This window comes from Parabacteroides caeci, from assembly GCF_023656795.1.
In the GTDB taxonomy this organism is placed as follows: Bacteria; Bacteroidota; Bacteroidia; order Bacteroidales; family Tannerellaceae; genus Parabacteroides; species Parabacteroides segnis.
In genome coordinates, this window is the sequence record NZ_JAMOKT010000041.1 from 1 (window position 1) to 57,671 (window position 57,671).

At 46.4% G+C, this 57,671-nt stretch carries 45 protein-coding genes, 5 tRNA genes, 3 pseudogenes and 2 riboswitches (1 of these 55 running past the window's edge); of the genes and pseudogenes, 35 read left to right on the top strand and 18 right to left on the bottom strand.

The genetic code is table 11. The annotated features are described in order from the left end of the window. The first annotated feature begins 623 nt into the window (after window positions 1-623). The 19 genes and pseudogenes from NBH15_RS18690 to NBH15_RS18780 all read left to right on the top strand — a co-directional run bounded on the left by NBH15_RS18690 (window position 624) and on the right by NBH15_RS18780 (window position 20,979). Window positions 624-1,013: a DUF6769 family protein gene (locus NBH15_RS18690; RefSeq protein ID WP_233567542.1), complete on the top strand. Its 390-nt coding sequence runs from the start codon at window positions 624-626 to the stop codon at window positions 1,011-1,013. A 93-nt stretch (window positions 1,014-1,106) separates the two neighbouring features. Further along, window positions 1,107-2,309 carry an efflux RND transporter periplasmic adaptor subunit gene (locus tag NBH15_RS18695; protein ID WP_128135483.1) on the top strand — a complete coding sequence of 401 codons (1,203 nt, stop codon included), beginning with the start codon at window positions 1,107-1,109 and terminating at the stop codon, window positions 2,307-2,309. Window positions 2,310-2,409: 100 nt separating this feature from the next. Next, window positions 2,410-5,490, top strand: a complete 3,081-nt coding sequence (locus NBH15_RS18700; protein WP_250823293.1) for an efflux RND transporter permease subunit — start codon at window positions 2,410-2,412, stop codon at window positions 5,488-5,490. Next, entirely contained in the window at window positions 5,487-6,668 is a 1,182-nt protein-coding gene (locus tag NBH15_RS18705) for a TolC family protein (protein WP_128135481.1), read from the top strand. Before NBH15_RS18700 ends, NBH15_RS18705 begins: the two co-directional genes overlap by 4 nt. A gap of 309 nt (window positions 6,669-6,977) precedes the next feature. Further along, a complete protein-coding gene (locus NBH15_RS18710; RefSeq protein ID WP_158579698.1) occupies window positions 6,978-7,136 on the top strand; it encodes a hypothetical protein in 159 nt (52 codons plus the stop codon). Further along, a pseudogene (locus tag NBH15_RS18715) lies at window positions 7,066-7,851 on the top strand (aldehyde dehydrogenase family protein); the annotation flags it as partial. The gene NBH15_RS18710 and the pseudogene NBH15_RS18715, both read left to right, overlap by 71 nt. 192 nt (window positions 7,852-8,043) lie before the next feature. Further along, a complete protein-coding gene (locus NBH15_RS18720) occupies window positions 8,044-10,053 on the top strand; it encodes an SUMF1/EgtB/PvdO family nonheme iron enzyme (RefSeq protein WP_128135480.1) in 2,010 nt (669 codons plus the stop codon). 153 nt (window positions 10,054-10,206) lie between these two features. Further along, window positions 10,207-10,725, top strand: coding sequence for a methylated-DNA--[protein]-cysteine S-methyltransferase (locus NBH15_RS18725; RefSeq protein ID WP_128135479.1), 519 nt, complete (start codon window positions 10,207-10,209; stop codon window positions 10,723-10,725). A 16-nt stretch (window positions 10,726-10,741) separates the two neighbouring features. Further along, window positions 10,742-11,581: a methylated-DNA--[protein]-cysteine S-methyltransferase gene (locus NBH15_RS18730; protein ID WP_128135478.1), complete on the top strand. Its 840-nt coding sequence runs from the start codon at window positions 10,742-10,744 to the stop codon at window positions 11,579-11,581. 83 nt (window positions 11,582-11,664) lie between these two features. Then, complete coding sequence (locus tag NBH15_RS18735; RefSeq protein ID WP_128135477.1) at window positions 11,665-12,825, top strand: carboxymuconolactone decarboxylase family protein; 1,161 nt, start codon at window positions 11,665-11,667, stop codon at window positions 12,823-12,825. A 180-nt stretch (window positions 12,826-13,005) separates the two neighbouring features. Further along, window positions 13,006-14,361, top strand: a complete 1,356-nt coding sequence (locus NBH15_RS18740; RefSeq protein WP_244051115.1) for a dipeptidase — start codon at window positions 13,006-13,008, stop codon at window positions 14,359-14,361. Continuing rightward, window positions 14,358-15,668, top strand: a complete 1,311-nt coding sequence (locus tag NBH15_RS18745) for a DEAD/DEAH box helicase (protein WP_250823294.1) — start codon at window positions 14,358-14,360, stop codon at window positions 15,666-15,668. Before NBH15_RS18740 ends, NBH15_RS18745 begins: the two co-directional genes overlap by 4 nt. After that, a complete protein-coding gene (locus tag NBH15_RS18750) occupies window positions 15,665-16,921 on the top strand; it encodes an amidohydrolase (protein ID WP_128135314.1) in 1,257 nt (418 codons plus the stop codon). The genes NBH15_RS18745 and NBH15_RS18750 overlap by 4 nt, the downstream gene beginning before the upstream one ends. A gap of 233 nt (window positions 16,922-17,154) precedes the next feature. After that, complete coding sequence (locus tag NBH15_RS18755) at window positions 17,155-17,982, top strand: purine nucleoside phosphorylase I, inosine and guanosine-specific (protein ID WP_250823295.1); 828 nt, start codon at window positions 17,155-17,157, stop codon at window positions 17,980-17,982. Between the two features lie 135 nt (window positions 17,983-18,117). Continuing rightward, window positions 18,118-18,190: transfer RNA gene (locus tag NBH15_RS18760), tRNA-Gly, on the top strand. Between the two features lie 50 nt (window positions 18,191-18,240). After that, window positions 18,241-18,325: transfer RNA gene (locus NBH15_RS18765), tRNA-Leu, on the top strand. Between the two features lie 3 nt (window positions 18,326-18,328). Further along, a tRNA-Leu gene (locus tag NBH15_RS18770) sits at window positions 18,329-18,412 on the top strand. Between the two features lie 265 nt (window positions 18,413-18,677). Further along, window positions 18,678-18,938 carry a glycosyl hydrolase gene (locus tag NBH15_RS18775; protein WP_128135312.1) on the top strand — a complete coding sequence of 87 codons (261 nt, stop codon included), beginning with the start codon at window positions 18,678-18,680 and terminating at the stop codon, window positions 18,936-18,938. Continuing rightward, on the top strand, window positions 18,922-20,979 hold the full coding sequence (locus NBH15_RS18780) for a glycosyl hydrolase (RefSeq protein WP_244051114.1): 2,058 nt from the start codon (window positions 18,922-18,924) through the stop codon (window positions 20,977-20,979). The genes NBH15_RS18775 and NBH15_RS18780 overlap by 17 nt, the downstream gene beginning before the upstream one ends. Before the next feature lie 14 nt (window positions 20,980-20,993). Here the strand turns inward: NBH15_RS18780 and NBH15_RS18785 are convergent, their stop codons facing one another. Then, window positions 20,994-21,512 carry a TlpA family protein disulfide reductase gene (locus tag NBH15_RS18785; RefSeq protein ID WP_128135310.1) on the bottom strand — a complete coding sequence of 173 codons (519 nt, stop codon included), beginning with the start codon at window positions 21,510-21,512 and terminating at the stop codon, window positions 20,994-20,996. Window positions 21,513-22,139: 627 nt separating this feature from the next. On the opposite strand from NBH15_RS18785, the gene NBH15_RS18790 reads away from it, so the two are divergent. From NBH15_RS18790 to NBH15_RS18805, 4 genes are all read left to right on the top strand, one after another. Further along, window positions 22,140-23,054 carry a helix-turn-helix domain-containing protein gene (locus NBH15_RS18790; protein WP_262922537.1) on the top strand — a complete coding sequence of 305 codons (915 nt, stop codon included), beginning with the start codon at window positions 22,140-22,142 and terminating at the stop codon, window positions 23,052-23,054. A gap of 207 nt (window positions 23,055-23,261) precedes the next feature. After that, window positions 23,262-24,227, top strand: a complete 966-nt coding sequence (locus tag NBH15_RS18795; RefSeq protein WP_128135308.1) for a helix-turn-helix domain-containing protein — start codon at window positions 23,262-23,264, stop codon at window positions 24,225-24,227. 201 nt (window positions 24,228-24,428) lie between these two features. Further along, window positions 24,429-24,513, top strand: a tRNA-Ser gene (locus NBH15_RS18800). 69 nt (window positions 24,514-24,582) lie between these two features. After that, a tRNA-Ser gene (locus NBH15_RS18805) sits at window positions 24,583-24,670 on the top strand. A gap of 18 nt (window positions 24,671-24,688) precedes the next feature. On the opposite strand, the gene NBH15_RS18810 is transcribed toward NBH15_RS18805, so the two are convergent. Next, a complete protein-coding gene (locus NBH15_RS18810; protein WP_250823296.1) occupies window positions 24,689-26,032 on the bottom strand; it encodes an MATE family efflux transporter in 1,344 nt (447 codons plus the stop codon). A gap of 167 nt (window positions 26,033-26,199) precedes the next feature. Here NBH15_RS18810 and NBH15_RS18815 point away from each other — a divergent pair, with 167 nt between their 5' ends. Together NBH15_RS18815 and NBH15_RS18820 are read left to right on the top strand one after the other, a co-directional pair. Continuing rightward, complete coding sequence (locus NBH15_RS18815) at window positions 26,200-27,939, top strand: thiamine pyrophosphate-dependent enzyme (protein WP_250823297.1); 1,740 nt, start codon at window positions 26,200-26,202, stop codon at window positions 27,937-27,939. A gap of 49 nt (window positions 27,940-27,988) precedes the next feature. Then, window positions 27,989-28,798: an alpha/beta hydrolase gene (locus tag NBH15_RS18820; RefSeq protein WP_250823298.1), complete on the top strand. Its 810-nt coding sequence runs from the start codon at window positions 27,989-27,991 to the stop codon at window positions 28,796-28,798. A gap of 99 nt (window positions 28,799-28,897) precedes the next feature. Here NBH15_RS18820 and NBH15_RS18825 read toward each other — a convergent pair whose 3' ends face one another. After that, window positions 28,898-30,565, bottom strand: a complete 1,668-nt coding sequence (locus tag NBH15_RS18825) for a formate--tetrahydrofolate ligase (protein WP_250823299.1) — start codon at window positions 30,563-30,565, stop codon at window positions 28,898-28,900. A 393-nt stretch (window positions 30,566-30,958) separates the two neighbouring features. Between NBH15_RS18825 and NBH15_RS18830 the strand changes: the two genes are divergently transcribed. Then, entirely contained in the window at window positions 30,959-31,411 is a 453-nt protein-coding gene (locus NBH15_RS18830) for a hypothetical protein (RefSeq protein WP_250823300.1), read from the top strand. Window positions 31,412-31,488: 77 nt separating this feature from the next. On the opposite strand, the gene cobI is transcribed toward NBH15_RS18830, so the two are convergent. Then, on the bottom strand, window positions 31,489-32,187 hold the full coding sequence (gene cobI / locus NBH15_RS18835; protein WP_250823301.1) for a precorrin-2 C(20)-methyltransferase: 699 nt from the start codon (window positions 32,185-32,187) through the stop codon (window positions 31,489-31,491). 65 nt (window positions 32,188-32,252) lie between these two features. After that, window positions 32,253-32,457, top strand: a riboswitch (cobalamin riboswitch). Between the two features lie 49 nt (window positions 32,458-32,506). Here cobI and NBH15_RS18840 point away from each other — a divergent pair. The 4 genes from NBH15_RS18840 (at window position 32,507) to NBH15_RS18855 (ending at window position 36,468) form a co-directional block, all read left to right on the top strand. Further along, a complete protein-coding gene (locus tag NBH15_RS18840; protein WP_250823302.1) occupies window positions 32,507-33,667 on the top strand; it encodes an ABC transporter substrate-binding protein in 1,161 nt (386 codons plus the stop codon). A gap of 6 nt (window positions 33,668-33,673) precedes the next feature. Then, entirely contained in the window at window positions 33,674-34,711 is a 1,038-nt protein-coding gene (locus NBH15_RS18845) for an iron chelate uptake ABC transporter family permease subunit (RefSeq protein WP_128135304.1), read from the top strand. Between the two features lie 2 nt (window positions 34,712-34,713). Continuing rightward, the gene (locus NBH15_RS18850) at window positions 34,714-35,718 is read left to right on the top strand and encodes an ABC transporter ATP-binding protein (protein ID WP_128135315.1); all 1,005 of its coding nucleotides are present in this window, start codon (window positions 34,714-34,716) and stop codon (window positions 35,716-35,718) included. A gap of 72 nt (window positions 35,719-35,790) precedes the next feature. Next, the gene (locus tag NBH15_RS18855; protein ID WP_128135303.1) at window positions 35,791-36,468 is read left to right on the top strand and encodes a hypothetical protein; all 678 of its coding nucleotides are present in this window, start codon (window positions 35,791-35,793) and stop codon (window positions 36,466-36,468) included. Window positions 36,469-36,474: 6 nt separating this feature from the next. Here the strand turns inward: NBH15_RS18855 and NBH15_RS18860 are convergent, their stop codons facing one another. From NBH15_RS18860 to NBH15_RS29525, 7 genes and pseudogenes are all read right to left on the bottom strand, one after another. Continuing rightward, window positions 36,475-36,753: an HU family DNA-binding protein gene (locus NBH15_RS18860; RefSeq protein WP_128135302.1), complete on the bottom strand. Its 279-nt coding sequence runs from the start codon at window positions 36,751-36,753 to the stop codon at window positions 36,475-36,477. A gap of 274 nt (window positions 36,754-37,027) precedes the next feature. Continuing rightward, on the bottom strand, window positions 37,028-37,567 hold the full coding sequence (locus NBH15_RS18865) for a hypothetical protein (protein ID WP_128135611.1): 540 nt from the start codon (window positions 37,565-37,567) through the stop codon (window positions 37,028-37,030). A 108-nt stretch (window positions 37,568-37,675) separates the two neighbouring features. Then, window positions 37,676-38,638, bottom strand: coding sequence for a fimbrial protein (locus tag NBH15_RS18870; RefSeq protein ID WP_250823303.1), 963 nt, complete (start codon window positions 38,636-38,638; stop codon window positions 37,676-37,678). Window positions 38,639-38,899: 261 nt separating this feature from the next. Further along, window positions 38,900-39,190: an OmpA family protein gene (locus NBH15_RS18875; protein ID WP_250823304.1), complete on the bottom strand. Its 291-nt coding sequence runs from the start codon at window positions 39,188-39,190 to the stop codon at window positions 38,900-38,902. A 557-nt stretch (window positions 39,191-39,747) separates the two neighbouring features. Then, on the bottom strand, window positions 39,748-40,311 hold the full coding sequence (locus NBH15_RS18880) for a DUF3575 domain-containing protein (protein ID WP_250823305.1): 564 nt from the start codon (window positions 40,309-40,311) through the stop codon (window positions 39,748-39,750). Window positions 40,312-40,354: 43 nt separating this feature from the next. Then, window positions 40,355-41,005: a site-specific integrase gene (locus NBH15_RS18885; RefSeq protein ID WP_250823306.1), complete on the bottom strand. Its 651-nt coding sequence runs from the start codon at window positions 41,003-41,005 to the stop codon at window positions 40,355-40,357. 3 nt (window positions 41,006-41,008) lie between these two features. Further along, a pseudogene (locus tag NBH15_RS29525) lies at window positions 41,009-41,143 on the bottom strand (phage integrase SAM-like domain-containing protein); the annotation flags it as partial. Window positions 41,144-41,164: 21 nt separating this feature from the next. Here NBH15_RS29525 and NBH15_RS18890 point away from each other — a divergent pair. After that, window positions 41,165-41,604 (top strand): annotated as a pseudogene (locus NBH15_RS18890) (PD-(D/E)XK nuclease family transposase); the annotation flags it as partial. 24 nt (window positions 41,605-41,628) lie between these two features. Here the strand turns inward: NBH15_RS18890 and cbiD are convergent. The 7 genes from cbiD to NBH15_RS18925 all read right to left on the bottom strand — a co-directional run bounded on the left by cbiD (window position 41,629) and on the right by NBH15_RS18925 (window position 50,069). After that, window positions 41,629-43,470, bottom strand: coding sequence for a cobalt-precorrin-5B (C(1))-methyltransferase CbiD (cbiD, locus tag NBH15_RS18895; protein ID WP_250823307.1), 1,842 nt, complete (start codon window positions 43,468-43,470; stop codon window positions 41,629-41,631). A gap of 18 nt (window positions 43,471-43,488) precedes the next feature. Continuing rightward, window positions 43,489-45,333, bottom strand: coding sequence for a precorrin-4 C(11)-methyltransferase (cobM, locus tag NBH15_RS18900; RefSeq protein WP_250823308.1), 1,845 nt, complete (start codon window positions 45,331-45,333; stop codon window positions 43,489-43,491). Window positions 45,334-45,340: 7 nt separating this feature from the next. Further along, window positions 45,341-46,549: a precorrin-6y C5,15-methyltransferase (decarboxylating) subunit CbiE gene (gene cbiE, locus NBH15_RS18905; protein WP_128135619.1), complete on the bottom strand. Its 1,209-nt coding sequence runs from the start codon at window positions 46,547-46,549 to the stop codon at window positions 45,341-45,343. Further along, window positions 46,546-47,958 (bottom strand): precorrin-3B C(17)-methyltransferase, encoded by a 1,413-nt coding sequence (cobJ, locus tag NBH15_RS18910; protein WP_250823309.1) that lies wholly within the window; start codon window positions 47,956-47,958, stop codon window positions 46,546-46,548. Before cobJ ends, cbiE begins: the two co-directional genes overlap by 4 nt. A gap of 11 nt (window positions 47,959-47,969) precedes the next feature. Continuing rightward, window positions 47,970-48,293 (bottom strand): DUF6261 family protein, encoded by a 324-nt coding sequence (locus NBH15_RS18915; protein ID WP_250823310.1) that lies wholly within the window; start codon window positions 48,291-48,293, stop codon window positions 47,970-47,972. Between the two features lie 6 nt (window positions 48,294-48,299). Beyond that, a complete protein-coding gene (locus NBH15_RS18920) occupies window positions 48,300-48,743 on the bottom strand; it encodes a hypothetical protein (RefSeq protein ID WP_250823311.1) in 444 nt (147 codons plus the stop codon). A 429-nt stretch (window positions 48,744-49,172) separates the two neighbouring features. Continuing rightward, the gene (locus NBH15_RS18925; protein ID WP_250823314.1) at window positions 49,173-50,069 is read right to left on the bottom strand and encodes a sirohydrochlorin cobaltochelatase; all 897 of its coding nucleotides are present in this window, start codon (window positions 50,067-50,069) and stop codon (window positions 49,173-49,175) included. 117 nt (window positions 50,070-50,186) lie between these two features. After that, a riboswitch (cobalamin riboswitch) is annotated at window positions 50,187-50,382 on the bottom strand. Between the two features lie 140 nt (window positions 50,383-50,522). Between NBH15_RS18925 and aspT the strand changes: the two genes are divergently transcribed. From aspT to icd, 4 genes are all read left to right on the top strand, one after another. Further along, window positions 50,523-52,220: an aspartate-alanine antiporter gene (gene aspT, locus NBH15_RS18930; RefSeq protein WP_244051108.1), complete on the top strand. Its 1,698-nt coding sequence runs from the start codon at window positions 50,523-50,525 to the stop codon at window positions 52,218-52,220. 428 nt (window positions 52,221-52,648) lie between these two features. Next, window positions 52,649-54,304, top strand: a complete 1,656-nt coding sequence (locus NBH15_RS18935; RefSeq protein ID WP_250823312.1) for a bifunctional aspartate transaminase/aspartate 4-decarboxylase — start codon at window positions 52,649-52,651, stop codon at window positions 54,302-54,304. A gap of 226 nt (window positions 54,305-54,530) precedes the next feature. Then, complete coding sequence (locus NBH15_RS18940; RefSeq protein ID WP_128135372.1) at window positions 54,531-56,780, top strand: aconitate hydratase; 2,250 nt, start codon at window positions 54,531-54,533, stop codon at window positions 56,778-56,780. Window positions 56,781-57,198: 418 nt separating this feature from the next. Next, window positions 57,199-57,671 carry the beginning of an NADP-dependent isocitrate dehydrogenase gene (gene icd / locus NBH15_RS18945; RefSeq protein WP_250823313.1) on the top strand. Its footprint extends 787 nt past the window's final position, so the window shows 473 of its 1,260 coding nt (coding positions 1-473); its start codon is at window positions 57,199-57,201; its stop codon lies off the right edge, out of view.

Here is a 57,671-nt window from a genome sequence, read left to right on the forward strand (position 1 = left end):
GTCACCTTAATTGACCTCAAAGGTATGATTTCAAATCGTCGCGCCTAAAAAGTAGTATCTAATAGACTATATTTCAATTATTTCAAAGAACTATTTATCCACTTTTACGGGACAGTAATGATATATGTTCAATTATTAAACAATAAACAAAGTGTATTGTTTCGAAAAACGCAACAAATGTAATAAGCGTACTCGCAGGTTGCGTATTTTCGAAAATGCGGAGAGAGTAAATAGGCGAATGAGAAATAGGTATGACTGAAAATACCTTATATGCGAAATAAAACTCCCGTATTTGCTTAGTAAATTCGCGTATCTCAAAAGAGAGACGGCAATGATGGTTTGAACGGATAGTTATTGCAGTTTACTATTAATACTAAGTGATGTTAATTGAAATAGCATTAGAATGGATGAACTTTATTTTATTTTAGTCTTAGATTTTTTGTTTATAAATTATTGACCTAACCAAACATTTGCTTGTATAATCAGAATGAGTAGACCACTAATGCTAATACCATGAACAACTGTCCGGCTGGGAGGTGACTCTCGGCCGGAATTTTTTTTGCTATATATCTGATATTTGCCATTGTGTTGCAAAATAAACTTTCTATTTTTGCAGAATAAATATGAGAGCAAAGAAAAACATAATCCGTTACGTAATGTTGATAGCCGGCATCATCATGCTGCTTTCGGTCATCATACCGCATCATCATCACAGTAACGGTCTGCCTTGTTTTAAATCGCTGACTGAACACAGTCACAAAAGTGCTTCTTCTCACGATTGCGGTTGTAACGGGCATAATGTTGCTCTTTTCACCTCTCTGCTGTCACATGCGACGGATGTGGATGCTAGTCACCTGCTTTTCCCTTTGCAGGTTTTATTTGATTATATTAACCCTCCCGAACCGGCTTTTTGCGGACAACCTTTTGAACGCAGTCGAGCCTTTTATATTGAGTCTCTGCACGATAGCTGGATAACGTGTGCAAGTGGACTGCGAGCCCCTCCTGTGTTATAATTGTTACTGATGGTGGCGAACCTTATTCGCTTTTCGGTGTTTTTATCTAAACGCCGAGCTATTTATTATGCATTAATAACACATTATAATACAATGAAAAAGATATATTTATTGTGGGTTTTATGTGCCTACATATTTGCAGGTTGTGGTGGCGGAGCTACTAAATCTGAAGAACATAATCATGATCATGAAGCACATGAACATGAAGAGGGTCACGATCATGAGCATGAAGGACATGACCATGAACACGAAGCCTCCTCTAGTGCACATTCCAATGAAATCATTTTCAAAGAAGAATTAGCGAAAGCAGTCGGTTTACAGACGAAAGTGATGGAACCGGCTCCTTTTACCGATGTGATAAAGACCAGCGGAAGCGTGATGGCTGCACAAGGCGATGAAACGACTGTGGTAGCTACTGTCCCCGGTATCGTTACATTCGGCAGTTTATCTTTTGTGGACGGTACTCCGGTCCGGAAGGGACAGGCTATCCTGAGCCTGGCTTCCAGTAATTTGTCTGAGGGGAATGTGGCAGCCCGTGCCAAATATGCATACGAAAATGCCAAGAAGGAATATGAACGTATGCAACAGCTGGTAGGAGATAAGATCGTTTCTGCCAAGGACTTTGAACAGGCACGTCTGAATTATGAAAATGCAAAGGCCGCTTACGATGCCATTGCCGGTAAACAAACGGAGAATGGGGTATCGGTTGTTTCTCCGATGAACGGATACTTGAAGAACCTTCAGGTGAAAGAAGGCGATTATGTCGCTGTGGGACAACCGTTGGCTACGATTTCTCAGAATAGCCGCTTGGTGCTTCGTGCCGAAGTGTCGGAAAAGTATTATCAATATCTTCCGGCTGTACAGTCTGCTAATTTCCGAACTCCTTATGACGACCAAGTGTATGAGCTTTCCGAACTTCACGGACGTTTACTTTCTTATGGAAAGGCTTCGGATGCCAATTCTTTTTATATTCCTGTGACTTTTGAATTTGATAATAAAGGGGCTGTCATTCCCGGTTCGTTTGTTGAAATCTATTTGCTTACCTCTCCGATGCAGGATGTGTTGAGCGTTCCGGTTTCCGCGTTGATAGAAGAGCAAGGCGTTTATTCCGTATTTATTCGTTTGGATGAGGAAGGATACAAAAAGCAGGAAGTGAAACTGGGTGCCAACAATGGTGCTGAAGTCCAGATTCTGTCTGGTCTAAAACCGGGAGATACGGTTGTTACACAAGGCGCTTACCAGGTCAAACTGGCTTCTGCCTCCAATGCTATTCCGGCTCATACTCATAATCATTAATAATGAGCAAATATGCAAATATGCCAATGTGCCAATGGAAATCTCATGGTACTATCTTGATTGGCACATTGGCATATCGGCTAATTAAACAATTATTCTTATGTTGAATAAAATAATATATTACTCGCTGCATAACAGATTGGTTGTCCTGATCTGTGCATTGCTGCTGATGATAGCGGGAACCTATACAACTTTTCATACAGATGTAGATGTGTTTCCCGACCTGAATGCTCCGACTGTGGTTATTATGACGGAAGCAAATGGTATGGCTCCTGAAGAAGTGGAACGCCTGGTTACTTTCCCGGTCGAAACGGCTGTGAACGGGGCTATGGATGTGCGCCGTGTACGTTCTTCCTCTACCACCGGTTTCTCTGTTGTATGGGTTGAATTTGATTGGGGAACGGATATCTACCGTGCCCGCCAGATTGTTTCGGAAAAGTTGGCAGTCGTTAGTGAAAGCCTTCCCGAGAACGTTGGCAAGCCGACGCTGGGACCGCAATCTTCTATCCTGGGAGAAATGATGATTATCGGTCTGACTGCCGATTCTACTTCTTTGCTCGATTTGCGTACGATTGCCGACTGGACAATCCGTCCGCGTTTGTTGTCGACAGGCGGTGTGGCACAGGTCGCTGTGATTGGTGGCGATATCAAAGAATATCAGATATTGCTTGACCCCGCCCGTATGAAACATTATGGAGTAGGGTTGGATGAAGTCCTGACGGTTTGCCGTAATATGAACCGTAATGCAAATGGCGGTGTTTTGTATGAATATGACAATGAATATATCATCCGTGGCGTTCTTTCCACTCCGAAAGTGGAGGAACTGGCAAAAGGGGTTATCAAGACAGTCGACGGTTTTCCGGTCATGCTGGAAAATGTGGCGACGGTGAAGATAGGAAGCAAAAGTCCTAAACTGGGTACAGCTTCTGAACGCGGCAAGCATGCTGTTCTGATAACGGTGACCAAGCAACCGAATACCAGTACAATCGACCTGACAAACAAGCTGGACGGTATCGTTGCCGACTTGCAAAAGAATCTTCCGTCGGACGTGAATGTCTCTACCGATATTTTCCGTCAGAGCCGTTTCATCGACAGTTCTATTAATAATGTAAAGAACAGTTTGTTTGAAGGAAGTTTCTTCGTTGTCATCGTTTTGTTCCTCTTCCTGATGAATATCCGTACGACGGTGATTTCGCTGGTGGCGTTGCCTTTGTCATTGCTCGTTTCTATCCTGGTTTTGCATTATATGGGGATGACCATTAATACAATGTCTCTGGGCGGTATGGCGATTGCTATCGGTTCGCTGGTGGATGATGCGATTGTCGATGTGGAGAATGTGTATAAACGAATACGGGAGAACCGGATGCTTCCTCCGGAAGAGCGGCGCTCGGTATTGGAGGTGGTTTATGACGCTTCCCGTGAAGTACGTATGCCTATCCTGAATTCCACGTTGATTATTGTGGTAAGTTTCGTACCCTTGTTTTTCCTTCATGGCATGGAAGGACGCATGTTGGTGCCGCTGGGTATTGCGTTTATCGTTGCTTTGTTTGCATCTACCGTTGTTGCACTTACTTTGACGCCGGTATTGTGTAGTTATCTGCTGGGCAATAAGTCGACCGATAAGAAGATAGAAAAAGAGGCATGGGTAGCCCGTAAATTGAAGGAGATATATGCTTCCGCATTGAAAGTTGCCTTGGCGTATAAGAAGATTGTGCTGGGTTCTACGGTGGGTCTGTTCCTTGTGGCGTTGGGTATTTTCTTTACGCTGGGACGTAGTTTCCTTCCTCCTTTCAACGAAGGCTCTTTTACTATTAATGTAAGTTCGCTGCCGGGTATTTCGTTGGATGAATCAGACAGGATGGGACATCGGGCGGAAGAGTTACTGATGCAGGTTCCCGAAATCCAGACGGTGGCCCGTAAGACCGGACGTGCCGAACTGGATGAACATGCATTGGGTGTGAACGTTTCGGAGATAGAGGCCCCGTTCGTATTGAAAGACCGTAGCCGGGAAGCTGTGATGAATGATGTCCGTAAGAAGCTGTCGACTATCAGTGGTGCGAATATCGAAATCGGTCAGCCTATCTCTCACCGTATCGATGCGATGCTTTCGGGAACGGAAGCCAATATCGCCATCAAACTGTTCGGTACCGATTTGAACCGTCTCTTTACGATTGGTAACGATATCAAAAACTCTATCCAGAGCATTCCGGGCCTGGTTGACCTGAAAGTAGAACAGCAGATTGAACGTCCGCAGCTGACCATCACGCCGAAACGTGAACTGATGGCTAAATATGGCGTATCTCTTCCTGAGTTTGAAGAATATATTAATGTCATGCTGGGTGGCGAAGTTGTCAGCCAGGTGTATGATGACGGTAAAACATTCGACCTGACAGTAAAGACTTCCGACGAGAGCCGTGCAACGATGGAAGATATCCGTAATCTGATGATAGATGCCGGAGGGAAGAAAATCCCGCTGAATTATATTGCCGAGGTTCGTTCGGTAACCGGTCCGAATACGATTAACCGTGAAAACGTTCAGCGCAAGTTAGTAATCAGTGCGAACGTATCCGAACGGGATTTACGCAGTGTTGTAAATGATATTCAGAATAAGATTGGAACATCAATCAAATTGCCCGAAGGGTATCATATCGAATATGGCGGACAGTTTGAAAGTGAACAGGCAGCCAGCCGCACACTGTTGCTCACTTCTTTGATGTCTTTGCTGGTAATCTTCCTGTTGCTTTATAATGAGTTCAAGAATGCGAAAGAGAGTGGTGTCATCCTGCTGAACCTGCCGTTGGCTTTGATTGGTGGCGTATTTATTTTGTGGCTGACTTCCGGTGAAATCAGTATTCCGGCTATTATCGGCTTCATCTCGCTGTTTGGTATCGCTACCCGAAACGGTATGTTGCTGATTAGTCATTATGCACAGCTGTGCAGTGAAGGCTTCTCTGTTTACGATACGGTGATACACGGTTCGCTGGACCGTCTGAACCCGATTCTTATGACTGCTTTAAGTTCGGCTTTGGCATTGATACCGTTGGCATTGAACGGAGATTTGCCGGGTAATGAGATACAGAGTCCGATGGCGACTGTCATTCTGGGAGGGTTGCTGACATCTACTTTCCTGAACGGATTTATTATTCCTATTGTTTATCTTTTAATGAATAAGGAAAAATGAAACAATTCATAGTAATTACCTTGTTGGCTTCCGCTGCGCTTTCAGTGAACGGGCAGAATTCTATTGATGCCGTCCTGCGCAGTATCGAAGCCAATAATAAAGAATTGCAGGCGAATAACCAGCTTACCGTTTCTAAGAAACTGGAAGCGAAGCTGGATAATAACCTGCCAGACCCTTCGGTTTCCTATGTACATCAGTACGGCAACCGGGAAGGGATGGGAATACAGGGAGAGTTGGTTGCATCCCAGTCGTTCGACTTCCCTTCGGTATATGTGCAGAAGAATAAACTGGCGAAATCGAAAGCCGCCAGTTTCGACCGTCAGGGTGCAGAGTTCCGTCAGCAAATACTTTTGCAGGCGAAGGAGATTTGCCTTGACCTGGTCCTGCTGAACCAGCAACGGGCATTACTCGACCAACGCAGGCAGAATGCGGAACAACTGGCGGAACTGTATGCCATGCGTCTGGAAACCGGCGATGCGAATATTCTGGAAACAAATAAGATTGACCTGGAGTTGCTGAATGCGAAAACGGAAGCCCGTATGAACGAGTCTGCCCGTATTGCCAAACTTCAGGAACTGGCAACATTGAATGGTGGTATTGCTATCGACTTCACGGACACGACCTATATGTCGGACGGTGATATCCTGTCATTCGAGGAATTACGTGCGGAGGCTGTGACTTCCAATCCTCAGTTGCTTACGTTGAAAAGCGAGCAGGTGGCTGCCCGCCGCCAGTTGAGCGTTAATAAGTCGAAGAGTTTACCCGGTTTTGAGTTGGGGTATCGTATGAATACGGCTACCGGCGGAGAGCGTTTTAACGGTTTCCTGGTTGGTGTCAGCATTCCTTTATTCTCAAACAGGAATAATGTAAAGCAGGCTAAAGCGCAGGCTCTTTATACCGACCTTCAACTGGAGAGTACGACAACGACCGTGGAAAGTGAATTACACCAGTTGTATAACCAGTCGGTCGCTCTGAAGACTTCTATGGACGAATACAATACGGTTCTGAAAAGTCAGAATAGCCTGGCATTGCTGAATAAGGCTATTCAGACCGGCCAAATCAGTATGATTGAATATTTCGTTGATGTAACGACTTTCTATCAGAGCATGCAGAATTATATGCAGTTGCAGAACGAGTATCAGAAGGTGATGGCGCAATTGTATAAATATAAGTTATAAACTCTCTTATAAAATAAGGAAGGTTCATGTCTTTTTCGGGCATGGACCTTTTTTTATTATAGCTTCCCATTGAGCCGTATATTGGTTACTAAACTTATAAAAAGTTATCGTACTGTTTTTTTTCATCATTGTATTTTTTATTATGCAAATAAGTTTTTACTTTTACAAAGTACTTTTTACCAGGAGATTATACAATGTGGCATTGTTTAGGAGACCGATAATCAGACATATCTGTGCATAACAGGTATCAGAATGCCTTAATTCGTATAAAGAATACATATTAGTATTAATTATCAATTTAAAGAGACCATGAAAGATTTAGAAATGTACATCGATGGACAGTTCATCGAGAATCGATCCGGAAAGTGGATCAATGTGTTGAACCCTTCTACGGAAGAAGTTATATCCCGTATGCCTGACAGGAAGTGTTTCTGCCGGTGTGCAGACGATGGAAGCCGCTTCAGCTAATGTGACGAAGGTATCGCTGGAGTTAGGAGGAAAGGCTCCGGTTATCGTTATGCCGGATGCGGATCTGGATCTGACCGTGAAGTCGATCATTGCTTCCCGCGTGATCAATACCGGACAAGTGTGCAACTGTTGTGAACGTGTTTATGTACATTCCAGCATTAAAGATGTTTTTATTGAAAAGTTGCTGGATGGCTTTGGTAAGGTAAAAGTAGGCAACCCCAACGAGGTCGCAGATTTGGATATGGGACCGCTGATTGATGCCGGTGCCCTGAAATCGGTAGAAGAGAAAGTCGAAAAAGCTGTTAAGCAGGGGGCGACCCTGGCTTATGGAGGTAAACGTATCGGAGCTAAAGGTTACTTCTTTGAACCGACCCTTTTGACTAATTGTACACAGAAGATGGATATTATCCAGGAAGAAACATTCGGTCCCGTTCTCCCGGTTGTAGAGTTTACAGAAGTGGAAGATGCTATTGCCTGGGCGAATGACTGCGAATACGGACTGACCTCTTCCGTCTATACACAGAATCTGGATATGGCCTTTAAACTGATGCGTTCCTTAAAGTTCGGCGAAACTTATATCAATCGTGAGAACTTTGAAGCCATGCAGGGTTTCCATGCCGGCTGGCGTAAATCGGGTATTGGTGGTGCTGACGGTAAGCATGGCCTGGAAGAATACCTTCAGACTCATGTCGTTTATCTGGAGACGCAGGGTTAATGTGTTTTGTCATGGCGGACCCGATCCGCCAACTCATACTAAGTATTGTTTATCAGTAAAGTATGCGATCCCGGGTTAAGCCCGGGATGACATACAGTAATTTTGAAAGAGTTTCTTTTTTTGATAAGTATCCCGGATAGTTTTCGGATAATATATTTATCTTTATTCCGGAATATGGAAAAACGAATCAAAATGAGAAACGCTGCTATCTTATGTTATTGCCTTTTTGTATTAGGCGCCTTTGCTACGAATGCCCAGGAAACGAATAGCCTGGGAATGCAATTTACTCGGATTCCGGCCGGCTCCTTCCATATGGGAAGCCACGGATTGGGAGAAGATTATGATGAAGCGCCGATTCATCCGGTAACGATCACAAACCCTTTTTTGATGGGAACGACCGAAGTGACAAATGCCCAGTACGAGCGTTTTGACCCTTCCCATAAGAACTTACGGGGAAAGTACGGCCTTTCGAAAGAAGATGATGAAGCGGTTATTTTTGTAAACTATTACGAGGCGAAAGCATTCTGTGACTGGCTTTCGGAAAAGGAAGGGAAGACGTATCGCCTGCCAACCGAAGCTGAATGGGAATATGCTTGCCGTGCCGGGTCCTACTGGAATTTCTGGATGGACGACGGACTTCATGGCGTGTATCATAAGAACCAGCAAAATGTCTGGGGAACGGATTCTACAATCAGCCTTCAGGTTGGCAAAACTCCTGCCAATCCTTTCGGACTGCACGATATGCACGGAAATGTAGAAGAATGGTGTAGCGACTGGTACGGACCTTACGAAGCATTACCGCAAACAGACCCGGTGGGCCGTGCTGACGGATTATATAAAGTGACACGTGGCGGAAGCCATAGCACTCCGGAAAGATTTCTGCGTTCCGCCAACCGTATGGCGATGATACCCGAAGATAAACACTGGCTCACCGGCTTCCGGGTGGTGCAGGCCGATATGCCTAAAACCCAGCCGCTTCCTGTAGCCGGACCGACCCCGCAAGAGCATATATCACAGCAGAAACATACCTGGGACGCTCCTTTGAAAACACCTTTCTTCGGTGAACCTCTCGTCTATGTGAAAACGCCCGAATGTTCTTCCGGTGTCCCGTTCTACAAGCATAACCATTGCCCTGCCATAACCTGGTGTGATAACGGGGATTTGTTGGCTATCTGGTTTACATGCGACGAAGAATCGGGGCGGGAGATGGTGATTCTGGAAAGCCGCCTGAAGAAAGGCAGTACCGAATGGAGCGAGCCGCACGAGTTCTTCAAGGTGCCCGACCGGAATATGACCGGTTCTTCCCTGCTGAATAATAAAGGTACACTTGTCCATATAAATGGGGTGGAAGCTGCCGGTACCTGGGAAACCCTCGCCATGGTCATGCGGACAAGCACGGATAACGGTGCAACCTGGAGTCGTCCGCGTATCATCGCCCCTGAGCATGCCAGACGGCATCAGGTGATAGCTGGTTCTTTCCGTACTAAGGACGGTTGGCTGGTACAAGCCGCCGACGCCACTCCCCGGAGCAATGGCGGCACGGCATTGCATATCAGCAAGGATAATGGCCTGACCTGGGAAGACATGGGCAAAACCAATCCGGGCAAGTTCGAGGCAGGCGCTTCGGGCGGTACTATTGCCGGAATCCATGCCGGAGTAGTGCAACTGTCCGATGGACGTTTTATGGCATTCGGACGTGGTGACGGCATTGTCGATAAAGACGGTCTGGAACGGATGCCCATGAGCCTGTCGGAAGATAACGGACGTACCTGGACATACAACGTTTCTGAATTTCCCCCGATTGATGGCGGTCAGCGTCTGGTATTGATTCGTTTACAGGAAGGACCTGTTTTGCTGGTCTCTTTCACGAACCATCCTTTCCGTCTGAAAAATGGATTGAACGGTATGACCTTTAAAGATAAGGACGGCAAGGAATATACCGGTTACGGAATGTATGCCGCCCTTTCCTTCGACGATGGAAAGACATGGCCTGTTAAGAAATTACTGACCGATGGCAAGGAACGTTTTATGGACGGAGGCGCCTGGACCGGTTTCTTTGAAATGGACGGGAGCCATGCGGAACCCCGCGGTTATCTGGCCGGTACGCAATCGCCGGATGGAATGATACATCTGGTAAGCAGCCGTAACCATTACCGTTTCAACCTGCCATGGCTGGTAAAAGATACAGGGTATTCATTTTGAGTGATAAGTCTGATTGTGAATTGATTACAGTTTTCTCGTAGTTTTGTGTTTAGGAAACTGGAAGGCTTTCACCGGCTGCCCTTATTAAAATAGCAAGATTCGGGTTCTTCCATACTCATAAACTTCGTACATTTGCGATATAAAGAAAAGAGTATGGAAAATATTATTCAGATACAATACTATCAGTCCCCATGCGGAGAACTGATATTGGGTTCTTTGGATGGCAAACTTTGTTTGTGCGACTGGATGGATGAGAATCGCAGGGCACAGATTGACCGGCGGGTACAAAAGTTATTGCATGCCCGTTATGAGGCAGGCGAATCCGAAGTAATCGCCCGGACAGTTGTTCAACTGAATGAATATTTTGCCGGCAAAAGGAAGGCATTTGATATTCCTTTGCTTTTTGCGGGTACGGATTTCCAGCAAACGGTTTGGAATGCATTAGTGAATATCCCGTATGGAAAAACGCTTTCTTATGCCGCTTTGTCGCAGAAATTAGGTAATCTCAAAGCTATCCGTGCAGTAGCATCGGCCAATGGGGCAAATCCTATTTCAATCTTGGTTCCTTGCCATCGTGTTATCGGAAGTAACCAAAAGCTGGTTGGATATGGCGGCGGACTTCCTGCAAAGAAACTATTGCTCGAACTGGAGGCTTCCGACAGGCTATTCTAATAATCATTTTAAGGAAATGAAGACGCAGCAAGCATTGAACTACGAACGGATAGCCTCTGCCATCTGTTTTATCAGGGAGAATTACCGTGAACAGCCCGGCCTGGAACAAATTGCGGAGCATATTCATGTGAGTTCGTTTCATTTCCAGCGGTTATTTCATGAATGGGCAGGCATAACTCCCAAACAATTCCTGCAATATCTGAATATCGGATATGCGAAAAAGATATTGAAAGAAACGCATGCTACTCTTTTCGATACCGCCTGCGAATTAGGTTTGTCGGGAACGAGTCGCCTTTACGATTTATTTATAAATATAGAAGGGATGACACCGGGCGAGTATAAAAATGGCGGCCAGGATTTGGATATCAATTATTCGTTTGCAGATACTCCGTTCGGAAGCATCATCGTAGCATCCACCGGAAAAGGAGTCTGCCACATGGCCTTTGCCGATGAAGGGGAGGAGAAGGCACTAGCCAATCTGCAAAGCCTATTCCCCAATGCCGCTTACAAACAAACCCTTGATACGAAACAGCAAAACGCCCTGTCTGTCTTCAATCAGGATTGGAGTAAATTGCAGGAAATAAAACTGCATCTGAGAGGAACTGAATTTCAGTTAAAAGTATGGGAAACCTTATTGAAGGTTCCGGCAGGTGGCTTGACGACTTATGCCGATTTAGCTGCAAAATCAGGATATGAGGGTGCATGCAGGGCAGTCGGAACTGCCATAGGAAAGAATCCGGTCGCTTTCCTGATTCCTTGTCACCGTGTCATAAAAGCGACCGGTGAGATAGGTAATTATCATTGGGGAGAAGTTCGTAAGAATGCTATTATCGGGTGGGAAGCTGCACATCTGTAATTTAGGTATATTTATCTGTAATCCGTCTACAATCGAAACGGTCCGGTTTTTTTAGCTTTGCAACATCAGTAAAACAGAAAGATATGAAACGTAAATTGTTAACATTGGTATTCATCGTATCAGGCTTAATGTCTGCTATTGCTCAGAATGTTTCAGACCTTAAAACAGAAAAAGATATGGATAGGATTGAATTATGTAAAAAGAATTATACCACTTTATTCGGTGGCGAAGCCTTGACCGGGCAGGGAACTGACCCGGAGATGATGGATATTCTTCAGAAGTTTATTTTCGGAGAAGTATTCCGCACGGGAGAACTGGATATAAAGACCCGTGAAATGATTACCTGTGTTACATTAGCAACTATGCAGACTTTGCCCCAGCTGAAGGCACATGCAGGAGCGGCATTGAATGTGGGAGTTACTCCTGTTGAACTTCGTGAAGCTATTTATTCATGCGCTCCGTTTATCGGTTTTCCCAAAACCTTGAACGCGCTGACCGTCATTAATGAAGTATTTAAAGAACGGGGCATTTCTTTGCCATTGGAAAAACAAGGCACGGTTACGGAAGAAAACCGTCATGAAAAAGGGGCGGCTGTGCAAGAGCGGCTTTATCCCGGAGGTATCAGTCAGGTGATGGAAGATATTCCGGGGGAAATGGGTGACGATGTGGAACGTTTCCTGACAGAATATTGTTTCGGTGATATGTATACCCGTGGTGGACTTGACCTCAAAACACGTGAGTTACTGGGATATTGTGTCCTGATGACATTGGGAGCCGATAGCCAGCTTCGTTCTCATTTTCAGGGAAATCTGAATGCGGGTAACAGTAAGGAAACGGTTGTGGCGGCAGTCATACAATGTCTTCCGTATATCGGTTTCCCGCCGGCAATAAAGGCCTTGAAGATAATAAAGGAAGCATCTGCCGTAAGTCCGGCAAATAACCTGGTCCGCCTCTCCAAAATTACTGTAGACCCGGCACAATTGGATGCATATAATGCCTACCTGAAAGAAGAGATTGAAACCTCCATGCGCTTGGAACCGGGCGTACTTACTTTATATGCTACAGCTGATAAAGAAAGCCCCAATAAAATAACGATCCTGGAGATTTATGCAGACCAGGAGGCTTATAAAAAGCATATCCAAACATCCCATTTCCAGAAATATAAGCAGGGAACTTTGTCTATGGTAAAGGATTTGGAACTGGTGGATACTACTCCCTTAATTCCCGGATTAAAGATAAAATAAGCTTTTAGCGAAAAACTCAATGTCACTATTTGTTTAACTTAATGACATTGAGATAAAACTGACGTTACATTAACATCTTACTATATTTTATATGACAATAAAATGGGGATTTAAGTAATTTATTCGTAAACTTGTAACCTTAAATAAAAACGTTAAATTTAAAATTAAATCTTCTGTTTTATGTCAGTAAAATCGTATATCGAATCCAATAAAGAACGCTTTCTGGAAGAGTTGTTCAGCTTAATCCGTATTCCCTCCATCAGTGCTAAACAAGAGCATAAACCTGATATGCAGGCTTGTGCCCAGCGCTGGACGGAACTGTTACTATCGTCCGGAGCGGATAAAGCCGTGGTGATGCCGACGGAAGGCAATCCGGTCGTATATGGCGAAAAGATGATTTCGCCCGATGCCAAGACTGTGCTTGTTTATGCCCATTATGATGTAATGCCGGCTGAGCCATTGAACTTGTGGAAAAGCCAACCGTTTGAACCCGAAATACGTGACGGCCGTATCTGGGCTCGTGGTGCGGACGATGATAAAGGCCAGTCTATGATGCAGGTAAAAGGCTTTGAAACAGCCTTGAAGCTCGACCTGCTGAAGTGCAATGTGAAGTTTATCTTCGAAGGAGAGGAGGAGATCGGTTCTCCCAGCCTTGAAACCTTCTGCCGTGAACATAAAGACTTATTGAAGGCCGATGTGATTCTGGTATCCGACACCAGCATGGTAAATGCCGAAACACCGTCGTTGACGACCGGCCTGCGTGGTTTGGCTTATTGGGAAATCGAAGTGACCGGCCCGAATCGTGATTTGCATTCCGGCCATTTCGGTGGGGCAGTGGCTAATCCTATTAATGTATTATGTAAACTGATGGCCGATATTATCGATGCTGACGGACGTATCACGATTCCCGGTTTCTATGACGATGTAGAAGAAGTGTCTCCGGCCGAACGCGAAATGATTGCACAAATCCCGTTTGATGAGGCGAAATATAAGGCTGCTATCGGTGTGGATGCCTTGTCCGGTGAAAAAGGCTACTCAACGCTGGAAAGAAACAGTTGCCGTCCGTCGTTCGATATCTGTGGAATCTGGGGAGGTTATACGGAAGAGGGCAGTAAAACGGTGCTTCCGTCCAAAGCCTATGCAAAAGTATCCTGCCGCCTGGTTCCGCATCAGGAACATTCCAAAATATCAAAAATGTTTGAAGATTACATAAACCAGGTGGCTCCTGCATCTGTTAAGGTAAAAGTCACGCCGAAACACGGTGGACAGGGTTATGTTTGTCCGATTGACCTTCCGGCTTATCAGGCGGCGGAAAAGGCTTGCACGGTTGCTTTTGGCAAGAAACCGCTGGCAGTACGTCGCGGAGGAAGTATTCCTATCATCTCCACCTTTGAGCAGGTATTGGGTATAAAAACCGTCTTGATGGGTTTCGGACTTGAACAGAATGCTATTCATTCTCCTAATGAAAGTTGCACGCTCGATTTCTTCTATAAAGGGATTGAATCGGTTGCTGAATTTTATAAAGAATATAAATGATACAAAACGAAGTGATAGCCCGTGCCCTGTCGAATACAGGTATCGAGGCATTAAATGAAATGCAGCAGGCCGTACTTGATGCCGGTACGACAAAGGATATGGTGTTGCTCAGTCCCACGGGGTCGGGTAAAACCCTGGCTTTCTTGCTGCCCTTACTTACTACGCTGACGGATGAGGATAAGAAGATACAAGCGCTTATCATCGCCCCGTCTCGTGAATTGGCTTTACAGATAGAGACGGTATTCCGTTCACTCGGAGCCGGATATAAAGTGAACTGCTGTTACGGCGGCCATCCTATCCGGACAGAAAAGAAAAGTCTGGAGCATCCGCCAACGGTGCTTATCGGTACGCCCGGACGAATCCTCGACCATCTGGAACGGGGGAATATTAATCTGGATACCGTCCGTACACTGATTCTGGACGAATTCGACAAGTCTCTGGAACTGGGCTTCCAGGATGAGATGAAAGATATTCTCTCACATCTTCCCGGAGTGCGTCGCAGAGTGTTGACTTCAGCAACCGAAGCGGTGGAAATACCTCCCTTTACCAGTATTACATCGCCTGTCCGCCTGTCGTTCCTGACCGGAGTGAAAGAGGCGAAAGGTCTGACTTTGCGTATCGTGAAATCGCCGATTAAGGATAAGCTGGAGACATTGTATAAATTGCTCGGAGAGTTGAAAGGCGAGTCTGCCCTGGTGTTCTGTAACCAGCGTGAATCAGTGGAACGTGTCAGCAATTATCTGACAGAAATGGGAGTGGATAATGAATATTTCCACGGAGGTATGGAACAGCCGGAACGTGAACGGGCGTTGTCGCTTTTCCGTAATCGCAGTGCATCCGTTTTTATCTCTACTGACCTGGCGTCCCGCGGACTGGATATTCCGGAAGTAAAGAATGTGATTCATTATCATCTTCCTATCAATGAAGAAGCCTTTATCCATAGAAACGGACGTACGGCCCGTATGAATGCGGAAGGAAATGCCTTTATGATACTGAATGAGATAGAGACTGTTCCCGAATATATCACCCGTGAACCGGATGAATTCTTCCTGCCGGAGAAGGCTAAAAAGCCGCTCCGTTCGGAATGGGTTACATTGACCATTAACCGCGGCAAACGGGATAAGTTGAGTAAGAAGGACGTAGTCGGTTTCCTGTTTCAGAAAGGCGGATTAGACAAAGATGATTTAGGCGTTGTGGAAATAAAGGAAAGTTGTGCGTATGCCGCAGTAAAACGTGATAAGAAAGAGGGTTTGCTGGCGCGTATCCGTGAGGAGAAAATAAAAAATATGAAAGCTAAGTTTGTATGAAGCTGCTGATTAAAGAGGTAGAACTGAATGGTGTTTCTACCGATATTTATATAGAAAACAAATACATCAAACAGATAGGTCCCGGCCTGTCTGTTGTCGCTGATAAAGTGATTGACGGTCGCCGTAAGGCTGCCATTCCAGGATTTGTCAATACGCATACACATGCGGCTATGACTTTGTTCCGCGGCTTTGGAGACGATATGCCTTTAATGCCCTGGTTGGAAGAAAAGATATGGCCCAATGAAGCGAAACTGACGAAAGAAGATGTTTTCTGGGGAGCTAAACTGGCCTGTCTGGAAATGATAAAAAGCGGAACGACTACTTTCTTCGACATGTATCATAAGTTTCATGCTACAGCGGAGGCTGTCGAGGAGATGGGAATCCGGGCAGTCATTTCCAGTGCCTGTTTCGACCATTTCCAACCGGAGTTGGCAGAGAAAAGTAAACAGACCATTCAGAAGTTGTATAAAGAGATGGACAGATACGATAAACGGATACATTTCTCTGTGGGTCCGCACGCCATCTATACGGTTTCCGGTGAGTTGCTGCAATGGGCGGATGCTTTTGCAAAAGAACATAACGTGCCAATCCAACTGCATCTGGCAGAAACGGAAGGAGAAGTGGAGAACTCTGTAAAGCAGTTCGGGGCGACTCCTGTCCGGTATTTATATAAGTTGGGTGTATTGTCTCCCCGTTTGTTGATTTCCCACGGTATCTATGTAGATGCAGATGAAATCCGTATGCTGGCAGACCATGGAGTGAAGGTCGCGCATAATCCGGCCTCCAATATGAAACTGGCATCTGGCATGCACTTCAAATTTAAGGAAATGCGTGAAGCCGGCATCACTGTCGGTCTGGGTACTGACGGTTGTTCGTCGTCCAATAATCTCGATATGGTGGAAGCGATGAAGCTGGCCTCCCTGTTGGGAAAAGTCTGGCGAAAAGACCCGGAAGCCGTTACAGCCGATGAAATATTCCATTCCGCCACGGAAGCCGGAGCCTCTTTTGTGGGCTTAAAAGCCGGACGGATAGCAGAAGGTTACCTGGCAGACCTTTCTTTGGTAGATTTGAATATGCCGGCATTTACTCCGAATTTCAATTTCATATCCAACCTTGTCTATGCTGCAAACGGCAGCTGCATCGATACCGTTATTTGTGACGGAAAAATCCTGATGCAGGATAAGAAAGTACCGGGTGAAGAGGAGATAATGGAACGCGCGGCACAAATAGCCTACAATTTAATGAAAAGATAACTTTTAAGTTGCCGGTGATTGTTTTACATCATCAGTAGCTTTTCAGGAAAAGTTCATAATGTCTTTTGTAAAAGACGTACGTCTAAAATGATTTACACCTACCTCTAAATCTATTTACACCTAGGTCTAAATGAATTTAGAGGTAGGTATGACAGAAAAGTCTTTATAAAGATACGTTTCTGTCGTAATGGCATTTCAAGGAGATTATTATATTGAAATAAATTTATGATGCTATGAATACAAGTTATACAAACGAACAATATCAGGAGGCAGCGGCATTTATAGCTGCACGCATCACCGGAAATCCGGAAACGGCTATTATTCTAGGCAGCGGATTAGGTTCACTGGCAGACCGGATACAGGATGCCATTGTAATTCCGTATGCAGAGATTTCTCATTTTATGCATTCTACGGCTGCCGGTCATAAAGGTAATTTTATTTGCGGCAAACTGGGAGGTAAACAAGTCCTGGCTATGCAGGGTCGTTTTCATTATTATGAAGGGTATTCCATGCAACAGGTGACATTTCCCGTTCGTGTGATGAAATTGTTGGGTATAAAGAATCTTTTGGTGTCGAATGCTGCCGGAGGAATAAATAACACTTTCAAAGTTGGTGACCTGATGATTATCCGTGATCATATAAATATGATGCCTAATCCGTTGATAGGGCCTAATAATGAATTGTTCGGTACTCGTTTCCCGGATATGACCCGTGCCTATGACCGTGAGTTTGTCCGTTTGGTGGAAGAGATTGCAGCATCTCATAATATTCCTTTGAAAAAAGGTGTATATGTCGGTCTGACCGGTCCTTCTTTTGAAACACCTTCCGAATATGCTTTTTATGGCCGGGTAGGAGGTGACGCGATTGGAATGAGTACGGTTCCGGAAGTAATCGTAGCCCGCCATGCAGGATTAAGAGTCTTCGGAATGTCGGTGATTACGAATGAAGGTTACCATTTTGCCGATGATTTTGTGAATGACGGAGCGGACGTGATCGTAGCAGCCAACAAGGCTGCGGTAGTAATGATAACTTTATTCAGTGAACTCGTTTCCCGTATCTGATTTTTTTCGGGGTGAAAGTTGCTGTGTTAAAATAAGATAGAAATTTGAACGGGTGAGTAAGGAAAAAATAGTGTAAAAAAAGTATCTTCCGGTTTTGGAAAATAAAAAAATACCTCTATCTTTGCACCCGTTATCGCGGAAGTAGCTCAGTTGGTAGAGCATAACCTTGCCAAGGTTAGGGTCGCGGGTTCGAGTCCCGTCTTCCGCTCATAAATAATAAGCGCGGTAAGAGGCCGCCTTTTTTATGTAATGGAAAATGCCCAGGTGGCGGAATTGGTAGACGCGCACGTTTCAGGTGCGTGTGTCGCAAGGCGTGCAGGTTCGAGTCCTGTTCTGGGCACCATTCGCGCAGATGGTGAAATTGGTAGACACGCTACTTTGAGGGGGTAGTGCCGGTTCCGGTGTGTGAGTTCGAGTCTCATTCTGCGCACATTTCGTAAAGAATAGAAAAAGATAATTGTCCATGTAATTAGTTAAGAGCATATTGCTTGAAGCTGTTATATGGACAATTTTCATTTAGTATAAACCACATTTACTGCATAATACGTCTTCTGTAGATAAATCCGTAATGATTTATATAAGAACTGTCATTTTTTAGAGATATAAAGTCAAATTTGTAAAAATAAGGCTGATTCGGATTCGATATATTTGCATATCATGAAACGTGGATAATAACCTTTTAAATTTGATCGAAGATGAAAAAAGTATTTTGGGGGTTTATAAGTATAAGTCTTTTGTTCCTAGCGGATTCTTGCCGATTTGATAATTCATATAAAGAAATAGATTCTTTGCGGAAACATTTCGTGACACCGCCCGATGATGCCCGTCCGGGAGTATACTGGTATTTTATGGATGGAAATTTATCCAAAGAAGGAATGACGAAGGATCTGGAGTCAATGAAGAAAGCGGGCATCGGCTCTGTTGTATTTTTGGAGGTGAATGTGGGGGTGCCCTAATGATAGTACAGGATTGAATCCGCGTGATATAGTTTCCGTTGATAAGATTGTTGATTTGACAGATCAGCTGGCTAATGGCTCTGTGACCTGGGATGTCCCGACGGGAGAGTGGACAGTTATGAGGGTGGGAGTTCGCAATAACGGTGCTGTAACACGTCCGGCACCACTTCCCGGAGTTGGTTTCGAATGTGATAAAGCGGATACGACAGCCCTGATGGCCCATCTGCGTGTTTTTACAGAAGAGTTATTTTCCCTGTTGGGTGAGCGTGATACGCTTTTACCCGGCGGATTGAAAATTCTGCATATGGATAGTTGGGAGATGGGGGTTCAGAACTGGACTCCTAAGTTACGCCAGGAGTTTAAGAAAAGGAGAGGATATGATCCTCAACCTTATTATCCCGTTTATGCCGGCTATATTGTAGGAAATAAACAGATCAGTGAACGCTTTTTGTGGGATCTGCGGCAGACTATGCAGGAGTTAATGCTTGAAAACCATTCTTTGTTTGTAAAGGCTTATGCACATAAGCATGGTATGAGGCTTTCGATAGAGCCTTATGACATGAATCCCATGCAGGACCTGGAATTGGGTGCTTCAGCCGATATACCGATGTGTGAGTTTTGGAGTCCCGGAGGATATAATACTTCTTTCAGCGCTGTAGAGGGGAGTTCTTTGGCTAATATAAAGGGGCAGACGGTAGCCGATGTCCTTTATCTGGCACCGGAAGAGGCTCCGTTCGTCTTCAGGGCACCTGAATCAGCATTGGATGGTGATTTTTTGATTGATAAGCGTGGGCATAATTTTGATGCTTGTCCTCCGAGCCTGTTATATACTGCTTCGGTCGAGAACGGTAAAATAAAGTTTCCGTCCGGAATGCAATACAGTCTTTTGGTCCTTCCTGTTTTTGAAACTATGACACCCCGGCTATTGGAAAAGATAAAATCGTTGGTACAGGAAGGTGCGGTTCTGGTAGGAATACCACCATTGCATGCTCCCGGGTTGACTGATTATCCGGCTTGTGATCAGGAGTTATCAGCAAAGATAACGGAGCTTTGGGGTGGAAAAGAACTTCCGGAAGGGCTTGTCGAACGTGCTTATGGCAAGGGGCTTGTTTACTGGGGACAGGATATTAAAATAAAAGAAGATAATCTTTATCCGGACTATCAACTGACTTCGGGTCTATTAAGTAAAATGAATCTGGAAGATGATTTCCGGTCGGATGTAGGGAAGGTAAGATATATTCATAAAAAGATAAAGGAACTGGATTTTTATTTCGTTTCTAACCGTACAAAAGAATCGTTGACTACTACCTGTACTTTCCGCGTGGCTGGCAAACAGCCTCAATTGTGGAATCCGGTTAACGGGGAAATCAGAAATTTACCTTCATTTACCGAGGACGGAGTCTGCACCTCCATTGATTTGTCATTTGATGCGAATCAGAGTTTCTTTATCATTTTTGACGGAAAGCCTCGGCCTGTTCCCGGTATGAAGAATTTCCAGCCATCGAAAGAAATACAGAAACTGGATAACACCTGGCTTGTCACTTTTGATTCAAAATGGGGCGGACCTGGACAGGTTGAATTTACAGAATTGCAGGATTGGAGCCAGTCTTCGAATGATGGAATAAAATATTATTCCGGCACGGCGGTGTATCACCAATCGTTCAACTATTCGCAGTCTTTACAGAAGCCGGTTTATCTGGACTTGGGTAAGGTTAAAAATATCGCAAAAGTCTGGTTGAACGGTAAAGACCTCGGTGTAATATGGACAAATCCGTGGGAAGTAGAGATTACGGATGCTATAAAAGAAGGAGATAATGAGCTTCGGATAGAAGTCACGAATCTATGGCCCAACCGACTGATCGGAGATGAACTTAAGCCGTATGACGGGATTGTCAATGGACAATGGCCGGAATGGTTGCTGCATGGTGAAAAAAGACCGGGCGACAGATATACCTTCGCTACATTTACCCATTATACCAAAGATTCTCCTTTATTGGAATCCGGTTTGTTAGGTCCTGTACGGATTGTTATGAAAGAATGATGGTGTGCCTTGTTTTATTTCAATCCTTTAATCTTTTGAATTAGTTCTTTTGCTGAAATATCCAAAGACTCAACAGCCATCCAGACGACTTCGTTATCCGGATTGATAATATATATCCGGGGAATCGTATTGTTGGCGAAGAGGGAGAAAACCTCACCGCGGGTATCCAGGTAGAATGGCATTGTGAATTGATTCTCTTCCCAGTAATTGGAAACAGCTTCGGCTGTTTCTTTCCGGGAAATCGTTACCAGCAGGAATTTGGGATCGTCTTTCAGTTCTTTCCAGACCTCTTCTATAACCGGCAGGACCTGTTTGCAATCCGGACAGTAAGTCCCGAAGAATACCAGTAAGGATTGTTTGCCGATGAACTGTTTGGAGCTGAATGTGTTTCCGGCTGTATCTTCGACTGCAAATGTAGGGATTTGGCTCTTGACATTAATATAATTAATAGTTTCACTCTCGTCATCCTTTATACAGGAAAAGAGAAGGAGGGTCATAGTGACTATAAATGAAAGAATTTTTGTGATATGCATATATTTATTGTTTTAGTTTACGAAGATAATGAATGTATTTGAATCCCTGAAAGAAAAGGAGCTGCCGTTTTGTAGATTTCACAACCTGTCGTCAGAACGGACAACCCCTTTTAGTAGCATCCCCTTTTACCGCTGCAATTTTCATTTTATTACCGAGAATGTTTTGGTTATTTGTAACTGATTCGGATTCACATTCCTATGTACATTATATGAGGATGCTGTAATCCTGTCTGAGTTCACATCTTGGGGTCGGTTTAAAGTACAAGTTTTGCCATATTTACAAAAGTAAATGTATGTTTTTTAATTTACTTGTATTTGCCTGATAACAAGTATTATGCTGTAGGCCTGATGTAAAATGGAGAACTGGGTATTTCTCTTTGTTTATAAAAGGTGTTATTGGTGTACGACGGAAAGGAACCGACTGTTTTTGTCTTGCCGGATCGCTTATTTCTCTTTTTTTGCCGGTTTATGCTTTTCTGAATGGCAATTGCCGTAAATCGGTACTTGTTTATTTTATTATTTGATTATGTGTGGATTGGATGGATATGTAATGTCTGAAAACATCAGAAAAAATGCCGGCTTTATTTCATATCGTCTGGTTTTAGGGAGAATAGATCTAGAGGAAAAATACCCAACCGGGGAATGCTGACGAATACGCTTGCGGATCTGTTAAGTCTGGAAAAAGAAGCGGTATATCGACGGCTGCGCGGTGAAGTGGCTTTTTCTTTCTCTGAGATAGCTGTCATTGCGAGTACGCTTGGGATCTCTCTTGATAACCAAGTGGGGGCCCGGTATGCTCATAGCAGGCCTTTCCAGTTGAGGCTGATTGAATATGTTGACTCCGGCGATATCGATTATGAGATGTTGGAACATTATATTTATATCCATAACCAGGGAAAAGAGGATAAAAAATCGAAAGCCATGGATTGTTCCGGCGTTTTGCCCCAGTCCCTTTATCTGGCATATAAAAATATATCGCGCTTTTTTCTTTTTAAATGGATCTATCAGAATAAGGACCTTGACAGGAAACTTTGTTTTAAAGACGTTTATCCGACTCAAAGTCTGGAAAAGATACAGGAGAGGAGCGTTGCGGCCGCAAAACTTATCAGCCAGACGTTTTATATATGGGACCCGTTGATCTTTTGTTATCTGGCCAATGATATAAATTATTTTACCAGTGTCAATTTGCTGGGAAAAGAGGATTTGCAATTACTGAAAAAAGAACTGTTGCAATTTTTGGATGATATGGAAATGTTGGCAATAAAAGGAAAGTTTGATGATACCGGAAGCAGTGTCTATTTTTATATATCGAGTACGAATTTTGATACCAGCTACCGGTGTGTGGAGGTGAAACATTTACGTGTCAGCCTGATAAGAGCCTTTACCCTGAATGCTGTCGTTTCTTTGGACCGTCAGACGTATGAACGGATATCGGGATGGCTCCAGGCTGTGATCCGATCGTCGACAATGATTTCCGTGAGTGGTGCCAGGCAACGTATCTGCTTTTTTGAGAAACAACGTTCCATTATTAAAGCCTTATAGGTTTTGTGAAAAAGGATGTTATAGATTATTAACTGAGAATACGGCTTTTATCAGCAACCAAGATTCAATGTCTGTTTGTTTTGTTAGCCTTTTTTGGGTTTTAAAAGATGCTTTGCCGGATTGTCCGACAGTTAATTTATGGGTTCCTTATTTATCTTTGTATGAAAACTATAGATCCACTAATATCAAGACTTATAATTCTGTAACATGAAAAAAGAACTTTTGTATGATAATTTGCTAAATGCCATCAAAGAGGAATTTCCTCAAAAAACGAATTTAGTAAATGCGCTTGTTGATTTATTATGTATTGAGAAGGAGGCTGTTTACCGGCGTTTACGGGGAGAGGTCGCTTTTACATTTGCAGAGATCGTCACTATCGCGAATGCATTTGGGATATCATTGGATAACCTGGTCGGTACAGTTACTGCGAAAAGCAGACCGTTCCAATTGAAATTGGTGGATTTTGTGAATCCGATGGAGACTGATTATGATATGCTGGATCAGTATATCGATATATTAGGTCTGGCTCGTGAAGATGATAGGTCCGAACTGATCGATTGTACGAACATTTTGCCTCAGCAGCTTTATATGAAATATAAATATATTTCGCAGTTTTATCTTTTCAAGTGGCTATACCAATGCGGAACTCCGGGAAAAACAAAACGTTTTGAAGAGATAGAGGTCACCGACCGCTTTCTGGGAATACAGTTGGCTGGGGTAGAAGAAGCACGGCATATCCATAATTCATATTACATACTCGATCCGTTGATATTTCATTATCTGGTAAATGATATTAATTATTTTATGAGTATTCATCTGATCGGGAAAGAGGATGTAAAACATCTGAAGAATGAACTGATGGACTTGTTGGATGAAATGGAGAAACTCGCAACACGCGGCTATTTTGAGGAAACCGGGAATAAAGTCTTTATCTATATTTCGAGTGTGAATTTTGATACGAGTTATTGGTGCGTCCAGATAAAAAACTACCATATCAGCCTGATAAAAACATTCATCCTTAGCTCGGTCGCCTCCCTGGATGAGGGGACCTACGAGAAGTTGCGGAAATGGTTGAGGGCCCTGATCCGTTCTTCTATCATGATTTCAGTCAGTGGTGAGAGGCAGAGGATCGCATTTTTTAAAGCACAGCGTGAACTGATTCAAAATTTGTAATCTTTTCTATCTATAAAGAGTATCAGAAACTTACCTGTAAAAAAGGTGGTTTCAGGTTGGATATAGTAAAAAAAGATATAAAAATAAGCATCCAAAATTTGGAGCGTATGAATCTTTTACCTACTTTTGCACCCGTAAACAAGAAACGTCAACTGCTTTGAAAAGCAACCTCTAAAGAGGTGTTGATAATTTTGATTTATTGGAGAGATGGCAGAGTGGTCGATTGCGGCGGTCTTGAAAACCGTTGAACTGAAAGGTTCCTGGGGTTCGAATCCCTATCTCTCCGCAGAAGCAGCATAAAAGCTGCTTTTTTATTATATATGGAGGGTTATATGTTCTCCGGTTCTTCACAAAAGGAGAGATGCTCGAGTGGTTGAAGAGGCACGCCTGGAAAGCGTGTAAACCCCTAAAGGGTTTCGCGGGTTCGAATCCCGCTCTCTCCGCAGTTCGTACTGCAAGTTTTATCTTTTTACCTTTTTTATTTTCTTATATACATAGATGAAGGCCGGAATCAGAAACAAATCCGCAGCCATCCAGGCAGTCGCATCACCGAAGCAAACGGCCATAAATCCAAAAGCAGGTACCGCATAAATACTGACCAGCGTACGGGCAATCATCTCGGATACGCCCGACAGCATAGCCAGATTCGTAAATCCGGCTCCCTGGATTGTATAACGCAGGATGCACAAAATTCCCAGGATTGGAAAAAATGAGCAGGAAATATGCAGGAACTGAACGGCATCATTTATGATTTCCGTCTCGGAAGGATCGACAAAGATCAGCGTCAGTTCGCGTGATGCCAGTATCAGTATAAGGAAAGAAAATGCAGCATAGACAATCATCATCAATCCGCTTGCCTTAATACCCAGCCAGATACGTTCCGGCTTTCCGGCTCCGTAATTCTGTCCGGTATAAGTGGCCATGGCAATCCCCAGGCTTTCGAACGGGCAGATAAAGAACGACTTGATGCGCACAGCCGAAGCAAACGCAGCAATGCAGGCCGATCCCAATGCGTTATTGGCACTCTGCAACATAATGCTGCCGATTGCCGTGATGGAAAACTGAAGTCCCATCGGCACACCAATCCACATCAAATTCCCTGCCAGGTTAGGCCGGAACTTCCGTTCTTCCCGCGTGCTCCTTAATATTTCAAAGCGGCGATACATATAAATGTAGCAGAGAACGGCCGATATACCTTGTGAAAGAAGCGTTGCAATGGCCGCCCCGGCAACTCCCCATTTGAATACCAAGATGCAAACCAGATCGAGAATCACATTGAGTATCGTTGAAAAAAGCAGGAACCAGAATGGAGTCTTGCTGTCGCCCAGTGCACGGATGAGGCTGGAAAGCAGATTATAGAAAAATGTACACGGAACGCCGATAAAAGTAACCAGCAAATAGAGATAAGCATCCCTGAATATATTCTCCGGCGTCTGCATGATCCTTAAAATATCCCGGCAATAGAGACTTGTAACGACCGCAATAATAACCGACATGACAGCCGCCAGTTGCAGGCTGATAGAAACATACTGTCTCATCGTACTGTAATCCCTAGCGCTGAACTTCTGTGCTACCGGTATGCCAAATCCCGCACAACACCCGTTGCAAAACCCGATGATAAGAAAAATGACGGAAGTACTGGCACCGACAGCCGAGAAAGCATCGATCCCTAAAAACTTGCCAACAATAGCCGCATCGATCAAAGAGTAGGTCTGTTGGAGTAAGTTGGCTAAAAGTACCGGCATCGCAAAGTTGAAGATCAACGGTAATGCAGCGCCGGAGGTCATTTCTTTTGAAGTTCCCATAACTATTTCCCTAAACAATCGCCGCAAAGGTAACGATTTTATATCAAAAAGGACTGGGATACACTTATAAAATCTGCTGATGTTTATTATACCCTGTTTTCAAAACATTTTGCATTCTACCATAGTTCTTTTATAAACAAAACATAAAAGAAAAAGTACATATAATTATGGCAAAGAATGTAGCGGAACAATTAGTCGATACGCTTGAAAAGGCAGGCGTAAAACGTATCTATGCTGTCACGGGAGACAGCTTGAACGAGGTAAACGAAGCTGTGCGTAAAAGCGGAAAGATCAAATGGATCCACGTCCGCCACGAAGAAACAGGCGCTTTTGCCGCTGCCGCCGAAGCGCAATTGAACGGCGAACTGGCCTGCTGTGCGGGAAGTAGCGGCCCCGGACATGTCCACCTGATCAACGGGTTATATGACGCCCAACGTTCGGGAGCACCGGTGTTGCCCATCGCATCCACATTGCCGACCCACGAGTTCGGAACGGAATATTTTCAGGAAACCAATACAATCAAATTATTTGAAGATTGCAGTTATTACAACCAGGTCGCAACAACGCCCGAACAGTTCCCTCGCATGTTGCAGGGAGCCATACAGGCCGCCCTTTCTTTTCGCGGAGTAGGAGTGATCGGTCTGCCCGGCGACCTGACTTCGAAGACTGCAACGTCGGGCGAATCATCCCAGCAGCCTTTCCCGACCAAACAGCGCGTCTGCCCCTCGGCAGAAGAGATCGACACATTGGCCGACCTGCTGAACAAAGCGGAAAAAGTAACCATTTTCTGTGGGATAGGAGCGAAAGACGCCCATAAGGAACTGGTCGAATTATCCCGGCGCCTGAATGCCCCGGTGGCATATTCTTTCAAAAGTAAAATGGAAATCCAGTACGATAACCCGAACGAAGTAGGTATGACCGGCCTGTTGGGAATGCCTTCCGGCTATTACAGCATGCACGAAGCGGAAGTCTTATTGTTGTTGGGTACGGATTTCCCTTACGAAGCCTTTATGCCGCAAAACAATACAATCGTGCAGGTCGATATCAAAGCAAACCGTCTGGGGCGTCGTGCCAAAATAAAGATGGGACTCTGCGGCGATGTGAAAGATACCTTACAGGAACTGCTCCCTTTGGTCCGTCAGAAAACGAATGACAGCTTCCTGCGTGAACAACTGGCCCATTACGACAAGGTGAAGCGAAACCTGCGCTCGGCCGCTGAAGTAAAAGGCAAAGATGAAAAGATCCATCCGGAATATGTCATTTCCATAATCGACGAACTGGCCTCAAAAGATGCCGTCTTTACGGTCGATACGGGCATGACCTGCGTATGGGGCGCCCGTTACCTGCAAGCAACCGGAAAACGGAAGATGTTGGGATCGTTCAACCACGGTTCGATGGCGAATGCCATGCCGCAGGCCATAGGGGCGGCACTGGCTTATCCCGGCCGTCAGGCGGTTGCCCTCTGTGGCGATGGCGGCCTTTCGATGATGCTGGGCGACCTGGCGACGATCGTGCAATATAAACTGCCGGTCAAGCTGATCGTCTTCAATAACCGTTCGTTGGGAATGGTCAAACTGGAAATGGAAGTCGCCGGACTGCCGGACTGGCAGACGACGATGCTCAATCCCGACTTTGCCCGTGTTGCCCTCTCGATGGGAATGGCAGGATACAATGTCAGCAATCCGGATGATGTGCTGCCGACGCTGACAAAAGCCTTTGCCTCCGACGGTCCCGTCCTGGTCAATATCATGACCGATCCGAATGCCTTGGCGATGCCTCCGAAGATCGAGTTCACCCAAATGCTCGGATTTGCGCAGACCATGTATAAACTGCTGATGGAAGGCCGCTCAAAAGAAGTAATGGATACGATCGATACAAATCTGAAGCACTGGAAAGAAGTCTTCTAACCAAAAAATAAATATCTTTGCTTTCAACTAATAAATTCTATACAAGATTATGAAAGCAAAGATATTTTTTTTGTCTCTAGTTGCTTTTTTCGCCTTGTCTGTTCAGGCGGCGGTTGTCGATACGATTCATGTACGCAGTGATGCGATGAATAAAGAGATTCAGACCGTTATCGTCCTGCCGGGAAGCGGAAAGACAACGGCTCCGGTCATTTATTTACTGCACGGGCATGGAGGAAATGCCAAAACCTGGATCGGTTTGAAACCAAACTTACCCGAGATCGCTGACCAGTATGGAATCATATTTGTTTGTCCGGATGGCAAGAACAGCTGGTATTGGGACAGTCCGGTCAATCCTTCTTACCGCTATGAAACTTTTGTCGCTAAGGAACTGGTCAATTATATCGACGCCAACTACCCGACAATAAAAGACCGCACGGCACGCGCCATCACCGGTCTGAGCATGGGAGGCCACGGCGCCATGTGGCTCTCGTTCCGTCATAAGGATATTTTCGGTGCAGCCGGGAGCACAAGCGGCGGTGTTGATATTCGTCCTTTCCCCAATAACTGGAATATGAGTGAATGGCTGGGCAAAGAAAGTGAAAATCAAGAAGTATGGGAGAAACATACGGTCATCAACCAGATTGATCGTTTGAAGAACGGTGATTTAGCTTTGATCTTTGATTGTGGTTACAGTGATTTCTTCTTTGAAGTAAATAACAATTTTCATGAAAAGCTGCTGAAATACAAGATCGACCACGACTTCATTGTCCGCCCGGGTGCGCATAATGGCGACTATTGGCGCAATTCCATTGACTATCAGATAGTATTTTTCAATAAATTTTTCAACAGAAATAAATGATCGACACGTTGAATCATGATTGATCAGATATGAATATTTGTTTATAGTGATGGAATTAGTTACTCCTGTCACTATAAACAAATAGCTCTTAATTTTCAATTAACTCAACCCTTCGATCAACCCGTTCACGATGTCGATCCGTTTTGCCTGCGGGTCTTTCGGAAGTCCCGGCATACGCATGATCTCACCCATGATGACAACGATCATTTCGGCACCGTTGTTGATGATGATATCGCGCACTTTCAGTTCGAAGTCTTTGGCAACGCCGTAAGCCTTCGGGTCGGAAGAGAATGAATATTGCGTCTTGGCGATACAGATCGGGTAGTGGGAGATACCCAGACTTTCGATCTGTTTGATCTTTTTGTCCGCCAATGTTGTATAAGTGACTGAGGCAGCACCGTAGATTTCTTCGGATACCTTTTTGATCTTGTCGCGTACATTGTCTGTATCTTCGTAGATCAGCTTCAACTCGCCCGACGGCTTGTTTTCGATCGTATCTACTACCAGTTTGGCCAGTTCCACGCCACCTTCACCGCCTTCGGCGAATACGCTGTTCATGGCGAAGCCTACACCCAGCTCTTTGCAATGTTCGGCAACCAGGGCGATTTCTTCGTCTGTATCGGTAGCATACCGGTTGAAGGTAACGATCACTTCCTGACCGAAACGTTTCATATTGGCCACATGCTTGTCGAGGTTGGCAAAGCCGTTGCGCAGACCTTCGATATTCTGTTCCTTGATCTGTGATTCGGGAACGCCGCCGTGCAGCTTCAAGCTCTGTGCGGTAGCAACGATAACCGTCAGTTTCGGTTTCAGGCCGGCTTTGCGGCATTTGATGTCGAAGAACTTCTCAGCACCCAGGTCGGCACCGAAACCAGCCTCCGTAATCACGTAATCGCCGTAGGTAAGCGCCATCTTTGTCGCGATGATCGAGTTACAGCCGTGGGCGATGTTGGCGAACGGGCCGCCATGCACGAAAGCAGGGGTATTTTCTGTTGTCTGCACCAGGTTAGGCAGAAGGGCGTCTTTCAGCAGTACGGTGATCGCTCCGGCAACCCCCAGGTCATTGACTGTGAACGGCTGATCGTCGTTTGTATATCCCAGCAGGATATTCCCGATGCGGCGTTTCAAGTCTTCCAGATCGGTCGCCAGACAAAGGATAGCCATCATTTCGGAAGCCGGCGTGATGTCGAATCCTGTCTCTGTCGGAACACCGTTTGCCGAACCTCCCAGGCCGGATACGATATTGCGCAGGCTACGGTCGTTTACGTCGAGCACGCGTTTCCATTTGATCTCTTTCAGCCCTTCGCAGGTGTTGCGTGTCTGATAGATATAATTATCCAGCAACGCTGTGATCATGTTGTGGGCAGATGTAACCGCGTGGAAATCGCCGGTGAAATGCAAGTTGATGTTTTCCATCGGCAGTACCTGTGCGTATCCGCCTCCGGCTGCTCCGCCCTTCATTCCGAAACACGGACCCAGCGAGGGTTCACGCAGGGCGGCGACTGCCTTTTTACCTATCTTGTTCAGGCCCAGGGCCAGACCGATAGATACGGTTGTTTTACCGATACCTGCTTTGGTAGGCGTGATAGCCGTTACCAGGATCAGGTTATGTTTTTTGATTTTCTCTTCATCGATCAGGTGAAGGGGCACTTTGGCGATATACCGACCATAGTTTTGTACTTCTTCGCGCGGAATACCCAAACCTGTGGCAACTTCCTTTATTTTGCGAAGGGAGACTTCTCTTGCAATTTCTATATCCGATTTCATGTGCTTATGTAAGTTTAAAGAGGCAACAAAAGTATATTATTTTTAATTAAATAACAAAATGATAGAATGAAAGGTTGTAATGCCTGATAACTGCGTAAAATTGGTGTTATATTGACAAAAGTCACAAAAAGGAGGCTGGTGATGATTCTTTGTTAAGTGAAGTGTGCGTTTTTCAACTTATTTGTAATCTTTGGTTGGCAAAAACAGTGCATTTCGACAGTTCTTGTATTAAAGAACTTTAAAATATAGATAAAGGGTTGTGGTGTATGATAATTTGCCTAATTTTGTGACATCACAATGACAAAATGAAACTAGCAGCAAGTTTAGAGTGATAAAAAGAAAGTAAATAACAATTTTAAAAACTTCGGTTTATGTAATTAAGGAGATTTGATTATGGCAACAATGAGATTTAGTTTGGCAGGCGTCGTTTCAAGAGAAACAGAGACAGGATCATGGGTTAGAACAATTGCAGATTGTTTGGGTATTCGAATGTTTTCGAAGATGGGTTCTTCGGAGAGTATGAATAATGTCGGTTGGGATACCACCAAGCAGAAGGAAATCCAGGATCTTCATCATTATGCCATCAGCAACTTGATCCCCAGGGCCGGAGTCTATCAGATGAAGTTACTTGAATCGTTGGCACAATCTGCTTCCATCTATTCACCGGAAGAGACTGAAACTCTTTATAATGAAACGAATAAAAAGATTGAAGAGATCAGCAGTCACATTTCAGGAGTATTAGTGAGTGCACGTGAGTTGTGCAAGTCGGGGCATCAGAACTGGGAATCTGTCCAGTCGCTTCGCTACCATATGAACCGTCTGAACGGTATCATAGAATCCGTATAGTTTTTGCGATACAATAATCGGGATAGTAATTTTTAAGTTGAGGGTGTAGCAAAAGTTTCTTCTGCTACACCCTTTTTTTATTGTATGATCATCAGTGAGAAATAAGGGAAAGATTTCTCTGCGATGATTTGCCGGTCGGAGGTGTAGTATTCCTTATCCGTTCCTACATTTTCAAAATAATGGAATTGTGTCTGCGGATGCTTGCGGATACATGCATGTACGGCTTCCACGCATTGCGACAGTTTCATAATGACGATCACGTATCCGGCATTTATCTTTTCAGATAATTCTTCCGCGGAAGGAGTGCCGGGAATAACGACGATCTGTTCTTCCTGTTTGACAATGTGCAAGCCGGCCAGTGCTCCGGCAGCGATGAAGGCGGGGATTCCGGCAATACGCTGAACGTCGATTCCCGTCTCTATAAACTTGTCATATATATACTGGATGGAAGAATAGAAGCCGGCATCGCCTTCGGCTACGATAACGATCTGTCTGCCTTCCGCATAGTTTGCGGCGGCTTCGTTGTAGAGGGCGTCGTAGGCTTTCCAGGCTTCCGTGCGGTCTTTGCTCATGGGGAGCATGAAGCAGCGGATGACAGTTTCGTTTATTTCCAGTGCACGTACGATATCGGCGGCACGCGAGAGGATTTCACCCTGCCTGTTACGGGTGGCTGGGCAGTAGATAATATCTGCTTTCTGAAGTTGTCGGAGACCTTTCACTGTGATAAGTTCCGGTTCGCCGGGACCTAATGATACGAAACTGATCGGGTAAGTCATTTTATTCTTGTTTTTATTTGGGGTGCAAATGTGCTGAAAATAGTGCAAAGTTGCAAACTTCTTATTACTTTTGCGATCGAAATAGGTTCTGTAAAACTCCTGTTCATGGAGACAGATTAAAAGGGAACCGGGTGGAAATCCCGGACAGTCCACGCTGCTGTGAAACTTCGTAACATTCCGATAATACCTTTTGCCACTGATCCGTAGGTGATCGGGAAGGCTTTCGGGATGGAAGTAAGTCAGAAGACCTGCCATTTTTAGCATAACAGTTGTCCTCGTGGGTTTGGACAGTTTGTGTCGGATAAAAACAAATATGAATATGAACAAGTATTTAGCAGGTTGTTGCCTGGTTGCATTACTGGCAACGTCGTGTGTATCGAAGGAAAATCGGGAGGAGAAGGAGAGTGTTTCGGCACAGCAGACAGCATCTGCTGATCGTGAGGCGCATATTACGCCGCAATATGCCAAAGGTTTTCAACTGTCCTATGCCGACGGTTATATCCTGATGGATATACAAGATCCCCAGAATGAAGAAAGCACCCGTTTCCAATATGCCTTGGTAGAGCGCGGAACGAAGCCGGAAGGTATCCCTGCGGATTATACGGTTATCGAGATCCCTGTGCGTAGTGCCATTTGCATGACTTCATTGCAGCTATCCAATTTCATCAAGCTAGGGGCGGAAGATAAAGTGGTCGGCATCACCAGTACCCGTCATCTTTTCAACCAGACTGTCAATAAGCAGCTGAAAGAAGGAAAGACAGCCAAGATCGGTATCGAGGGTAATTTTGATAACGAAGTGATCATGAGCATCAATCCTGACTTGATTCTTATTTCTCCTTTCAAACGGGGCGGATATGAGACAATGAAAGATGTCGGTATCCCTTTGGTACCGCACTTGGGATATAAGGAAACGACTCCGCTGGGACAGGCGGAATGGATCAAGTTCGTCGGATTGCTGCTCGGTATGGAGAAAGAGGCGAACGATAAGTTCTCCGCCATAGAAAAACGTTACAATGAACTGAAAGCGCTGACAGCCGAAGGACAGGTGAAGAAACGTCCGATCGTCTTCAGCGGCGAGATACACGGAGGAAACTGGTATGCGGTAGGCGGGAAGAGCTTCCTAGCGCAACTCTTCAAGGATGCCGGTGCCGATTATTTCCTGAAGGACGACGACCGTTCCGGTGGTGTCACGCTCGATTTTGAAACGATATACAACCAGGCTGACGATGCCGATTACTGGCGTATCGTGAACAGTTATCCCGGTACATACAGTTATGAGGCCCTGAAGGAGCAAGACCCGCGTTATGCCGATTTCCGTGCGTTCAGGGAGAAAGACGTCATCTATTGTAACATGCGGGAGAAGCCTTTTTACGAAAGTATGCCTACCGAGCCGGAGGTCTTGCTGGCTGACCTGTTGCATATTTTCCATCCGGACTTATTACCGGACCATACACCGGTCTATTATGATTTACTTAAATAAGCGACGATGAAATACTCGAATACTTTCCTGATGCTTCTGATCGTTGTTACCATCGTTGTCCTGTTGTTTCTGAATCTGGTGCTGGGATCTGTTTCCATCCCGTTGCAGTCGGTCTGGCATATCATTTTCAGTAGCGGCGAAGAGCCTGTCACCTGGCAGAACATTATCTGGAAGTCGCGTTTCCCGCAGGCACTGACGGCTTTGGTTGCCGGTGCCGGATTGTCGATCAGCGGGCTTCAGATGCAGACCGTGTTCCGTAATCCGCTTGCCGGACCTTCCGTATTGGGTATCAGTTCGGGGGCGAGCATGGGTGTTGCCTTTGTCGTCCTGTTGAGTGGCAGCCTGGGAGGTGTGGCGCTCAGCAAGCTGGGGTTCATGGGGGAGATAGCCCTGTCGGTTGCAGCCGTGATCGGTTCTTTGTCTGTGATGGCTCTGATCGTATATGTCTCGCAGAAAGTAAAAGGAAATGTAACGTTGCTGATTATCGGTGTGATGATCGGTTATGTAGCGAATGCCGTGATCGGGGTATTGAAGTTTTTTAGTGTGGAAGAGGATATCCGTGCTTATGTGATCTGGGGGTTGGGAAGTTTTTCCCGTGTATCGGGCAACCAGATGATGTTATTTGTGATCATTATGGCGGTGCTGATCCCTCTTTCCTTCCTGCTGATAAAGACGCTGAACCTGATGTTGTTGGGTGACGGATATGCGCGTAACCTGGGGTTGAATATAAAACGGGCGCGCCTGCTCGTCATTACTTCGGCGGGTGTGCTGACGGCTATCGTCACAGCTTATTGCGGGCCGATCATCTTCTTGGGACTGGCAGTGCCGCATCTTTGCCGCGCCATCTTTCAGACTTCTGACCATCGCGTACTGATGCCGGCTGTCCTTTTTGCCGGTGCCGCCTTGGCGCTTGCCTGCAACCTGATCGCTCGTATGCCTGGCTTTGAAGGAGCCTTGCCGGTCAACTCGGTAACGGCCCTGGTGGGAGCTCCGGTAGTAGCTTCCGTCCTGTTCCGCAAACGTAAGAACGAATTGAACGAATGAGTATGAAAGAGGCAACGATACAGATAAAAGACCTGTCTATCGGTTATCATTCTAAAAGTGATACAAAGCTGGTAGCAAGTCATATAACGACAACGATCTATAGTGGCGAATTAACCTGCTTGCTGGGAGCCAACGGTGTCGGAAAGTCTACTTTATTACGTACATTATCCGCTTTCCAGCCTCGCCTGTCGGGCGAAATAGCACTACTGTCCCGCGATATACAGGACTATAGTGATAAGGAGCTTAGCACTATAGTGGGAGTGGTGCTGACAGATAAGTGTGACATCCGCAACATGTCTGTCCGTGAACTGATCGGCATGGGACGCAGTCCGTACACTGGTTTTTGGGGTCGCTTGGGTAAAGAAGACAGGCGGATCGTGGAAGAGGCGATCGCCATGGTCCGGATCGAGAACCTCGCCTCGCGCATGGTACACACCCTTTCCGACGGTGAGCGGCAAAAGGTCATGATCGCCAAAGCACTGGCACAGGAAACGCCTGTAATCTTCCTGGATGAGCCGACTGCCTTTCTCGATTTTCCCAGTAAGGTGGAGATCATGCAGCTTTTGCATCATCTTACCCGCACGACCAATAAAACGATCTTCCTCTCTACCCACGACCTTGAACTGGCCCTTCAGATCGCCGATAAGATATGGTTGATGGACAAGGTGAAAGGGATCAGTACCGGTACGCCCGAGGACCTCGCTTTAAGCGGTTACCTGAGCGGTTTCTTTGCCCGCAAAGGGATTGTCTTCGATATGGAAACCGGCCTGTTCCGCATCGACAACCGTTATGACAGGGAAATCCGCCTTACCGGCAGCGGCCAGAAATATGCGATGGTGCGTAAGGCGCTTCTGCGGAACGGGATTCATGCCGGCTGCGAAATAGAATCGGAAAGCCGGATTGATGCGGGAGAGACGGTGGAATCTCCGATCACCCTTTATCTTTCGGGGAATCCGCCGCGGCAGGTTGCTTCTGTTGAAGAACTGCTGATGTGTCTTGAGACCTGACAGAGAATGTTAACGGGATAAACTTTTTTCATTTCGTTTGTTATATAGAGGTAATTCAAAATATTAAACGTCATGAAAAAGTATTTCTTGTTTGCCTCCCTTTTATTCGCATGGACACTCACCTCCTGCGACAGTGATGATTCTTCCGATATTGAACCGGATGTCCCTTTCTATCAGAATCTCGGTGTTTCCTACGATGTGACTAATAATAAGACAAATGTCGGAGCGAATTTCAATAAGCAGGATAGTGCGGGGATCAACATCAAACTGAATGGTCCGGCTTCCATCCTGTTCAACGGCAAGGACCCCAACTTTGCCAATGTGGGTATTTATTTCTATACGTATTCTTTTAAAGGACTGGAAGATATGACTTTCACCTTTACCCGTGCAAAAGATGAGGTCTATACCAATGTCGCTTCCATAAAAGACGTAAAACCGATCGCTATTCCCGAATCGTTTACATCGGCAAAGGTGAAAGGTACGACCACGTTGACCTGGGAAGGCGATTCGGTTGGTCCGAACGAAGTGGTGGAAGTTACTATCAGTTATGATGGCGGAGTGAACAGCATTTTTAACCGCGACGAGGGCAGCCGTTCCATCAATATCACGTTCAGTAATTCATCACTGCCCGGTAAGGCAACCCTGTCGCTGAGCCGTGCAAAAGTGAGTCCTTTGCAGGAAAGCAACGGGAGTGCCGGCGGGCAGTTGGATGTTTCCTATGTACAGAGTAAGGAGATCAGGCTCGAGTAAGCCGTGTTATTTCCTGTTCAGCCACTGCAATAGCAATTTCCCCGGTTTGAACTTGACGCTGGTGCGGGGAGCGATCTCACAGGTCGTTCCCGTACGCGGATTACGTCCGAGCCGTTTGCTCTGATACCAGGGAGAGAAAGTGCCGATACCTTGCAGGATGATCCCGTTCCCTTCATCCAGTTCCTCTTCCAGTGTTTTTATAAATGCCTCCAGCATCTTTTTGCTTTGGCATTCCGTTGCCCCTGTACGCCGGGCAATTGATTTTATAAGATTTGCTTTGTTCATAATATGATTGGTGTTTTAGTGATGGATTAATATTTATTAGATTTGAGCTATCCTGTCATCAACCTTACTTGACTATTACAGGTCTATTTGCCGTCTGCTTTAGCTGACGGACTAGTAAAGAATCTATCTCTTTGGACTTTAGTCCCATTTCTTAAAGCTTTCTATCTGAGAGAAATGTGGCTAAAGCCCAAAAAAGAACCAGCTTATAAACCGTCAGCTAAAGCAGACGGCAAATGAACCTGTAACAGATGAGCCACTTTGACAGTTGGATAGTTCAATTATTTCTACTACGGAATTGCTGTACCGTTTGTTGAATATGTAACGTATCGCGTGCGGTGGCATTGGCGGCGTTGCGGATTAACAGTAAGGCGGAGCGTTCGGCGGCATCGGCAGCATCCTGGCCGGTCAGGGTGACGGTGTAGGTGCGTTTGAGGCCGGTGGAGGCTTTTGTATTCGTTGATTCTCCCTGTTGGACGTTGATCCATGCTGCCCCTTCATACCCTTCCGGATAAACTACTTTCGTATCCGTATCGAACGGACAGACGGCTGTGAAAGTGAAAGAGGTATCCGTACCAGTTGCCGGGTAGGCGACCGTCTTCGTATCCGCAGTGTAACTGCCTCCCGTCCCGCCGCAGGTGATCTCCGCCAGTTCCGGCACAACCTTCTGCGTCGGCTTCACGTTGATGGTGTCGACGGCATCCCAGTCGGCTACCTGGATATTGAAGGTGACGTCTGTCTGGTCGGGAGCCGGGTTGATCAGGATCAGGTAACGATGGTTGCGTTCGATCAGGACCGGCTCTTTGTCTTTGTTCACGAACGGGATCACACGGCTGAACGGTGCGTCGCGGAACAGGCCTTTGATCTCGACAGTGGTCGAGGTTACCGTGTTGTTGTCGTCGTTCTCGCTGGTGTATAGTTCGTGCTAGAGGCGTTGTTCGATGGTTCCGGTGGCCATCTGGTCGTCTATTTCGTCGAAGCCGTCGGTTCCGGCTGTACCGGTCTGTGCAAACACGAGGATTTTCTTTGTCCCGCTGTTGTCTATCCAGGCGTAGTCGGTTGTCAGGCAGGGAACGGTCCACGGTTCGGCGGTGGCAGGGATTACGTAGCTTTGCCGTTTGGCGTTCACTATGCGGGCCGATTCGAGTACGAAACCTTCTTCTGGCTTCTCCTTTTTATAAGCCCGGTTGGTGATGTCGATGCGGGCGGCGAGGCGTTGCATCTGAAAACTCATGCCGGTGGTCGTCGACTTGCGGATCATCCCGTGGTTTTCGGCATACATCATCAGGCCATAGTGATCGTCATCCTTCGGATTGGCAGAAGGAGTGGAAGGCATGGCGGATGCGTAGCACAGGGCTTCCTGTAGTTTGGCATAGGTATTCTGGTTGTTTGTCTCGTCGAAAACATCGGTGGCATTGGCGACGGCTACCACCCAGCAGTCGAAGCCCGCTCCTTCACGCAGGATAAAGTCGCAGGTATATTCGCCGTCGGCTGCCTGGGTGATGGTGACGCTGTCTGTTTCCAGCGGGGTAGCGGTGGTGACTTCCGTCATATCGAACACATAACGCTGGAAAGGAACAAATTCCTGATCCGCTTCTTTGGCGGGGTAGACATAGAAGGACAGTTTATTGATCTTCTTCTCTTCGGTAGTCGCGGCAAACGATTCGCCGATGACACGTGTCGTCGTACCGTTACGGAAAGACAGTTGCAGGCGGGCACCGTCGGCCGGTGTCTCTGTATCTCCCTTTTTCACAATTTCATTTAGTTCTGTATAAGGAATTGAAATCAACTCTGTAAATTTCTTTTGAGTGATTTTACGTGATAATAACTCATCTTTCAGTACTTCACCAGGATGAGTTGGCTTATAAGGTCTTAATTCTTTACTCATAACACTTTTACTTATAATGATTCGACAATTTAAGAATGGTACAAACTGTAATAACAGGTTCTTTTCTCATATAGTTCCCGCAAATAGGATTGTCCGAACTCGATTTTCATAGCTAATAAGTTTTGTTTGGTAAAGATAAATAATTTATTCAGTAAGTTGAACCACTTCAGAGATAAATATTTAATCTTTTCCTAACAAAACCAAACGTTATAAATAAATTCATTTTATTTCCCCCCACCATGTCAAAGATCGTTATCACTACTAGGGTTTGCCGGAGACGGATACCATGCGGCGCAGTTCCTCCCAGTCTTCCGCCACGCTTCCGCAGATCACCGGGCAGCCTTCCGGCAGGTAACGGCGGCTGATGTACGTGCGGAACTCTTCGGCACGCTGGCGCGACAAGGTCTCGTTATGCTGGTAGGCCCCTTCGGGCGAGGCGTAGCCGGTGACCAGCACCTGCCGGAACTGCGAGATGCCGGATTCTTTCAGGCGACGGAACAGGCTGTCGGCATAGGCGAGTTCTTCCGGGTTCTTCCCGAAGTCAGGCTCCACGCGGATACTACCTTGGCAGTGGGTTCGCCGGCTATCTTCACGCAGGGCGGAACGAGCGCCAGGTCGGCGGTCAGCACCTCGTCGGCAAGCACCTCTCCACGGCAGCAGTTGCGGCTGATCTGGCGGAGCGACAACCTGGCGTTGCGCATCCAGGAGGTGTAAGGTACGCGGACCGTATAGTCGATTTCGTGGCGGCTTCCTTTTTTCGGGGACACGATGCGGCGGTAGCAGTCACTGCCGGGGATACGGGTCGATGGGTCGACCGCCAGGGCGCGGGTATCGTAACGAGCACGGCGGCGGCCGCTTACTACGATAGCCTGAAGTGCCAGCGAATGCCCATTGGCTTCGAGGCGGGGTTCGAGGACCAGGCTGCGCGATGAAGGGACACGGATATCTTCGAGCACGATATGCAGAGAGAGCGAGACACTGTCGTCGTCGCCCACCGAAGCGCCGCCCATCGAAAGGCGGATACCGGGTTGCTGCGCTTCCGTTGTAACGGGAGAGAGCAGCCATCCGGCGCATGCTATTATAAGATATCTTTCATACGGGGAAGGTTGTCAGTGGATAAAAAAGATCAGGGAAACGCCCGCACGGGTCGGACCGAAATAATGGCGGCGGTAACTGGCTATGACTTCCGTACAGTCATAACACACATATTTATCGTATTGCATATAGGCATAGCCGGCACCGACAAACGTTTCCAGTCCCCAATGACGGCCGATCACCCAATGATACCCCCAGGTCAGTCCGCCGCCGTAGAGTGAGCCGCGGTAGTTTTTCTCTTCCAGTCCGGGGATAAAGGGGATTTGTCCGATATTGAAATGTCCGTAATGTCCATGTAATCCAAAGAAGTGCCCTTCGTAAGTCTGGCAGGGCCAGTAGCGGAGTTCGGGTTGTACGAGGTAGTGTTTCTGTGACATATCATCTTTAAATTCCCAGGCATTATACGCTCCCCAAAGGTCGAGTGACAGTTTTTTACCCATCCGAAACTCAAAACCCATATTCGGGGTGGTAGTACTCCAATAAAGCAGGTTACTTTTCAATGCGACATGTTGTCCTTTCATTGGAAAGACGGATAACAAAGTGATCGTTATTATTAGATAGATTGATATTTTGTTCATGTTTTTCCTCTTCTACCCTGTACCTTATTTACGAAATAAGGTATTATGCCTTCCCAGTGACAAGATTATCCACGACCTTTGTAATCTTCCTGTTAGCTCTTTTCATGATGGATTGATCCAGTGAATCGAGATAGAAACGGGTGGATTGTTCTGAGGTGTGTCCGAGGGCCTGGCTGATGACGGCTATCGGTGTGTTTTGCCGCAGAGCTTCGGTAGCCCAGGTATGGCGCGCCACATAGGAGGTGAGCGTTACCGGATGCCTGAGATAGTTGCCGATAATTTTCAGGTCGGCGTTGTAGCGCACCAGCTGGTACTTATAATAGCTGCGGCTGCCTCCGTCTTCGAAAAGGATAGGGAAGAGGTAACGGCTGTCTTTGCGGGCATACCGTTTGATGATCATCCGCATGCTCGGAGTGATACTGACCTGTACCCGCATTCCGGTCTTCTGCCGGTGGTAGACGATATCCTTTCCCACGATATTGTCGCGTGTGAGATGTGCCAGATCAACGAACGGCATGCCGCAAGCCATAAAGCAGAAAAGGAAATAGTCGAGCGACCGGCGCAGTCCGGTGCTTGCCGAGGGTTGCATCTGCGCCAGTTCGCAGACCGCCTGCGAGGAAAGCGCGCGTTTGACGGTGATCTCCCGGCGCAGCCGCAGGTGTGCGAATGGAGATTTTTCGGGTATCTCAAACAATCCCGTCCTGCCTGCCCGGTTGTAGAGGGCGCGAAAACCCCCGACATAGCTGTTGACGGTATTGACCGCCAGCCCTTCGTCGCGCAGCGATTGGGCAAAATCGTCCACAAACGCCACCGTCACCCTGCCGAAAGTCAGCGTGCCGCCTTAGGGAAACCTGTGCAGCCGGTTTATTCGCTTAATCTGGTGAATGAAGTGTTTGAGCCTACTCTCGAAGGATATTACCACCACTATGCGATGGGCATATCGAACACACGGATCATATCATCGACGACTTGCAGTTGATCTTTGTCGAACTGCCCAAATTCACTCCTCATACTTATAGCGAGAAGCGTATGCACGTCCTTTGGCTTCGTTTCCTGACGGAGATAAATGAATCTACCCGTGTCGTCCTGAAAGAACTGCTCGAGACTCCTGAAATCACGAAAGCTCTGACAGTTCTTGAAGAATCGGCCTTTACCGACGAAGAACTGGCCGGATACGAACATTTCTGGGATGGCATCAGCGTGGAAAGAACACTCTATAACAGCGCTATACGTGAAGGAAGAGCTGAAGGTCAGTGTACTGGTTTGCCAATAGATGAGATTGAACATCTTTAGAGGAAATGATCCGGTAAATCTTATTTATTCCCGAATCTGACCTTCCTCTGTGATCAATACGATCTGTAATTTATCCGGGGGAAGGAGCGGGATACAATGTGCATAGCATTTCTTCAAAAGGAGAGAAAAGAAGGGTGATTGTTCTCCGGAAGGGAATAACTGCCAGAGTTCGCGGGCGAGGGTAATCGTTTCGATCTGCCGGACTGCTGCTTCGGGGCAGCCGGCTTCGCGGGCGGTTTCCTGAAGGAAGTTTTTGTTCATGACTACTTTCTTGCTGTGGGTATCCAGAAATCCCTCCGCCAGCTTGACTGCTTTTCCGATCATGATCCCCATGACTACTTGGTCGAAGGAGAGCGCCGAGGCTATTTTCAATGTCTCGCCGATAAAGTTTCCGTAGTGTACGAAAGCCTGGGGTGGTAATTCCGCGTAACGGGCTTTCAGATACCGTTCGCTTTTAGCTCCTGAATTGATGACCAGTGTCCGGCAGCCGATGGCTTTGGCTACTTCGGCTTCTTTGCGGATAGAGGCGATGAAGGCGTCGGTGGAGAAAGGGCGTACGATGCCGGATGTCCCGATGATGGAGATGCCGCCAACGATGCCCAACTTCGGGTTGAATGTCCTGGCGGCGAGTTTTTCTCCGCCGGGAACGGAGATCGTGACTGTCAGTCCGGGACTCGGCGGCAGGTGTTTAGCAGCCGGGTTGTTCTGACGGAACGCTTGTAAAACAGCAGCCAATTCATCCGTGATCATTTTGCGGGGTGTCGTGTTGATGGCAGGACCTCCAACTTCCAGCCCTAATCCGGGCAGAGTGACTGTGCCTACTCCCGGACCAGCGACGAAACGGACAGGTGCATCGTTGGAGGCTGTCGAAAAAGCCACGTTGGCAATGATCATAGAGCCATTGGTGACATCCGGGTCATCACCGGCGTCTTTGATGACTGAACAGGTCGCGCTGTCACCGTCCCATTCGGTTGCGGCAACCGGCAAGGTGATTATTTCGCCCGAGGGCAGGGTGATGGATGCGGCTGTTTGTTCCTCTTTGCTTAATAGGGCGGTCAGGGCCGCTTTAGCTGCTGCCGTGGCACAGGCTCCGGTCGTATAGCCGTGATGCAGGGGAAAGAACTCCGGCAGCAGGCGTTCGATCTGTTTGCGTAATCCATTCTCTCCGTAAACGATATAGAATGTTTCGGGCAATGCCGGCCGTTTGACAACGAATACGGGGATGGAACGTTTGCGGGCAGCCGTCATTTTCTCGTTGAAATAGCCTGACCGGCCACTTTCCTTGGTGATAACGGCATCCGGTTGCAACCGGTCCATCAGTGCTCCGGCATCGTCTTCATCCTGATAGAAGCACAGATAGTCCGCAGGAAATCCCTGACGGGTGGCGGTTGTGAGCGACTCTTCGCGTTCAAGAATGCGGAACCATGCCGGGTGCTTTTCCCACCAGGGGCGTAGCGGGGCGATGGTGTTTACTCCGGTGAGGGCAAGCAGGTGCCGGATGCCATGTTCTTCCAGTTTACGGATGGCGTCGTCGTAACTGTCGCACCAGACCAGATCGGGGTCGCGGGGCGGATAACGCCGTTCGTAACGGATCACCGGCAATCGGAGGGAGGAGGATACTTCTGCAACCGTGTGGTGCAGGGCCGAGGCGAAGGGATGGGCGGCGTCGACCAGCAACCGGATGTTTTTCTCCCGGCAAAATGTTTCCATCGCTGCCGTATCCATGCCTCCGGTCAGGCGGATGCCATGCGCGCACTCTATTTCCTGGAGCGCGCCTTTGGTCGAATAATAATAAGGTGCACTTCCTTCGTCTGCGATGCGGACACTGGCCCGTCCCTCCGTTGTTCCTCCCAATATCAGTATCATAGCCTTTTCTGAAACAGGTTATTTACGGAACAGGTGTTTGAACTCGTCGGCATAAAGGCGTGAGAGGCCTTCGCGGTTGTCGATCGCGTCGCCTACCACCAGTAGGGTGGTCAACGTCAGATGGTTCTCTTTGACGATTTTCGCCAGGTCTTTCAACTCTCCGCGGTAGATGCGTTCGTCCTTCCAGGTCAGTTTATAGCAAGCGGCTACCGGTGTGGTAGGGGCGTAGTGTTCGAGAAGTTCTTCCTGCACCTTGTCCGCTATGCCTGCACTGAGGTAGATGCACATCGTGCTTTGGCTGGCGGCCAGTTTGTGCAGCTGCTCTTTTTCAGGCATCGGCGTGCGGCCTTCGCCACGGGTGAGAATGATGGTCTGTACCTTTTCCGGGATGGTGAACTGCGAGCGCAAAGCGGCAGCGGCAGCCTGGAAAGAGGATATCCCCGGGGTGATATGATAACTCATATGGAACTGGTCGAAGAAAGCCATCTGCTCCTGTATCGCCCCGTAGATGCAGGGGTCGCCGGTATGCAGGCGCACAACGAACTTACCCCTGTCGTAGAACTCTTTCATCAGGATGAACTGCTCTTCCAGGTTCATATCTGCCGAACTGCGTACGGTGGCTCCCGGTTTCGCACAATAGGTCAGTTCTTTTGGAACGAGGCTGCCGGCATACAGGATCAGGTCTGCCTTTTCGAGCATCCTCCTGCCACGTATCGAGACTAGTTCCGGATCGCCCGGACCGGCACCGACTATTTCGATATGGCCTTGCCGCTGTACGGATTTATCCATTGCCACGGCAAATGTATAATCGTTGCTTTCTCCCAGCTGTCCCTTTTGTTTCTCCAGCAACAGGAGTCCGCCTCCGGCACTTTGTATCGCCGCGGCTTCCGCCACGCTTGATGACTGAGTGACTTCCTTTACCTTGGCGGAAGGGTTGGGGATGGCGAGTTTGTTCAGAACGTCTGCCGGGTAGGTCTTGAATGGACAGTCCATAATGCCGTAGGCCAGCAGGGCCAGGAGCGCTTCGTCCTTTTTCAGGTCGATGGAGGATATGTCGGCAATGGACTCGGGACAGAGGTTGTTGTCGATCAGGGTGGCGATGATATGTTGGTGCATCTCGACAGGATCGCCTTTGAGGTCTTTTCGGCAGCCGATACCCAGGTGTAGCACTTTCGGGAAGTAGGAGACCATCTTGATATCCGCTTCGTAGATAAACGGCCCGACGGTGATCACCAACTCGAACTGGTCGAGGGGAATGTCTGAGAATTTATTGAATATACGGACATGGTCCGGACAGGTGTGTTCGAGGTATTCCGTACCCTTCTCGCGTACATTTAATATAAGGGCTGTCGGTTTTTTATTGACGAAGGCGGCAATGCAGGCATTCATTGCATTTTCATTGTCCGTCAGGTCGTCGGCTACGACAGACCAACCGAATTTTTCTCCCAGCGTATCGAGCGCCCATAATCCGGTATTATCGCTTTGGGTGGTGACAATGGCGTTGCCCCCGAGTACCTGTGCCAGTTCGATGCTCAACTCGTTTGCCCCTCCGATATGGCCGGAGAGGACCGGGATGATATATTTACCGGTACTGTCGATGCAGACGACCGCCGGGTCAGTATGCTTGTCCATTATATAAGGAGCGATGCAGCGTACACAGATACCCATTGCCCCGATAAAGATGATCGCGTCCGACTGGAGGAACAGGTCTCCGACAATGGTGTTGATCGATTCCATTACTACCGTCTCTTCCTGCGATTCCTTGCTGTGGATCACAGCGTCAGGATATTGTTTCTTTATTTGCCGTGCCAGCGGCAGACTGCTGACCGATACCACGACGATTGCTACTGATCGTTTATTCATCGTTCTTCTATTTTGCTTCTTTAAATGCCTTTAGTATGGTGATCGGGTTATAATCGCCGACACTTACATGCAAAGGTTCGTCTAATTTTAATCCGGCTTCGTGAACCGATTCTATAAATAACTTTTCACTCTCTTCGGATACGGAGTTGAATACCAGCAGGCCGTCGGGAGCGAGATAACGAGCTACTTTGCCTACGATCTCTTTCAGCTTGCCTCCGTGCCCGCCGATAAATACGGCATCGGGTGCGGGCAGGTCAGAAACGTCTTCCTCCATGAAGTCACATATATGTACGTCGATACCCGGTGCTCCCAGTTTCGAACTGTTTTCTTCCATCAGTTTCCAGCATTCCTTGCGGATCTCGAATGCGTGGATGTGGAGATGGGGATATTGCCTTTTCGCTTCGATGGAAACCGATCCCGTACAGAAACCGATATCCCAGAAATGGTTGCACATCGGGAGCATCAGCATGCTCATATCCAGTATCCGGACAGGCGCTTTCGTGATCATGCGTTCCCTGCCATCAAGCAGTTCGAACAGTTTGTCGGGAATGCCCAGCGGACGGTAGGTGATATCGTTATACATCCGTTGCAGTATCACGCAATTCGGGCTGTCGATGGGATATTCTTCCACTTCCGACAGGGCAAGCGAGCGTGAGATGCGCTGCTTTTCCGGGTTGCCCAGATGTTCTCCTATATACATCTTATATTGTGTGAAACCGTATTTCAGCAGGCGCATAGCGATGGAGGCCGGGGTACGCACATGGTCGGTCAATACTCCGATTTTCCCCCGGTTTTCTATCAGTGCGCGGTCGAGTTCATGCCATGGACGTCCGGTGAGGGATACCATGGTCATGTCTTCATACGATACTTTTAGTTCGTGCGAAAGCATCTGTAGTGAATTGAACGAGGGCAGGAGCGTTATTTCCGCTTCCGGCATCCGTTTAAGTATCGTTGAAGCAAATCCGTAGAACAAAGGGTCGCCCGAAGCGAATACAACGATCTTCTGATGGTATTCGTATTCGTCGAAAACGTTGTCGAGCGGTACTTTAATATCGATCCATATAGCATCCGGCGGCAGGAAAGGCATGACGATCTCATGATGGCGCTTGCCTCCTGAAAAGTATGTGTTGTTGTTGATTATGTCTACTATTGTCTTGTTGTTGCTGATGTAGTTGGGGTCATCGGGAATGCCGATGACGGTGAATTGTGTTCTCATACGTCTCTTCCTGGTTTTAAATTAATAGCGTCGTTGTAACAAAGTATAGCGTTAGTCAGTGTAGCCGCAAGGTTACTTCCACCTTTCCGTCCTTCAACGATGAGTTTAGGGATGGAGGTGAACGGTTTGACCATATGTTTCGATTCCTGTACGTGCACAAAACCGACGGGGGCGGCGATGATTCCGGCAGGGGTCGCTTTTCCCTTGCGGATCAGGTCGCATAGTTCCATCAGTGCCGTCGGGGCATTACCGAATACGAATAGAGCGTCCGGATGTTCGCTAACCGCGATCCGTATGCCGGCCTGTGTGCGGGTGATCCCTTTTTCGGCAGCGAGGGCAACGGTTTTCTCGTCTTGCAGGTAACATTTCACTTCGAGTCCCATGCGTTGCAAAGCACCTTTGCGGATGCCGGATGCTGCCATAGTGACATCGGTGATGATGGTACGGACTACGCCGCTGCTTAGTTTTTCGTAGAGCATGGAAACGGCATTATCGTCTACCCGCAGTACGTTTTCCATATCGAAATCAGCTGTTGTATGGATGGCATGCAGCAAGGCCCATTTCTTGTCTAACGGAATATCCTGGTTTTTCAGTTCTTTCTCGATGGTACGGAAACTGCGGATCATGATGTCCTGTCCGATTCCGGTTTCCTTGGCGGCCATCTTGATTTCGCCATAATACCCACGCGGGGTAATCATTTTATTTTCAAACTTATAGGTCTGTGAGTTGCCGATAAGGATGACGGTGAACATATCCACCTGTTCCGGGTCGAAGTCTGCCAGTGTAGTGATCGTCACTTCCTGTTCTTCGCGTCCTGCCTGACGGACAAAGCCGACCGGTGTTTGCGGATCACGTTCCTGTAGGAAAATTTCAATCAGGCGGTAGAACTGCCAGTAGCGGCCTTCGCTTTTGGGATTATAGATGGCGGTGATAAAGTCTGCCGAAGCGGCAGCTTTAATGCGTTTTTCTATCAGTTCCCACGGTGTCATCAGGTCGGAGAGGGAGATCACGCAAAAGTCATGTCCTACCGGGGCACCCAACAGGGAGGCTGCCTTCTGGAAGGCACTGATCCCGGGCAGCACTTCGATGCTGATATTACTTCCTTTTTCGCGTTTCATCTCGTAGATAAGTGGGGCCATCCCGTAGATGCCGGCATCGCCGGAGCTGATAACGGTTACTACTTTGCCTTCGGCCGCATAATTATATGCTTCTTCGGCACGTGCCTTCTCCCGTTTCATCCCTGAGTCGATACATATGGCTTCGGGACGGATTATCTTTTCAATGAACCGGAAGTAATATTTGTATCCCACGATAACGTCCGATTGCCGGATGGCAGATAACACTGCGGGAGTAATGTCTGATTCACTGCCGGGTCCGATACCGGCTACGATTATTTTACCTGTGCTCATTTATTCAACTATTATTCAATTTCAGGTCTATCATCTTCTTTCTTTTTGAAACTATAACGTGAACGCATTATTGTATTCATTGGATTTACAAGTGCATTCATATTATCAATCAAATCATCATAATTAGTATCTACATTATAGATAACCATTGAATTGGTATAATTAATTATTTCTGCATATTTTTTCAAACATTTTACTTTTGAAGGATAAGAATTAATAACGCGTGTCTCAATTGTATATCCTCTTTTCTTATAAAGTGCAATAAATGCATTTTGTTCTTCAGTTAATTTTTGTATTAGGGTCGTGATTTTTAAATTAGTACAATGTTGATTCATATCATCTTATTTTAACTCTTTCAATAGATTAGAGATATGTCCTGTGACTTCGATAAAGCTTTTTTTATTTAGATTTTTTATAGCAGATAAATAATTCCAGAGAATTTTTGATGATTCAGACGGATTACTTTTATTTTGCATCATAACAATTCGTTTAATATCTCCGACATATCTGATACGTGTTTTATTAATTATAGATAATTCATCTGTTTCAAGTAATTTTATAGGAACATCTAGTGTAGAATAAAATTCATTATAATAACTTTTTAATTCATTCAGATAATTTGATAAATTTTCATCCTGTATACTTAACATTTCAATCTCAGGACGATCTTCCCCTCCTCCCTGATTTAAATATGATTCAAAAATATCAATTGATGAATTAATAAATACATTTGCTTCTTCGATTCTTAATGAATTGGCATAAACTAATTTGTTGATAGTCTTCATGATATATTATATTATAAGGTTAATAAATTAAATTTGACAAATTGATGGAAAAATATTTATTTTAGTCCTGAAAGTCTTATCTATTATAATAAAATATCTTATCACGATACGTGATGCATTATTTCTCATAGAGAAATGCTTTATCATGATATATAATATACTATTTATTATAGAGAAATATCTTATCACGATGTGTGATATGCTATTTGTTATAGAGAAATGCTTTATCGCGATGCATGATATGTCATTTATCATAGAGTAATATTTTATCAAGATGCATTATATATCATATGATCTACAAATATATATATAATATTGATTAGTTAAATATAAATAGGAGAATATAATGCGAATAATGTGAATTAAAATATAAATCTATATTTTCTTATCCACGATACTCGCATCATTTTTGTTAAAAACATTAATTATTCATAATTGTTTCTTCTTTTCTGTAATATTAATCATTTTATGTTTAGCCGCAAACTTTGCATGTTCGATAAATATATTCTGAATATCTATGTTTTGTCCTAATCCTTGCATAAATATGGAAACTTCATAGCCTTTATCTTCCAGTTCTTTTTTCATGTCGATTGCAATGTCATTATTAGCATGATCACCGGCAACGAACATGAAAGGCATCAGCATGACTTTCTTTACTTTGGCAGCTTCAAGCTTAGCAAGCATATCGTCGAAAGTGGGATAACCTTCTATCGTTGTAACATAATAATCAGTATAGCCTTTTGCTTTCAACATATAATCGGTCATGGCATACTGTGCAGTCGAAGGAGTGTAGGTGCCGTGTCCCACCAGGACGGTAGCTCCTTCCTTGGCTCCTTTCCGGACAATAGCTGCAATGACGTTTTCATAATCTTCGGGAGTGTACAGCAGCGGGTTTCCGATACGGATATCCTTGAACTCTTTTTCCAGTGAGGCGATATCTTTGCGGAGGGATTCCATTTCTACACCTTCAATAATGTTCGTAGACTGGATCAAGATATGGGTGAAACCATCCGCTTTTAGTTGTTTCAGTGCTTCAGTGGGGTTGAGTTTTTCGATACCCCGTGTTTTCAGGCGGCGAATAATGATGCGTGAGGTATAGGCTTCGCGTACTTCGATACCTTTGAATGCTTCTTTCGCTTTGTTGTTGATGGCGTCGATCGTCAGTTGGCGTGTTTTGTCGTAGGTGGTTCCAAAATGGACCATCAGCAGAGCGGCCTTATCGCCTGCCTGCATAGAAGCAAACAGGTCAGAGGGTTTAAAATTTCCTTCGCCGTCATCGTGGGGAACGGCCCTGGCAGGGATGTCGGTCACTGCCTCCTGCAACATACCGTGTGCAAAAGACATACTCATTGAACAACCTACAAGAAAGGCTGTCAGCAGACATTTCTTTTTCATTGAAAGAGATTTGTTTTATGTTCATAATAGCCCTCCTGGCCCCGGGAGAACGGATTTATCTGTCTGGCAGGTTTCCTGACTTGCCCGGAAAACGACCTTCCCATCCTTGTCACGGACAGTGGTGTAAGCATGTTTTCCTTTTATAGCGGGCTTAACAGTAGCGGGCACTGTTCCGGATTCTCACCGGATTCCCTTTTATACGGCAACCGGAGGCTGACGTATCACCAAAGCGGGACAAAGATAGGAATTTATTTAAAATAAGGGAGCTTTTATAATCTCTTAATTGAATCTCCCGCAACAACTTTCCCATGGATTGTGTTCCATTTACCACAATAAAACCGGACATGGAATATGTCTTATTATTAACGTCAAACAATTGTATATATGGAGTGGTTTGCTGATTTGCTCAAACACTATCCGGAACTGGCTATCTTTCTGACACTGGCTTTCGGTTTCTGGATAGGTAAATTTAAGATAGGTAAATTTTCTTTGGGAACAGTTACCAGCGTATTGCTGGTCGGTGTATTAATCGGACAATTGCATATCGATATCGGGACACCTATTAAATCCGTATTCTTCCTTCTGTTCCTTTTTGCCGTGGGATATAGTGTCGGTCCGCAGTTCTTCCGTGGGCTGAAAAAGGAGGGACTTCCGCAGATGCTTTTTGCCGTACTGATGTGTTTGTTCTCTCTGTTTGTTCCCTTTTTGCTTGCCAAGCTGATGGGCTATAATGCAGGAGAAGCGGCTGGATTGTTGGCTGGTTCGCAGACAATCTCTGCGGTGCTGGGGGTAGCGGAAGATACGATCAATCAGAGCGGGCTGAGTGCGGCGGACAAAACATCCATAATCAATGTGATGCCTGTGACTTATGCCGTCTGTTATATTTTCGGTACGGCCGGTTCTGCGTGGCTGATGAGCGATGTGGCTCCCCGTTTGCTGGGCGGACTGCCTTCGGTAAAGAAGGCTTGTAAAGAACTGGAAGCAAAGATGGGTACTGACGACGAAAGCGAGCAACCCGGTTTTATGCCGGCAGCACGTCCCATCACTTTTCGGGCTTATAAGATCAGTAATGACTGGTTCGGGGCGGGCAAGACCGTACAGGAACTGGAAGATTATCTGGAAGGGCAGGGGCGTCGTCTGTTTGTGGAACGCGTACGTATCAGTAATGTAGTGTATGATGTGAAACCGGACCTGATGCTTCAGAAAGGGAACGAGGTGGTGTTGAGCGGTCGCCGTGAATTTGTGATTGGAGAAGAAGACTGGATCGGCGACGAAGTGAACGACCTTGAATTGTTGGACTTCCCGGCAGAGACATTGCCCGTGCTGATCTCCCGTAAGAAGTTTTCGGGAATGACTATAGCCGGTCTCCGCAGTGAAAAGGTGATGCACGGCGTCAGCATTAAAAGTATCAAACGTGCGGGTGTCAATATACCTGTGCTGGCTGCGACAAAAATTAATCCGGGCGATATGCTCGAACTGGTAGGTACCAAGATGGAGGTGAATGCCGCGGCTGCAACTTTGGGTTATGCCGACCGACCGACCAACCAGACGGATATGATCTTTGTCGGCCTGGGAATCTTTATCGGTGGCGTGATCGGCTCGTTGGTGGTACATTTCGGAAATATACCGATCAGCCTGAGTACGAGTGGCGGGGCATTGATTGCAGGACTGGTATTCGGATGGCTTCGCTCCAAACACCCGACATTCGGACGTATTCCTGAACCTTCCTTGTGGGTATTAAATAATGTAGGGCTGAATATGTTCATTGCCGTAGTCGGTATTACGGCCGGACCGAGTTTTGTGACCGGCTTCAAAGAAGTAGGCGTGAGTCTGTTCATTATCGGAGCGCTGGCTACGACCATTCCGCTGATAGCCGGTGTCCTGATGGGCCGCTATCTCTTTAAATTCCATCCAGCCATTACACTGGGTTGTACTTCAGGAGCACGAACGACAACAGCCGCCCTCGGTGCGATAGAAGATGCGGTGGAAAGCCAAACACCGGCGTTAGGATATACAGTTACTTATGCTGTCGGTAACACCTTGCTGATTATCTGGGGAGTGGTGATTATCTTGCTAATGTAAATATAGAAATAATTGAACTATCTGTTTATTGACTGGTTGTACCTGGCTCCCCTCTTGAGAGGGGGTAGGGGGTGTGTTAAAGCCAGTCAATAAAACAAGCCTTGTAACAGGTTTATTTGCCGTCTGCTTCAGCTGACGGATTAGTAAATGGTCTATCTCATTAGACTTTAGTCCTATTTCTTACAGTTTTCTATCTAGGAGAAATGTGGCTGAAGCCAAAAGAGAGAAACAACTTGTAAACCGTCAGCTGAAGCAAACGGCAAATGAACCTGTAATAGTCAAGTGACTCTGATTATGGTGGTTGTATGGCGGGGATATAACACACCCCCTTCCCCCTCTCGAGAGGGGAGCCAGGTACAACCAGTTGCTATAAACAAACACTCATATCTGATAAAAATAGAAATTAATAATTATACATTATATATAATATGGAAGAAAACAATAAAATCGTAGTCACCCGTGAATACGAAAAGAAAATGTCGGAGATCAGTCCGTTCGAATTAAAAGACATACTGATCCGGTTAGCCGACGAGAGTGCCCGCAAGAGTACCCACATCATGTTGAATGCCGGTCGTGGCAACCCGAACTGGATTGCTACCACGCCACGCGAAGCCTTTTTCCTGCTCGGCCAGTTCGCCTTGGAAGAATGCCGTCGCGGGGTTAAACTGGAAGACGGCATGGTTGGTCTTGCCGGCATTCCCCAGAAACCAAGTATCGCCTATCGGTTCAGAGAGTTTCTTGACAAACATGAGGGGGTACCGGGTTCCGAACTTTTACGTGATACCTATAATTATATGGTACGTGTAAAGGATGTTGATGAAAACGACCTGGTACATGAATGGGCAGAAGGTGTGATCGGTGACCAGTATCCTGTTCCCGACCGTATTTTGAAATATACGGAAGTGTTGGTGCGTGATTATCTGGATCAGGCATTATGTAACAACCGGCCGCCCAAAGGTAAATTCGATTTGTTTGCCACCGAGGGTGGTACAGCTGCCATGTGTTACATCTTTGACTCCCTTCAACAGAACTTCCTGTTGAATAAAGGAGACAAGATCGTCCTGTTTGCTCCGGTCTTTACCCCTTATATAGAAATACCCGAACAGGCCCGTTATCTGTTTGATGTAACGGAAATACATGCGCTGAAAATGACGGGCGACGGATATCATACCTGGCAATATCAGGAAAAAGATCTGGATGTATTGAAGGATCCGTCTGTCAAGGCTGCCTTTATTGTCAATCCGAGTAATCCGCCTTCTTATGCTTTGACACCCGGATTGACGGAGCGTATTGTTGATATCGTTACCAATTATAATCCCAACCTGATGATTATTACCGACGATGTATATGCCACTTATGTGCATGGTTTCCGTTCCCTGATGGCTGAGCTTCCTGATAATACATTGTGCGTTTATTCTTTCTCCAAGTATTTCGGTGCGACAGGCTGGCGTCTGGCTGTCATCTCTTTGCATGAAGATAATATCTATGACCGTATGATTACCGCGTTGCCTGATGATAAGAAAACGGCATTGGCAAAGCGTTACAGCAGTATTATGCTCGACCCCTCGAAGATGAAGTTTATCGACCGCATGGTTGCTGATAGCCGTCAGGTCGCACTTAATCATACATCCGGACTTTCCCTGCCACAGCAGACACAGATGTCTTTGTTTGCTTCTTTCTCCTTACTGGATTCCGAGAACCTGTATCAGTCCCGCATGATCGACATCATTCACGAACGTCTGCACACTCTTTGGAAAAGTTCAGGATTTACCTTGCTGGATGATCCTCTCCGTGCCGGTTATTACAGTGAAATAGATATGGAAGTATGGGCAAAGAAATTCTATGGAGACGATTTCTTCGAATATCTGAAAGCCAACTACGAACCGGTCGATGTCGTGTTCCGCCTGGCACAGGAAACGTCGCTTGTCCTGTTGAACGGCGGAGGCTTTGATGCTCCCGAATGGTCTATCCGTGCTTCGCTGGCTAATCTGAAAACGGAAGACTATGTCCGGATCGGCGAGGGGATCGCTTCCATCCTTCATAGTTATGCCGCGAAATGGCAAGAATCGACAAAAGATAAATAAGTTAAGAATAGTTTATATATCGTTGAACAAAATAAGTTCGCCGCGCGTTTTATAAATGAACGTGAGGCGAACTTTCTTATTTGCATAGACAACCTCTATCGGGTCATAGACATTATTGAATAAAAGGTGTTTTATTTATATATACATTTGTTAATGACAAATGGAACTCTTTTTTTATTTGCATATACAAGCTTTCTGATAAACAAACAACTAATAAGATTATAATATGGTGTACGACATTGAAATGCTGAGAAGCTTTTATTCCAATTTCCCGAAAAGGGTAGATGTGGCCCGCGAAAAGATCGGTCGTCCGATGACTTTGGCCGAGAAAATCTTATATGCTCATTTATATGACGAAAAGGCATTACGCCTGTTCAGGCGTGGAGACGATTATGTGAACTTCCGTCCCGATCGTGTGGCGATGCAGGATGCAACGGCCCAGATGGCATTGTTGCAATTCATGAATGCAGGAAAAAAGAAATCTGCTGTCCCGGCAACCGTCCATTGCGATCACCTGATCCAGGCGAATATCGGTGCGAAAGCAGATATTGAAACGGCAACAAAAGGGAACAGCGAAGTGTATGATTTCCTGAAATCCGTATCCGATAAGTTCGGTATCGGTTTCTGGAAACCCGGAGCAGGAATTATCCACCAGGTAGTATTGGAAAACTATGCCTTCCCCGGCGGAATGATGGTCGGAACAGACTCACACACGCCGAATGCCGGCGGATTGGGAATGGTAGCTATCGGTGTCGGAGGTGCCGATGCCGTCGATGTAATGACCGGGATGGAATGGGAACTGAAGATGCCGAAGCTGATCGGTGTCAAGCTGACCGGACGTCTGAGCGGCTGGGCTTCACCGAAAGATGTCATCCTGAAACTGGCTGGTATCCTGACCGTAAAGGGCGGGACGAATGCCATTATCGAATATTTCGGAGAAGGTTCTTCCTCTATTTCCGCTACGGGAAAAGCGACAATCTGTAACATGGGTGCCGAAGTGGGTGCCACTACTTCATTGTTCCCGTACGATCTGAATATGGCAACTTATCTGCGTGCCACTGGCCGCGATACCGTTGCAGCCTGGGCCGATGCTATCCAGGATTATCTGGAAGCCGATATGGAAGTAAGGGCACAGCCGGATGAATATTATGACCGCGTGATCGTCATCAATCTGTCCGAACTGGAACCGCATATCAATGGCCCCTTCACTCCGGATGCGGCAACGCCTATCTCTGAGTTTGCTGCGAAGGTAAAAGCAAACGGCTATCCCCGCCAGATGGAAGTCGGCCTGATCGGTTCATGTACGAACTCCTCTTATCAGGATTTAAGCCGTGCCGCCTCTATCGCCCGGCAGGCTTTTGAAGATAAAATACCTGTTGCTTCCCCGTTGATCATCAATCCGGGATCGGAACAGATTCGTTATACAGCCGAACGTGACGGTATCATCGGTGACTTTGAAAAACTAGGCGCGACCATCATGGCAAACGCCTGCGGTCCGTGTATCGGCCAGTGGAAACGTCATACCGACGATAACACCCGCAAGAACTCAATCGTAACCTCCTTTAACCGTAATTTCGCCAAACGTGCAGACGGCAATCCGAATACACATGCTTTTGTCGCTTCCCCGGAACTGACGCTTGCATTGACTATTGCCGGTGACCTTTGTTTCAATCCGTTGACGGATACATTGAAGACCGAAGACGGTCACGAAGTGAAACTCCGTGAGCCGCAGGGAACAGATTTCCCGCCCAAAGGTTTTGATGTAAAAGATAACGGTTATCTGGCTCCGACCGGAAAAGATGCGGAAGTAAAGATCAGTCCCGATTCAAACCGTTTGCAGGTATTGCATCCTTTTGCTCCGTGGGATGGAAACGATTTGCTGGAAATGCCTCTTTTGATCAAGGCTTCGGGTAAATGTACGACAGATCATATTTCGATGGCCGGTCCGTGGCTCCGCTTCCGTGGTCATCTGGAAAATATATCCGACAATATGCTGATGGGGGCGGTGAACGCTTTCAACGGTCAGACGAATGCTGTGTTGAACCAGTTGAATAATACGTATGAAGCTGTCTCCGCCGTTGCCAAACAGTATAAGGCGAAAGGCATTTCATCCATCGTGGTTGCCGAAGAGAACTACGGTGAAGGCTCCTCCCGTGAACACGCCGCTATGGAACCCCGTTTCCTGAATGTGAAAGTGATCCTTGCCAAGAGTTTTGCCCGCATCCATGAAACGAACCTGAAAAAGCAGGGAATGCTTGCCCTGACTTTTGCCGACAAGGACGATTATAATAAGATTCGTGAAAACGATCACATCTCCATCATCGGTTTGAAAGAGTTCACACCGGGCAAGCCATTAACTGCTATCGTATTGCATGCGGATGGCACACAGGAATCATTCCCTGTAAATCACACGTACAATGATTTGCAGATCCGATGGTTCAAGTCCGGATCAGCATTGAATATGGCACATGTATAGAAAAAATTGAACTATCTGTTTATTGACTGGTTGTAACTGGCTCCCCTCTTGAGAGGGGGTAGGGGGTGTGTTAAAGCCAGTCAATAAAACAAGCCTTGTTACAGGTTTATTTGCCGTCTGCTTCAGCTGACGGATTAGTCAAGGGGTTATCTCATTGGACTTTAGTCCCATTTCTTACAGGTTTCTATCTAGGAGAAATGTGGCTGAAGCCAAAAGAGAGAAACAACTTGTACACCGTCAGCTGAAGCAAACGGCAAATGAACCTGCAATAGTCAAGTGACTCTGATTAGGATGGTTGTATAGGCGGGGATATGACACACCCCCTTCCCCCTCTCGAGAGGGGAGCCAGGTACAACCAGTTGCTATAAACAAACACTCAAATCTGACAAAGACTGAACAAAATTAATAAACTATCATCATGAATAAAATAACAAAACAAAACGACCATTTGATTGTCCCGGACAAAGTAACCATTCCTTTTATCGAAGGTGACGGAGTGGGAGCGGAGATCACTCCGGTCAGCCAGAAGATTGTAAACGCTGCCATCGAAAAAGCATATGGCGGCCGGCGCTCTATCGAATGGAAAGAAGTACTGGCTGGCGAAAAGGCGTTCAATCAAACAGGCAGTTGGCTGCCCGACGAAACAATGGATGCTTTCCGCGAATATATGGTCGGTATCAAAGGTCCGCTGACTACTCCTATCGGCGGCGGTATCCGTTCCCTGAACGTGGCTTTACGGCAGACACTCGACCTGTATGTTTGCCTGCGTCCCGTCCGTTGGTTTAAAGGTGTCGTCTCTCCGGTGCGTGAACCGCAGAAGGTCGATATGTATATCTTCCGAGAGAATACGGAAGATATCTATGCCGGTATCGAATGGCAGCAAGGAACACC

Excerpts from the sequence above, each read along its gene's own strand:
- NBH15_RS18690 (WP_233567542.1), top strand. The coding sequence starts at position 624 with ATGAGAGCAAAGAAAAACATAATCCGTTACGTAATGTTGATAGCCGGC.
- NBH15_RS18695 (WP_128135483.1), top strand. The coding sequence starts at position 1,107 with ATGAAAAAGATATATTTATTGTGGGTTTTATGTGCCTACATATTTGCA.
- NBH15_RS18700 (WP_250823293.1), top strand. The coding sequence starts at position 2,410 with ATGTTGAATAAAATAATATATTACTCGCTGCATAACAGATTGGTTGTC.
- NBH15_RS18705 (WP_128135481.1), top strand. The coding sequence starts at position 5,487 with ATGAAACAATTCATAGTAATTACCTTGTTGGCTTCCGCTGCGCTTTCA.
- NBH15_RS18710 (WP_158579698.1), top strand. The coding sequence starts at position 6,978 with ATGAAAGATTTAGAAATGTACATCGATGGACAGTTCATCGAGAATCGA.
- NBH15_RS18720 (WP_128135480.1), top strand. The coding sequence starts at position 8,044 with ATGAGAAACGCTGCTATCTTATGTTATTGCCTTTTTGTATTAGGCGCC.
- NBH15_RS18725 (WP_128135479.1), top strand. The coding sequence starts at position 10,207 with ATGGAAAATATTATTCAGATACAATACTATCAGTCCCCATGCGGAGAA.
- NBH15_RS18730 (WP_128135478.1), top strand. The coding sequence starts at position 10,742 with ATGAAGACGCAGCAAGCATTGAACTACGAACGGATAGCCTCTGCCATC.
- NBH15_RS18735 (WP_128135477.1), top strand. The coding sequence starts at position 11,665 with ATGAAACGTAAATTGTTAACATTGGTATTCATCGTATCAGGCTTAATG.
- NBH15_RS18740 (WP_244051115.1), top strand. The coding sequence starts at position 13,006 with ATGTCAGTAAAATCGTATATCGAATCCAATAAAGAACGCTTTCTGGAA.
- NBH15_RS18745 (WP_250823294.1), top strand. The coding sequence starts at position 14,358 with ATGATACAAAACGAAGTGATAGCCCGTGCCCTGTCGAATACAGGTATC.
- NBH15_RS18750 (WP_128135314.1), top strand. The coding sequence starts at position 15,665 with ATGAAGCTGCTGATTAAAGAGGTAGAACTGAATGGTGTTTCTACCGAT.
- NBH15_RS18755 (WP_250823295.1), top strand. The coding sequence starts at position 17,155 with ATGAATACAAGTTATACAAACGAACAATATCAGGAGGCAGCGGCATTT.
- NBH15_RS18775 (WP_128135312.1), top strand. The coding sequence starts at position 18,678 with ATGAAAAAAGTATTTTGGGGGTTTATAAGTATAAGTCTTTTGTTCCTA.
- NBH15_RS18780 (WP_244051114.1), top strand. The coding sequence starts at position 18,922 with ATGTGGGGGTGCCCTAATGATAGTACAGGATTGAATCCGCGTGATATA.
- NBH15_RS18785 (WP_128135310.1), bottom strand. The coding sequence starts at position 21,512 with ATGCATATCACAAAAATTCTTTCATTTATAGTCACTATGACCCTCCTT.
- NBH15_RS18795 (WP_128135308.1), top strand. The coding sequence starts at position 23,262 with ATGAAAAAAGAACTTTTGTATGATAATTTGCTAAATGCCATCAAAGAG.
- NBH15_RS18810 (WP_250823296.1), bottom strand. The coding sequence starts at position 26,032 with ATGGGAACTTCAAAAGAAATGACCTCCGGCGCTGCATTACCGTTGATC.
- NBH15_RS18815 (WP_250823297.1), top strand. The coding sequence starts at position 26,200 with ATGGCAAAGAATGTAGCGGAACAATTAGTCGATACGCTTGAAAAGGCA.
- NBH15_RS18820 (WP_250823298.1), top strand. The coding sequence starts at position 27,989 with ATGAAAGCAAAGATATTTTTTTTGTCTCTAGTTGCTTTTTTCGCCTTG.
- NBH15_RS18825 (WP_250823299.1), bottom strand. The coding sequence starts at position 30,565 with ATGAAATCGGATATAGAAATTGCAAGAGAAGTCTCCCTTCGCAAAATA.
- NBH15_RS18830 (WP_250823300.1), top strand. The coding sequence starts at position 30,959 with ATGGCAACAATGAGATTTAGTTTGGCAGGCGTCGTTTCAAGAGAAACA.
- cobI (WP_250823301.1), bottom strand. The coding sequence starts at position 32,187 with ATGACTTACCCGATCAGTTTCGTATCATTAGGTCCCGGCGAACCGGAA.
- NBH15_RS18840 (WP_250823302.1), top strand. The coding sequence starts at position 32,507 with ATGAACAAGTATTTAGCAGGTTGTTGCCTGGTTGCATTACTGGCAACG.
- NBH15_RS18845 (WP_128135304.1), top strand. The coding sequence starts at position 33,674 with ATGAAATACTCGAATACTTTCCTGATGCTTCTGATCGTTGTTACCATC.
- NBH15_RS18850 (WP_128135315.1), top strand. The coding sequence starts at position 34,714 with ATGAAAGAGGCAACGATACAGATAAAAGACCTGTCTATCGGTTATCAT.
- NBH15_RS18855 (WP_128135303.1), top strand. The coding sequence starts at position 35,791 with ATGAAAAAGTATTTCTTGTTTGCCTCCCTTTTATTCGCATGGACACTC.
- NBH15_RS18860 (WP_128135302.1), bottom strand. The coding sequence starts at position 36,753 with ATGAACAAAGCAAATCTTATAAAATCAATTGCCCGGCGTACAGGGGCA.
- NBH15_RS18870 (WP_250823303.1), bottom strand. The coding sequence starts at position 38,638 with ATGAGTAAAGAATTAAGACCTTATAAGCCAACTCATCCTGGTGAAGTA.
- NBH15_RS18880 (WP_250823305.1), bottom strand. The coding sequence starts at position 40,311 with ATGAACAAAATATCAATCTATCTAATAATAACGATCACTTTGTTATCC.
- cbiD (WP_250823307.1), bottom strand. The coding sequence starts at position 43,470 with ATGATACTGATATTGGGAGGAACAACGGAGGGACGGGCCAGTGTCCGC.
- cobM (WP_250823308.1), bottom strand. The coding sequence starts at position 45,333 with ATGAATAAACGATCAGTAGCAATCGTCGTGGTATCGGTCAGCAGTCTG.
- cbiE (WP_128135619.1), bottom strand. The coding sequence starts at position 46,549 with ATGAGAACACAATTCACCGTCATCGGCATTCCCGATGACCCCAACTAC.
- cobJ (WP_250823309.1), bottom strand. The coding sequence starts at position 47,958 with ATGAGCACAGGTAAAATAATCGTAGCCGGTATCGGACCCGGCAGTGAA.
- NBH15_RS18915 (WP_250823310.1), bottom strand. The coding sequence starts at position 48,293 with ATGAATCAACATTGTACTAATTTAAAAATCACGACCCTAATACAAAAA.
- NBH15_RS18920 (WP_250823311.1), bottom strand. The coding sequence starts at position 48,743 with ATGAAGACTATCAACAAATTAGTTTATGCCAATTCATTAAGAATCGAA.
- NBH15_RS18925 (WP_250823314.1), bottom strand. The coding sequence starts at position 50,069 with ATGTTGCAGGAGGCAGTGACCGACATCCCTGCCAGGGCCGTTCCCCAC.
- aspT (WP_244051108.1), top strand. The coding sequence starts at position 50,523 with ATGGAGTGGTTTGCTGATTTGCTCAAACACTATCCGGAACTGGCTATC.
- NBH15_RS18935 (WP_250823312.1), top strand. The coding sequence starts at position 52,649 with ATGGAAGAAAACAATAAAATCGTAGTCACCCGTGAATACGAAAAGAAA.
- NBH15_RS18940 (WP_128135372.1), top strand. The coding sequence starts at position 54,531 with ATGGTGTACGACATTGAAATGCTGAGAAGCTTTTATTCCAATTTCCCG.